The following is a 57,671-nucleotide window of genomic DNA, read 5'->3' on the forward strand; positions in this document are numbered from 1 at the left end:
GTTGTGAGTAACAACGACCCGGTTGAAGCTGTTGAATTCATGCAAGGAGATTTTAAGGATTTTTCCACTGACGGCATTAAAGCGAAAGCAAATGTAGCAGGTGAAGAAAAAGAAGCGACTCCTGAAAACAAAGCTGAACTAGCTTCAGACGATGGCAAATACTTTACGACTGCCTCTGATCAGGGGGATTCTTTCCAGACTTTCGAAGTTGATGCCGGAAAACTTGAAAAAGGCGGATCGGCTGAAATCAATTGGCAAGGAAAAACATTGCCTGATTCAACGCTTTCCATTTCAGTTTGGGACCATTCCAAAACTGAATGGGTTAAAGTGACTGAAAAAAAATCCGATAGCAAAGGTAGCGAAATCGATTTCTCTATTAATGTTTCGGATACAAAATTCATGGACGCCGGAAAAATCCTGGTAAAAGTTCAAAATGAACTGAAGAATACTGCTCCTTCTAAAGAAGAATTCTCATTACTATGGTTTACAGATACCCAGTTCTACGCAAGGCTCTTCCCGGAAAATTGGGACAAAGTCACAGATTTCATCATTGATCAATACAACAAAGACCGCTTCGAATATGTGATCAATACAGGAGACTTGGTGGATACCCCGGATAGCGAAGAAGAATGGGCTGTCGCCAAGAAAAACCTGGACCGAATGGATGCAGCCAAAATTCCATACGGCGTATTAGCTGGAAACCATGATGTTCAGCATAAGTCCGATATGCGCATAGACTACACCTATTTCCATAAATATGCCGGTGCTGATCGCTTCGAAGGAAAGTACTGGTACGGCGAGAACATGAATAATAATCAAAATCATTATGATTTGATGACCTTGAATGGCCATGAATTCGTCTTCCTGTATCTTGGATTTGGATTAGAGGATAAACCGGAAACCATCGAATGGGCAAACCGTGTGTTGGCAGAGCATGCGGAGAAAAATGCTGTACTGAATATGCATCAATACCTGGCGCACAACGGCAGCCTTGATCCTGGGATTCCTACAGTCGTCTATAACAAAGTAGTCGTTCCAAATGAAAACGTGAAACTTGTTCTTTCTGGCCATTTTAATGGAGCTAAAAAGAAAATCTCTAAATTGCAGAACGAAGATGGTTCAGAGCGTGAAGTATTGCAAGTAATGGGGAATTATCAAGGCGTAGGTGAAGGCGGCGATGGCTATCTTCGATTCGTTGATTTCAAACCTGAAACAGAGGAAATTGAATTCACGGCGATTTCCGCTATCACTGGAGACATTGACCACTATGAACCTGAAGATTCCTTCACTGGCAAATACGACTTAGTCGATTGGGAACCGAATCAAGAAGCGATCGCTAAAAACAAAAAAGAAGTCTCAACCGATTATGTCTCCGCTGAAATCTATAAAGAAAAAGAGATTGGTGTAGATGAAGAGCTGGAAAAAGGCAAAGCTTCAGCAGAATGGAAAAACCTTGAACCAAAAACAAAATATTTCTGGTACATGAATGCTTATACGGAAAACAGTGAATTCAAATCAGATATTTATGAATTCACAACAGGCACTGAAGCTGGACCTGTAAAACCGACTCCTGAGCCAGACCCTGAGCCTGAAACACCAACGAACCCAGGAACTCCGACAAATCCGGGCAACCCTGGTGGCGGTGGTGGTGGTACAACACCTGACCCTGGTAATCCCGGCGGTGGCGGTTCGACTCCTGTCCCGACACCGACACCAGATCCAACACCTGTTCCAACGCCAACGCCTGACCCTGGCCCTGCTCCAGATCCTGGCCCAGTTCCGGCACCCGTTGCCTTTACTGATGTCGCTAAGAAATACATGCCTTCTGTAATGTACTTAATCCAAGAGGATATTACAAAAGGATACTCCAACAGCAAATTCGGTACGGGTGATCCAATCAAACGTGTAGATGCTGCCATCATGTTAGCCAAAGCACTTAAACTGAATCTAGATGATGAGCCATCCGGATTTAAAGATGTGCCGAAGCGCGGCATCGAATATGTAAATGCTTTGAAAGCTGAAGGCATCATCAACGGGAAATCAGCTGTGGAATTCGGTTCGAACGATTTGATTACACGCGGCGAAATGGCGATTATGTTGACAAGAGCGTACCGCATGAATGCCGTTACTAAAGATACCGCATTTACAGATGTGGGTGGACGTTACCGCGACGCAGTTGCTGCATTAGTTGAGTATCAGATTACTAATGGGAAAACGGCAACTACCTTTGGAACCGTTGACCCCATTACACGCGGCGATTACGCGATCTTCCTTTACAAATTGAATGATATGAATTAACTGCTTTAAAATGCAAAACACGCAGCGCTTTTTAAAGGGCTGCGTGTTTTGCATTTACAGCGAATTAGTTGTTTGCATCCGAAAATTCGGGAATATAGTTTTTAAACGGCCAGTTAACTCAATAATCACTAAATTGGAGGGACGGCGAATGGCTGAAGCAGGCAGAACTTTTCCAGCAACTTACTCTATGGCGCCCATCATTTACCACGGACCTAAGAAAAAAAGACTCTCAACTGGAAAAATTATTCTCGGCAGTGTTGCGGTATTTACAGTGCTCGGAGGCTTTATAGCGGATATGAACAAAACACATATGAAAAACCCCGATTGGCCGCCTCATGCGAAATTCCATGATGCTATGTCAATTACCCTTGGCGCGTTTCTCGGTACGGCCAGTTTATACTTTCTTAGCCGTAAAACATTCGATTCACACCAAGATATTCAGCTTTCCGCACTGCTGCCTTCAATGTATTGGGCAGCTCAAGGCGTCAGCTTTTTTTACCGCAAACATCCGGGATGGAAGCTGAATTTCCTCAATACGTCCCGAAAGTTCAAGGACTCTTGGTCAATGAGAAATTTGCATCCATTGCGATGCTTGCTTTAACTGGCATAGGCTATACGATGGAAAACCTGCCATCGGGCCAGTCCCTGTCAAATCGTTAAAGCAAAAGCAAGGCCACCCTATTTCGGATGGCCTTGCTTTTTCACGTAATCAAATCAGCTGTTACATCATCAATCACCAATACATTTAAGTAATTGCCATTTAGCGCAGCTCGTATGCTTTCCACTTTATGGGAACCTTCTACAATGCCAATTACTTCCGGAATTTTTTTATATTCATTAATATCGAGGCCGATGACCAATTCGTTTAACGGGTGTTTGATTTCATTGCCAGACTGGTCATAGAAACGTGAACCGATATCCCCTATCGCCCCCGCTTCCTTCAATGATTCTAAATCCTCTCCCGTCAAATACTGCATCGTAGCCATTGTCGAACCTTCATAGGGGTTGCCGATTCCCACTACTGCCATATCAACATTTCGCCCTTCTTCCAGAACCATCGCAATATCCTCCGATTCGATTAAGCGGCGTTTCAATTCAGCTGTCTCGACCATTGCCGGAGCATAGAGATAGGAGCAACCTGTATTCATTTTTTGAGAAAGCTGATAAGCTAGCAAATTCGAATGAATTTCCACCAGGCTTCTTCCCATCCCTCCAACTAGCGGAATGATTTTCAGCTGTTGATGCTGCTCATATGGATATTCCTGAACAAACTTAGCCAATGTGCTCCCCAGGAAATGCCCAGCGACTTTTTTCCGTTAATATTTTTGGATATGTAAAAAGACGCCGCTTTTCCTAAAGAATGCTTAATCATTTCAGGATCTCGTCCTGCAGCTGGAACCACAATCGCTTCTTTCAATTGGTATTTCTTTTCAAGGCGATGTTCTAATTCGACTGTATGTGCATTTTCGTCTTTGATATAAATTTCAACTATGCCATTTTCACGCGCTTTGTTCAGCAATTTGGAGATCACCGGGTGGAAACCCCCATTTTTTTTGCGATTTCTGCCTGTGTCAGCCCGTCAAAATAATAGAGCCTTGATACTTTTACAATTTGCCTGCGTTCGTCCCAATTCATCATCAATGCACCTTCTCATTTTAATAAAACTTAAAAAGCGAATGGATTAACATGTGGACCGCTTTCATTTTCAAAAGCAATTCTGCTAACTCCTCTCAAGGCAAGGGATTTACTCGTTGCCTCATCTTGCTCTATTATAGGACGCAATGGCCACTTCTGGCAATTAATGGTGAACGCCTTTTTCAAGCCATGAAGCTGCCGCTTCATATACACTTTCAGATACAGTGGGGTGGGCATGAATCATAGAAGCCAGTTCTTCGACAGTCCCTTCTAAGCGCATAAAAGCAGAAGCTTCTGCTATCATTTCCGTTACGTGGGGACCAACCATCAAAACACCCAAAATTTCCCCGTACCGTCTGCTAGCAATAAGCTTTGTAAAGCCTTCTTTTTCATCTTGCGCCAACGCTTTCCCGTTGCTCGAATGATCGATTTTGATTATTTTATAGTCAATACCTTGCTGATTTGCTTCGCGTTCTGTCATGCCCACACTGGCAATTTCCGGACTCGTATACACACATCTCGGCACGATTGAATAATTCATGTATTCTGTTTCTCCTGCAGCATTCGCAGCAGCTACTAATCCTTCCGCACTTGCTACATGGGCAAGCTGCCACCCTCCAATAATGTCTCCAATAGCGTAAATTCCAGGTTCGCTTGTGGCCATCCGATTGTCCACTTTTACAAATGGCCCATTTATCTCCAAATTCAACTCAGAAAATGAAGAGGTGTTTGCGGTTCTTCCGACTGCCATCAAAATCGTCTCTGTCTCTACTATTTCTTTATCGCTATTTTCTTTTTCTATTTCCACAAACTTATTGGATCCGCGCTGTTCAATCTGTACTACTTTTGTATTCGCCAGAACTGTAATCCCTTTCTTTTCCAAAGACTTCATGAGCAATTCAGAAGCTTCCGGTTCCTCACTCGGCACAACCCTTTCGCCCATCTCGATAAGATGGACCCGAACCTGCAGACTGGCAAAAATACTGGCCAATTCGACTCCGATGATGCCGCCTCCTACAATAACCATGGATGCTGGTATTTTCTCAATATCAAAAATGGTGTCGCTCGTAAAATAGGCTGCACTTTCTATGCCCGGAATCGGCGGAACAAGCGGTTTTGATCCGGTAGCGAGAATAATGTTGTCGCCACTGATAAGCACTTCCTTCTCCTGCTTCCGGATAGCGATTGTCCGGTCCTTCCTCACTTCTCCGAAACCATTGTAAACTTTGATTTCACCTTTTTTTAATAAATAGGCGATGCCGCTTCTTAACTGTTTAATAACAGCATCTTTGCGAGCAAGCATTTTAGTGAGTGAAAAAGTTACAGGTCCTGTTTCAATTCCCCACTCTTTCGCTTTTCCGATGGTTTCAATCACTTCTGCGTGCCGAAGCAAGGTTTTTGATGGAATGCATCCGCGGTTTAAACAAGTACCTCCAAGATCACGCGCTTCGATAAGCGCCACCTTTTTTCCAAGTTTAGCTGCCCGTAAAGCTGCTACGTACCCTCCAGGACCACCACCGAGCACTACGACTTCATAATTTTCCAATGGAATCTACTCCTTAAACCAATAATTTAAAGGGTTGTTCGAGCACTTCTTTCAAGTTCGTTAAAAAGGCGGCAGCTGGAGCACCATCAATGACGCGATGATCAAACGATAGGCTAAGTACCATCATTGGCCGGAGTTCGATGGCTCCGTTTCGTCCGACTGGCTTTTCATTGATTCGCCCTACCCCTAAAATAGCGGATTCTGGCTGGTTGATGACCGGGGTAAAAGCATCAATGGCATACATGCCCAGATTGCTGATAGTGAATGTGCCTCCCGACATTTCCTGGGGCTTTAAGTTGCTGTTTCGAGCCGCCGTTCCTAAGCGTTTGCATTCTGCAGTCAAATCCGAAAGGCCCTTTTGATCGGCTTCCTTGACTACCGGTACAAGCAAGCCGTTTTCCACAGCTACAGCTATTCCTAGATTGATTTCTTCATGGAAGATGATTTCATTGCCTTCTAATGAAACATTTAAATTTCTATGGCGCTTTAAACAGGCGGCGACCGCTTTTAAAACAATTTCGGTGTAGGAAAGCCGGAAGCCCGTCTGCTTTTCGATAGTTCCCAGCAATTGCTTTCGCAAATGGATCGCTTCCGACATATCCACTTCTGTCGTCAATGTGACATGCGGTGCTGTCGTTTTACTCTGCAGCATGCGCTCTGCGACAACTTTTCGGATCCCTTCCATTTTCATCCGTCTGCCGCCGGTTTCAGAAGCGGTTGATGGCTGCCTCATTTTTTCAACATCTGCCCGGTATATTTTTCCTTGAGGACCCGAACCATTTATCGTGTGCAAATCGATTCTTTCCGCTCCTGCCACTTTTTTAGCAAGCGGAGTTGCTTTTGGTGCAGATTGCAAAAAGTCTCCAACATCCTTTTGGTGGATCCTCCCCTTAGGCCCGGTTCCAGGAACTTCGGAAAGTACGATATTATGTTCTTTAGCTACTCTGCGTGCTGCCGGTGTGGCCCGGATTTTTTCTGACTGTGAATTTTCATTGCCGGTATCGCCGGTTTCATTTATCGTAGTTGTTTCACTGATCTCTATTTCTTCCAAGTCGTGCATTGCCGGCTGCCGCGAGTCACTCAGAATGTCCTGCACTGCAGCAACCGATTCTCCGGGAGGAGCCTCCGGAATATGTTCACCCGCCTCTCCGATATACCCGATTACATGATTTATCGGAATTTCATCCTCTTCGGCAAAATACTTTTTTAAAAGGATGCCTTCCTCGTAAGATTCCACTTCGATATTGATTTTGTCGGTCATGATTTCAAACAACGGATCTCCCACTTCAACGGAATCCCCTTCGTTTTTAAACCATTGCAGCAACGTTCCCACTTCCATGGTGCTGCTTAGTTTCGGCATGAAGATTTCTTTCGCCATCGGGCTGATCCTCCTCCCTTACGATCGATTCAATACTTCTTTTACTGCTAAGACGATATCGTCCACTCCAGGGACTGCAGCTTTTTCAAGATCCGGATTATAGGGAATGGGCACCGCTTTGCCGCCTAAACGTTTAATCGGAGCGTCCAAATAGTCAAATGCTTCACTTTCTGCGATTATGCTGGCAATTTCCCCACCGAATCCACCCCGTTTTACCGCTTCGTGAACCACGACAAGGCGGCTCGTTTTTTTGACGGACCCAATAATCGTTTCTGTATCAAGTGGCACCAAGGTTCTGGGATCGATTATCTCGACACTGATGCCGGATTTTTCAAGTTCTTCAGCTGCTTCAAGCGCTTTATGGACCATAATGGCAGTAGCGACGATCGTAACATCTCTTCCTTCGCGTTTAATATTCGCTTTGCCTAAAGGGATGGAATACTGCTCTTCCGGAACATCCGACTTCGTTTTATAACAAAGTTTATGTTCATAAAAAATCACGGGATTATCGTCGTCAATTGCCGCTTTCAGCAAACCTTTTGCATCATATGCGGTTGAAGGCTGCACCACTTTCAAACCGGGCACATGCGCCATCCACGCTTCTAAACTTTGAGAATGCTGCGCTGCTGCTCCTGTTCCAGATCCAGCCGGCGTGCGAAGCACCATTGGCACTTTCCCTTTGCCGCCGTACATATAGCGGATTTTTGCCGCTTGATTGACCATATTGTCCATTGCAATCGTAATAAAATCAGAGAATTGAAGTTCAAGAATCGGCCGCATACCGGTCAAGGCAGCTCCAACTGCCGTACCCGAAATTGCCGCTTCTGAAATGGGCGTATTGCGAATCCGTTCGGGCCCAAATTCTTCAATCATTCCGCGTGTAACGCCAAAAGCCCCGCCGTATACGCCAATGTCTTCGCCTAAAATGAAGACATCTTCATTTTCCCGCATCTCTTGGCTCATCGCTTCTCTCACTGCCTCTAAATACGTTAGCTCTCTCAACCCGTCCACTCCCCTTTGCTCCGTCTTATGCGTAAATGTCTTCCATCAAATCATCGCGTGTCGGCATTGGGCTATTTTTGGCAAATTCCACCGAATCCTCTATTTCCTTTTTCGCTTCATTTTTCATTTGATCTGCGCTCTCTTCGGTTAGCAATCCTTCTTCGATCAATATACTGCGGAGCCTCGCAATTGGATCTTTTGCCCGCCATTCCTGTTCTTCTTCCCGAGTACGATACTTTTTCGCATCACTCTTAGAATGGCCTTTCCAGCGGTAGGTTTTGGCTTCCACTATGGACGGTCCTTCTCCGTTCCGTGCCCGTTCCACAGCCTCGCCCACACCGTTCATAACATCCAATACATCATTGCCGTCAACAATTTTCCCCGGAATCCCGTAAGCTTCAGCTCGCTTTGCCACGTCTTCGACATTCATCATTTCTTTTGCAGGACCTGACATGCCATATTGATTGTTTTCGCAAATGAACACTACCGGCAACTTCCAAATCGATGCCAAATTGACCGCCTCATGAAAACTTCCCTCATTCGAAGCTCCATCTCCAAAAAAGCAAAGCACAACATAGCCTTCTTTTTTCAGCTGCGAAGTCAATGCAGCACCGGCAGCAATCGAAAATCCACCTCCAACAATTCCATTTGCCCCTAAATTGCCCCTTTCAACATCCGCAATATGCATCGAGCCGCCTTTCCCTTTGCAATATCCCGTGGTGCGTCCGAACAATTCAGCCATCATCCGGTTGACTTCAGCCCCTTTGGCAATGCAGTGGCCATGGCCTCTGTGCGTACTGGTAATCTTATCCCGATCTTCTAATACAGCAATTGCTCCAACGGCTGAGGCTTCCTGCCCTACTGCTAAATGGGTCGTTCCGTGAATCATCCCTTTCGCAAAAAACTCATCCACTTTTTCTTCAAAGTACCGAATGAGCCACATCTGCTTAAGTAAAGCCGGTAAATCTTTTCCTTCCACGCCTGATGGTAAATTCAATAGCTGATTCATTTTCATTCCCCCTATTTACATATGTTCACTATAGTTACATATGTAATATATTAAGACTTTTCAGTTAATTAGTCAAGCAGTAAAAAGGCTGAACCACTCTCATTAGGAGCAGTCCAGCATTTTATAGGAGCACATTATTTTTTGGTCTTTTTCATTTTATAAGTCTGCATCACTTTTCTCGAAGAATTAACGTCTTTTAATATCCGGTATGGTTTTTTTATGGTCCGGACCGGAAGAGAAAATAAAAGGTGGCCAATTCCCTCTTTTGACTCTTTCGTCACCCGTTTCGGTTTAGTTGCAATGCGCTCATATATTTCCCGGTAAAACTCTTTTTTAAATCCACTTTCAATTCCTTCGTCCGGCCGCATTGCAAACACTTTATGGTTTTCATATCGCTATTGATGTAAGTGATCTCATGATCGACTTCTTCTTTGCAATTTGTACAGTATAAACCAGCTTCCATCTTTTTCACTTTCATATTTGAACACCTTCTCGCTCCGTTGTTTGCCTTCTCTACAAGCCGAATAGGATCAATTTTACAAATCGATCTCTTCATCTGTTTCAGACATTGATCGGGTGTACCTTTTGCTCTTTTCCCGCTAACATATCATCTTGCATCCGGCGCAGCCGCCAAATCGTTGATTCTTTTGTCTGAACGACATCCTCATACGCAATAATTTCACCTTTTTTAATAGAGCGCTTCAATTGGACATTCCGGTCCACTAGTCCCATCGGCAAGGCATCTTTGCTTTTTGCTTCTTGTGCCGATAGAATACTGCCGTAAACCGTAAACCCGCCAATGCTGTCTAAAAATTGGCCTTCTTCCAAGTCTGTTTTGGCTACCGCCACAGTCTCCGCCTGCAGCCCTTTCCAAGGCGCGATGGTCGCTTCATTGTAAAGGAACGCTCTCGCAATGGAGATCGGCGTTTCCAAGCTGGTAAGGTGGTAAGGGCGATAAAGCACGTAATTCGGGCCTTCACCCATGCTCAAATAATGCATTTCGTGATTTACTTCTTCTTTTTCTGATGCAATGATCGCAAAGACGCCAGGCGCAATCCCATTGATATACTCGACAACTTTTTTATGGCCCACTTTTCCGCCTTGCTCTTTCAATTTGAAAAGTTCCGGAAGGCCTTTTACGTCACTGACAAAGCCATGCATTCCTGGTACATCCGGAAGAAAACCTGTGGCGTTTGCGACAGCCGTCATTTCTACCATAGTTTTTGTACCATCTTGGAAAGAGGCAAGCATTTTGGGACTCGCGCCTTTTCTCGCAGCTTCTTCAGCAGCCGTATCTGGATTTGCTGCTAGATTAAGCGGATTGTTTTTTCCTTTTCCAAGTGCCACTACCTCGAAGCCGAGCGCATCTGCAAAATCATAGAGCTCCATAATGGCACCCGGTTCGTCTCCAGCTGTTCCGGTGTAGACAACGCCGCTCGCATCAGCCATCTTCTTAAGCAATGGTCCGATGGTAACATCTGCCTCCACATTCAACATGACGATGTGTTTTTTATTCAGAATGGCGTCCCATGCAATTTTAGCTCCGATGTCCGGAACACCCGTGGCGTCAACGATAACATCCACTTCAGGGAGCTCAGTGACGAGCCGCGCATCTGTCGTCGCTACCACTTTACCGGCTTTTACAGCTTCTGAAGCTTCTGCTGTCTGATCTGTTTTGATAATATCAGAAACGGCAACACCTGATTTTGCATAAGCACTTGTCACATTTTCCAGTTGAATGTCGGCTGTAATGACGACACGCATACCTGCCATGCTCTCTATTTGCGAAACCATACCTCTTCCCATTTGCCCTGCACCTACGAGGCCGACTTTTATGATGGTTCCTTTCTGCTCCAACTCTTGAAGTTTCCTGTTTATCCCAAGCATTTTTCAGTCTCCTCTTTGTCAGGCTTTATAAATCTGAATTAGTGCTCCCACTGCCATTTTAGGCATGGCTTTTTTCTCCACACACATCGTCCCCGGTAAATCAGCCGACGTTTCTCCATTGAACGAAATCGTGCAATGGCCGATTTCTTTTAACGTATCGTTCACTTTGCTTCCTACAAATAAAATATCGTATGGTTCACCTGCAATTTCAAGGACGTCTCCGCTTTCAATCTCCTCTAGAAGACGAACCTTTTCATGAATGACCCCAAATGACCTTAATTCGATCGGCACGGTATCATTAAAAATGACCATCATATTTTCTTCTGAGAAAATCTCCACTTCTTCCCCGATTTCGATAATTTTAGCTTCGTATTTTTTTATCATGACATTCTCCACCTAGTTGCCCCCTTTAAATTAACTGTACAATCCAAAGCTGAATAGATAAGCGATGACTACCGCAAGCGGCCCAGTGATCATCCGAGAAATCAACACTGCCGGAACCCCGACTTCAATCGTTTCCGGCTCAGCTTCCCCAAGTGTCAAACCAACCGGTACAAAATCAGCCCCAACTTGCGGGTTGATCGCAAATAAGGCCGGAAGCGCCAAAGCTGGCGGTATATTTCCGCGGCCGATTTCAACACCGACCAACACCCCTACTACTTGGGCAATGACGGCCCCTGGACCCAGCAGCGGGGAAAGAATCGGCAAGGCACAAATCACGGAAAGAATAAGTAAACCGAAAATATTGCCTGCAAGCGGCGAGACAAAGTTTGCAATGAGATCTCCTATACCGGTAAATGTGATGATCCCGATCAGCATACTGACAAAAGCCATGAATGGCAGGATATTTTTTAGTACTTGATCCACGGTTTCACGTCCAGCTTGGTAAAGTACCCCTACTACTTTTCCGGCGCCGCGCCCCACTTTTTCAATAATATTCATTTTCTTAGGCTGCTTGTAATTTTCTGCAGCTTTTCGTTTTGCTTCTTCTTTGATTTCCTGCGGCGTTTTTTGAACAGCTGGCGCTTCGACTTCATCGACCGCCTTTTTCAGTTGATCTGGATCTTCATAAGGGGCTGCTGAGGCACTAATATCAGACACTGTCACACCCGAAACGAAGTTTTCTTCATTAATGAATTTCATCAGCGGCCCTGAAGGCGAAGTTGGATTGACATTGATCGTCAATATGCCCATTTTCGGATACACTCCGCAACGAGCTGTACCGCCGCAGTCAATAATGACGCAAGCCATCGTTTCTTTTGCATAAGATGCTTTAAAACCGTCGACGGCTTCCGCTCCAGTTAAACGCGCAATTTCTTCAGCCACTGGATGTATTCCACCTCCAGTGACTGAAACGATATAACGCTGCTCTTCGTTTGGCCGAATGGTCAGCGGTCCACCCCAGCCGCCTCTGCCTTTCGTGACGGAAATCGCTTTGAAATTTAATGGTGCATGCGTATTTGTCATGTTACTAGCCCCCTTTTCAATTGAGCACTGCCATAGCCTTTATACTTCCATGCCTTTCGCTTTCATCATGCGAACTGTAATAATTTCTGTTACGATTCCACGGATCAAAATAACAATGATCCCAACTAAGAAAAAGCGGATCGCCAACGGTCCAAGCGATAACCCTAATGTAGTGATTCCTGCGGATATGCCCAGATACACGAACAATTCAGCTGGGTTTGCGTGTGGGAATAAGCCTGTAATCGGATGGACAAATGATACAGCTGAGTCGTAAAAAGCCGGTTTTTGTTTTTCCGGAAGAAACTTCCCAAATGTATAAGCCATCGGATTTGTCAAAAAGAAAACTGCCAAAACCGGGAAAAGGGTGTAGCGCAGAATGATATTTTTCGTGCTTCGGCGTGCTAGCCGATTGATCCGTTCTTCACCAATCATCCGGATCAGCGCGTTGATGGCCGTAATCAATACAATCAGCAAAGGGATGATTCCTGTAACTAAGCCCGTAAATGTATCAGCCCCTGCTTGGAACATGCCGATAAAGCCTTCAGCAAGTTTAACTAAAAAGTTCATGATTGAATCTAAAAAGTCCATTTTCCTTCCTCCTTAGACAGCCATAATAGTTTTCTTTTCCATTTGGCTTTCAATTTTTTCAAATGCCATTTTAAATGCTTGGGCGACTGATTCGTCTTTCGCTTTGTTTTTAATCTCTTCCATATGAAGACCGTTGTAATCTGTATAAGGTTCAAATCGGCTAAAGACCGTAACGCCTTTCATTAATTGGCTTTCAAGAATAACTCCATTGTCGTCTACAACTACTACAGCAATTACGCCTATCCCTAATTTTTGCTTTTGGATTCCTACCCCCAGATAGCCTGATGGCCGTTTACTCATCTTTTTAATGGTCAGCTGATAGTTTTTCATTTGAATTTTCGTCATCATGATTTGAAGCAGCCATACTCCCGCAAATACAGCTATAAACCATCCCCACAAAAGAACCCCTCCATTCTTTTACATATGTTCTCACATGTAACATATGTTAATACATTCATTATAAAAGCGCTTTCATTAGAAATCAATACTTATTGAAAGAATATTTAAACTATTCTAACTTCCCTTCTATTTTAACTTTATTTAAGCATTTATTAAATATAACGAATAAAAAAAGACAGCCCTCTAAGGCTGTCTTTTCTTGAAGAAACTATTTAGTTGCCCCTGCTCATGCTTATCTACCGGAGCCTATTTACATTACGATAAGGCGATTAATATACTTTATCTCCATTGAAAATGGAATTTTTTACAATGACATAATCTACCGTGCGGATGGCGCTCAATTTATCTCCTCCGGCGTAAGAAATAGCTGATTGCAGATCTTGCTCCATTTCGACTAAAGTATCCTGTAAAGATCCTCTATACTCTACGAACATTTTCTTGCCTTCAACGTTTTTCTTCTCGCCTTTTTGAAATTCTGAAGCTGATCCAAAATACTCTTTGTAGAGTTTGCCGTCGGTCTCAACTGTTTGTCCAGGTGATTCTTCATGGCCAGCAAACAACGAACCGATCATCACCATTGAGGCGCCAAAACGCACTGATTTCGCAATATCTCCGTGCGTGCGGATACCCCCGTCGGCAATAATCGGTTTTGTTGCAGCTTTCGCACACCAGCGAAGTGCCGCCAATTGCCAACCGCCTGTTCCAAAGCCCGTTTTGATCTTCGTAATACAAACTTTCCCAGGACCAATTCCAACTTTTGTAGCATCAGCTCCTGCATGTTCGAGCTCACGCACTGCTTCAGGCGTCCCAACATTCCCAGCGATGACAAAACTCGCAGGCAATCGTTTTTTTATGTATTGAATCATTTCAATCACTGAGTTTGCATGCCCGTGGGCAACATCAATCGTGATATATTCCGGAACAAGCTGTTGAGCTGCCAACTGCTCCACAAATTCATATTCTTCCGGCTTAACGCCAACGCTAATCGATGCATATAAACCGCGTGCTTGCATATCTTTCACAAAACCTAGTCTTGTTTCAGGCTGGAAACGGTGCATAATATAAAAATAATTATTTTCTGCAAGGTTGATGGCAATCTTTTCGTCAATGATCGTCTGCATATTTGCAGGTACGACCGGCAATTTAAAAGTACGTCCTCCGAATTCAACAGATGTGTCGCATTGTGAACGGCTATTCACCACCGCTTTTGCAGGAATTAATTGAATATCTTCGTAATCAAATACATTTTCCATGTTATACACTCCTAAATACGAATAATAAATATAATTATTTCGTTATTGTTCGTCCATAAGACAATGTACAATAATTAAAAATTTTTGTCAAAGGCTTTTCCAATTAACATGCAGCCTGTGTAATTCACAGGCTGCATAATTTATCCTTCAAATGGGCCTTCAACCACAATCTTGCCAATTGTCCGGTTTGTTAATAATTGTTCATAAGCCTCTTTTAACGTATTGGCATTGAGCGGCTTCAACTGATTGGCCATTGTCGAAACGATTGAGCCTTCATCTGCCCATTCACTAATACGATTCAAGGCTTTATGCTGGTCTGCCATATCTGCCGTTTGGTAAACAGAGCGTGTATACATCAACTCATAGGCAAAAGTGGCGCTTTTTGCAAAAAGCTGCATGTCGAGCGGTTTTTGCAGCGGCAAAATGGAACAAATTTTCCCTTGAGGAGCTATCACTTCTGCCATATTCGCCATATGCCCATCTGGATCGGAAAGGCAAAAGATGTAGTCCACCGCTTTTAACCCTTGCTCTTTGAGTTGAGGCATCAATTCCTCGTGGTGATTGATGACCATATCTGCGCCATGCTCTTTTGCCCAATCCGTTGTCTCTTGCCGTGAAGCAGTGCCGATCACTTTCAGCCCAGCCAACTTCGCCATTTGAACAGCAATTGACCCTACTCCACCTGCTGCACCAATAATTAAAATGGTTTTACCCTTATTTTCATTCGCCTCGTGTGAGACCCCTAGTCGGTCAAATAAGGCTTCCCATGCCGTCAAACTCGTTAATGGCAGAGCGGCCGCATGAGCAAAATCCAATCGTTCCGGTTTTTTGCCGACAATCCTCTCATCCACTACATGCAGTTCACTATGGCCACCCGGTCGATTATTGGTTCCAGCGTAAAATACTTCATCGCCGACTCCAAACAATTCACAGTCTTCTCCAGTTTCCACCACGATGCCCGCTACATCCCTCCCTACAATCGTAAACGAATCATCATCGTCCTTTTTTGCATCTCGAGTCCGCAAATCTGTCGGATTGACAGAAATCGCTTTTACTTCCACTAATAAATCTTTTCCAGTGACCGAAGGTTTTGGCATGTTTTCGGAAACGAATTCCGGCGGTTTTGTCCGATCTCCCGGTTGGTAGAATCCGAATGCTTTGATCTTTTGTTCCATGGATTTCTTCCTCTCTTCATGCATTTTGGCTAGTTATTTTGTTTCCGGTGATACATCTTCCACAAAAACATCAATGACTACAGGTTTAGATGAGCCTTTCGCTTTCGCTAATGCCTCTTTCAGTTCCGCTTTTGTTTTTGCAGTAAAGCCTACTCCTCCGCAGGCAGTGGCAAAAGCGGCAAAATCGATATTGCCGAGTTCTACATTGGTTGGCTCATTGCCAATTTCCTGTTGTTCATGTTCAATCAATTGGATTTTTTGATTATTAAATACAACAAGCGTCATCGGCAGACGATATTTCACTGCCGTCACGAAATCTTGCATACCCATTGAGAATCCACCATCTCCGACAATACCCCTCACTTGTTTATCAGGATAGGCAATTTTTGCAGCAATTGCCCCTGGCAGTGCACAGCCCATCGTTGCTAACCAGGCGGAAGTGATCAGTGCTTGGCCATCCAGTTTTAAATAGCGCGCAGCCCATATGGTCACACTCCCCACATCTAAAGAAATTATGGCATCTTTCTCCAAGACATGTTGGATTTCTGCGAGTACCTGTGGAGGCTGCAATGTTTCCGTTTGCTGACGCATATCTTCTTGCAGCTTTTCATTCCATTTTCGTTGTTTTTCTTGGAACTCCTCCAAATAATGCCCTTCTTTTTCACTGCTATGCTCTGCTAGCCAAGCAAGTGCAAACTTCGCGTCTGATACGATTCCAACGGTCGAAGGATAGTATTTGCCTAAGACACGCGGTTCGATATCAATTTGAATCGCAGGGGCATTGTCTGGCAAATAATCACGGTAAGGATACGAGGTGCCCGCTAAAATCAACAAATCCGCTCCTTTCATTGCTTCTTTTGCGGGTTCTGTTCCGAGCTGGCCCAATTGGCCAAGATAATGAGGATGGTTTTCCGGGATCATCCCTTTTGACGGCAGCGAAGCAATGAGCGGGGCTTTAATTTTTTCTGCTAATGCCAACAGTTCAGGCACTGCTTGTTTTGCCCCTTTTCCAGCCAAAATAATCGGCTTATTTGAAGCCGCGACTAAGTCTAAAGCTTTCTGCAAATCTTCTTCAGAGCCTCTTATTTTCGGCGACGAGTAGACTGCCGAACTGAGTTCTTTCTCCCGCTTAATTTTTGTGCTGAACAAATCGTCTGAAACAATCAACACAGCTGGCCCTTTTTCAGCGTAAGCCGTTCGGATCGCTTGGTTCAGCATATCCGGCAATTGTTCAGCCCGGTGGACACGGCGGTTGTATACAGCTGCGTCTTCAAACATGGATTCAAGTTGGAGTTCTTGGAAGTTGTCCGTGCCCACTTTTCCGCTTTCTACTTGTCCCACAATCGCAAGAACTGGTGTTTTATCTTTTTTGGCATCGTACAGGCCGTTTTGAAGATGAACTGCACCAGGACCGGCAATCGACATGCAGACACCGATTTTGCCAGTGAGTTTCGAATAAGCGGCAGCTGCGAGCGCACCGGTTTCTTCATGTCGAATTTGGATGAAGCGAATAGACTCTTCTTTCCTTAACTCTTCCATAAACTCATTGATGGAATCTCCAGGCATTCCGTATAGATGATCGACTCCCCACTCTTTCAACAATTCGACAACATAGGTTCCAGCTTTATGTTCAAACATACCGTCCCTCCTCAGTTTGGTCTTTACCTCTTTCATTTTCCTTCTCTCGAACGGCCATAAACAATTTCAGCCAATAAAAAAACACGCAAGCCAAACTTTTACGAGTTCAGCCTGCGTGCGATTAAATTAATAAATTGAATAGCAAGGGATCGTGGTTGATTTCAACAAAAGGAAAGCCTTGTTCAGCCATCCGCTGGACGAGCGGGAAATAATCTTCTTTTGACTGCAATTCAATGCCCACTACTACCGGACCCGCTTCACGATTCGTGCGTTTCGTGTATTCAAAATGGGTGATATCGTCATTTTCACCGAGTACTTGCTCCATAAACTTCCGGAGCGCTCCGGCCCGCTGTGGGAAGGTGACAATGAAATTATGCTTTAAGCCTTCATGGATCAGCGAACGTTCTTTGATTTCCTGCATACGCTCGATATCGTTATTGCCGCCGCTGATTACACAAACAACGTTCTTCCCTTTGATCTCTTCTTGGTGCTGTTCAAGTGCCGCAATTGCAAGGGCTCCGGCCGGCTCAACAACAATGGCATTTTCATTGTAAAGCTGTAAAATCGTCGTGCACACGCGCCCTTCCGGAATGATTGAAACCTGGTCCACCACGTTTTGGCAGATCTGCAAAGTCAGATCGCCGACTTGTTTGACGGCCGCTCCGTCTACAAATGTGTCAATGGATTCTAGCCGAGTCACTTGGCCGCGGTCCATTGATGTCCGCATTCCTTGTGCTCCTTCAGGCTCTACTCCGACAAGTTTCGTCGATGGGCTGACCCCTTTTAAATACGAGCCCATCCCGGAAGCTAAGCCGCCTCCGCCGATGGCACAAAATAAATAATCCACCGGTGCTTGCATATCATTCAAGATTTCCATCGCCACTGTCCCTTGCCCCGCAATGATTTTTTCATTATCGAAAGGATGGACGAATACTTTGTTTTCAGAAGTGCAATAGCTAATCGCAGAAGTATAGGAATCATCGAAAGTATCGCCAATCAATACAACTGAAACTTTATCTCCGCCGAACCGCTCCACCTGGGAAACTTTTTGGCGCGGAGTAGTCAAAGGCATGAAAATCTTTCCTTCAATGCCCAGTTTGAAGCATGAATAAGCTACTCCCTGCGCATGGTTCCCCGCACTGGCACAGACAACACCAAGACGCCGCTCTTCTTCGTTGAGGCTGCAGATGAAATTGTAAGCGCCGCGCAGTTTAAACGAACGGACCACTTGCAGGTCTTCACGTTTCAAAAAAACGTTGCAGCCGTATCTGGCCGAAAGAATTTCGTTTTTTTGCAGCGGCGTTTTAAGGACAACGTCTTTTAATGCCTGATTGGCGATGACGATGTCTTCAACCGTTACTTTAGGGACTTTTATTTCGCGCTCTTTTTCTGCAGTCATTCTTTTTGTCATATGCAACACCATCTCCACTAAAATTATTTCTCCCCATCGTAACATATTTCTTCAAATTCTCAGTCTTTTCTGTGAACTTTTTCTGACTTTTTTCACTGTAAGCGCTTCAATTGCGGTTTCTAGTTGTTTTCTCCAAATTGCACCTTTTCTTTTGACTGGATTTTCTGCTTGCTGCTTTAATTTATCCTTCTTCAATACAAGAAAAAAGGAACTTTCCGCCCCCAACGGGGAATAGAAAGTTCCTTAAACAATTTAAAATTTATTTCCTTTGTCCCCGTGCCGTTCAAGAAGTTCAGCGAATGACAAATTCTTTTCGCGTTCTTTCCGCTCAAACAGCTCCTGTGCATGTTTTTCTTCTGCACGTTTTTGTTCTTCTTTCACCAGTTCTTTTTTGGTTTCTTTTAGTTTCGCCAAAATATCTTCCGGTAAATTGCTCGATGTCTCTTCTCTTTTCTTCGCCATGCTGTTCTCTCCTTAAGGACGTTTTACGATGGTTGCAACGCCTTGGCCGCCGCCGATGCATAAAGTGGCAAGACCGGTTTTCGCATCGCGCTTCTTCATTTCATGAAGCAAGGAAACGAAGACACGTGCGCCACTGGCACCAATCGGATGGCCAAGTGCAATCGCACCGCCATTCACATTTAATATATCGTGGTTGAAGGCGAGTTCACGATCCACTGCAATCGACTGGGCAGCAAATGCTTCATTCGCTTCAATCAATTCGATGTCCGCTAACTCCATATCCGCTTTTTTCAATGCATTTTTAACTGCTTGCACAGGGCCGATGCCCATGACTGCAGGATCTACTCCTGCATTTCCATTTGCCGCAATGACCGCAAGCGGCGTTAAGCCCAATTCTTCCGCTTTTGCTCTAGACATTACGACCACAGCTGCTGCTCCGTCGTTGATGCCTGATGCATTTCCAGCAGTCACACTGCCGTCTTTTTTGAAGGCTGGACGCAATTTCCCTAATTTTTCAGCAGTGGAATCACGTTTCACGTATTCATCGGTCTTGAAAATGACAGGCTCCCCTTTGCGCTGTGGAATTTCCACAGGTACAATTTCATCATCAAAGCGGCCAGCATCGATGGCGGCCGCCGCACGTGCCTGAGAACGGGCTGAGAATTCATCTTGCTCTTCGCGCATAATGCCATAGCGATCGCAAAGGTTTTCAGCCGTAATGCCCATGTGGTAATCGTTAAACGCACAAGTCAGTCCATCAACAATCATGCTGTCAATGACTTTCTGATCGCCCATCCGGAACCCGCTCCGGGCATTTTGCAATAAATAAGGAGCTTGGCTCATATTTTCCATTCCGCCGGCCACTACAATTTCTGCATCCCCCGCATAAATTGCCTGGTAAGCTAAATGCACCGCTTTCAAACCAGATCCGCAGACCTTATTGATCGTCATCGCTGGCACGGTTTCAGGCAAGCCCGCTTTGATCGAAGCTTGTCTGGCTGGATTTTGCCCAAGTCCCGCCTGCAGTACATTGCCCATGATGACTTCGGAAATTTGATCTGCAGAGATTCCCGCTTTATCCACAGCCTCTTTAATGACGATAGCCCCTAATTCTGTTGCAGGCACGTCTTTCAAGGCCCCTTGGAACGACCCGATTGCCGTACGAACGGCGCTGACAATTACGATTTCTTGTGACACATGATTTCCCCCTTGTTGGCGTTTACTGGTTGCTCTTTTATCCCCATTCTCTATACAATGATAGGTAGGGGGGATACTATGTTCAGTTTACCAAAAAATGCAACAATTATCGAGGTTGGTCCGCGCGATGGACTTCAAAACGAAGGGCGCATCGTGGCAACGGACTTTAAACTGCAATTTATCGAAGGGCTTCAAAATTCCGGCATTCAAGAAATGGAACTCACTTCTTTCGTATCGCCGAAATGGGTTCCGCAGATGGCAGATGCAAAAGACATTATGGCAAACACCCAAAAACAAGGCCGTCAATTTGTGTTAGCGCCAAACGAAAAAGGAATTCAAGCAGCTTTGGATTCCGGAGCTAAAGCCATTGCCGTATTTGTCGGCGTTTCCAATTCGTTCAATAAAAAGAATATCAATAAGACCACTTCAGAAAGCATGGATGCATTAAAGCCGCTTGTCGCGATGCTAAAAGAGCAAGCCATTTTCGTCAGAGCCTGCATTTCTACAGCTTTCTATTGCCCTTTTGAAGGGGCGATTGATCCAGAAGCAACGCTTGCCCTCTGCCAGCAATTTGTCGATTGGGGAGTTGATGAGTTGAGTGTTGCCGATACGATCGGTATGGCAGCACCTAATGAAAGTTATGCATTGTTCAAGAAAATCATGGAAGCATTCCCGGATACGCTCATCGCTGCCCATTTCCACGACACGCGGAAAATGGCATTAGCGAACATTTATGCTGCTCTGCATGCCGGCGTTACGCGGTTTGACAGTTCGGCTGGCGGCATAGGCGGATGTCCATTTGCTCCAGGCGCTACAGGCAACGTCGCGACTGAGGACGTCGTCAATATGTTGCATCGCATGGGCGTCGACACGGGCATCGATCTTGACCAATTATGCGATGCCGTCCAAAAAATCGAGCATCATATATCCAATCCGGTCCAAACTGGGATGTATAGCCTCTATAAGAACCAAGTGTGAGGAGCCGATTTACTTGAAGAAAAAATTATTGTGGGCAACCGGGGCTGCTTCTAGTATTTTAGCAGCCACAATGACGGTATTTGGCATCGCCTTATCAAACCGCATTATGTATATGCAGATAAAAGATGACCAATTGATCTTAGAACGTGAAACCACGGCAAAACGAATTGACGAACATTGGTACGCAACTGCCAATAAAACCGAGAAATGGATCGATTCCGAAAACGGCTACCCCATCAAAGCGATTTTTTTGGAGCCGCATCAAACAAATCGCTATGTCATCATTTGCCATGGCGTAACAGAATCAAAAGTGAATTCCTTTAAATATGCCCGGATGTTTGAGCGACTTGGATACAATTCGGTCGTCTATGACCATCGCCGCCACGGCGATTCTGGCGGGAAAACCACCAGTTTCGGCCATTATGAAAAAACCGATCTGAAAGCGGTTGTCGCTGCTTTGAAACTGCATGCGGGGGCTGACGTCGTTTTTGGCATCCACGGAGAATCAATGGGCGCCGCTACAACGCTCCTCTATGCCGGCATGGAAGACTCGGCTAATTTCTATATATCCGACTGCGGCTATTCAGATATCTCGGAACAGTTACTTCACGTCATGAGAACGACGACGCCTTTTAGAACAACGATTGCTTTGCGAGTGGCCAGCGTTTTCCTAAAACTGCGAGATGGCTATTCCATCAGCACCGTATCGCCGCGAGAAGCGGTTAGACAGATTAATAAACCGGTTCTATTCATTCATAGCCTGCAAGACGATTTTATCTTGCCGGCCATGACACAGGAAATGTATGATTTAAAACCCGGTGATAAAAAACTGAAATTCTTCGAAGAAGGCGGGCATGCCCAATCTTTCAATAAAAACCCAGAAGCTTATGAACAAACGGTAGCCGAATTTTTAACGGAATATGGTTTTGCTGCTTCTGAAACAGAAAAAACCACTTTATAAAGAAATTTCTCTCTTTTTGTTTTTAAAACTGGTTCCAGAAGTACTTTTATCCAAACAAAAAAGCGCTCAATGTGAGCGCTTTTTATTTTTTAGCTGGTTTTCCAGGTTTAGTTGACGCTTTATTCATTTGAGCCATCATTTGATTGATTTTTTTCTGTGATGGTTTTTGCCCCATCTGCATCATCATGATTCGCAGCATTTCTTCGTTAATCGGCGGGTTGTCCTGCAAATACTTCATCATGTATTGACGAGCGATGAAAAAGCCAAGCGCAACACCGGCGAGCAAAGCCACGATAACGATTACGATCCAAATCCATGTAGACATTCAAGTTACCTCCTTCGTGTTGCATAAATAAGTAGTGCACCACAATGGATTATACTATAAATCCGGAGTGGTGACTATACACAGAAATAGATAAAAAAGAGAAGGGATGCAACTCCCTCCTCTTTGGCACTTATTCTTCGATCAATTGTTTAACGCGGCCGCAACATTTTCAGGAGTAAAGCCGAATTCCTTCATGATGCGTTCTCCTGGAGCACTTGCACCAAAATGGTCGATTGCTAAGATATCGCCTTCATCGCCTGTGTATCTTTCCCAGCCGAATGAAGTTCCCATTTCGATCGCCAAACGTTTCTTAACCGTTTTCGGAATAACGGATTGCTTGTATTCTTTATCCTGTTTTTCGAAACGGTCCCAAGACGGCATGGAAACAACAGAAACTGAAATGCCTTCTTCCGCTAATTGCTTCTGTGCGTCTACAGCTAAGCTGACTTCAGAACCGGTCGCCAATAATAAAGCTTGCGGGTTTTCTGCTGGTGAAACGACATAAGCCCCTTTTTCAACTCCGGATTCAGCCATTTCGCCGCTCTTCTCAAGTACCGGCAAGTCCTGGCGTGAAAGCACTAATAGAGTCGGTGCTGTTTTTGCCGTCAACGCTAGACGCCATGCAGCTTTCGTTTCATTTGCATCAGCCGGACGGACAACGCTTAAGTTCGGCATTGCACGCAGAGAAGCTAAATGTTCAACTGGTTCGTGCGTAGGTCCGTCTTCTCCAACAGCTACGCTGTCATGAGTGAAGACGAATGTTACCGGTAGGCCCATCAATGCAGCTAAACGGATTGCCGGGCGAACATAATCGCTGAATACGAAGAACGTACCACCGAACACATGTAAGCCGCCATGAAGCGCCATACCGTTTAACGCTGCGCCCATTGCGAACTCACGAACACCAAACCAAATATTGCGTCCAGCTGGGTTTTCAGCATCGAAATCTCCGCCGCCTTTGATATTCGTTTTGTTGGATCCCGCTAGATCCGCACTTCCTCCGAAGAACGAAGGAACAGCTTTTGCAATGGCATTGACCATATCGCCTGAAGAAGCGCGAGTCGCCTGCTTTTTGCCCACTTCATATGTCGGGAATTCAGCATCAAAGTTTTCTGGAAGTTCACCTGCGATTGCTTTTTGCAATTGCTCTGCAAGTTCCGGATACTGAGATTCGTATGTTGCATATAATTCGTTCCAAGCCTTCTCGGCTTTGCCGCCTAATTCTTCAGTAGCTTGTTTGAACGTTTCGTAAACTTCTTCTGGCACGTGGAAATCTTGGTCGAATGTCCACTTGTAGTATTCTTTCGCCAGTTTCATTTCGTCTTCTCCGAGCGGCGAACCATGCGCATCGGCTTTACCAGATTTATTAGGGGCACCATAGCCAATGACCGTTTTTACTTCAATGATAGTCGGTTTGTCTGACGATTCTTTTGCTTCTGCAATTTTAGCTGATAGGTCATCAAGTTCGTTGCCGTCATCTACGCGCAAATAATTCCAGCCGTATGATTCAAAGCGTTTCTTGATATCCTCAGAGAAACTCATTGCCAAGTCGCCATCAAGTGAAATGTCATTGCTGTCATAAAGAACAACCAATTTGTTCAGTTTCAAGTGGCCAGCAAGTGAAATTGCTTCACCGGCAACTCCTTCCATCAAATCTCCGTCTCCGCAAAGAGCGAATGTGTGATGGTCAACAATGTCCAAGTTTTCTTTGTTGTAAGTAGCAGCTAAGTGGCGCTCAGCCATAGCCATACCGACTGCCATGCCGATGCCTTGTCCAAGCGGGCCAGTTGTCGCTTCTACGCCGACCGTATGGCCGTATTCCGGATGTCCAGGAGTTTTTGAATCCCACTGGCGGAAGTTTTTGATTTCTTCTAATGACAAGCCATATCCGCTTAAGTGAAGCAAGCTATATAGAAGCATAGAACCGTGCCCTGCTGATAAGACGAAGCGGTCACGATTGAACCAAGTCGGGTTTTTAGGATTATGGTTCATATGTTTAGTCCATAATGAGTAAGCCATAGGAGCTGCGCCCATCGGCAATCCTGGATGGCCAGAGTTTGCTTTTTCGATAGCATCAATAGAAAGAGTTCGTATTGTGGTTACTGCAAGTTGATCTGCATGGTTTGACATGAAAACATCCTCTCTTATACAAAAAAATATAGATCCTTTTCTAGTGTAGTCAACAATAGAAAAGAATACAACTAGAAAAGCGCAAGTGCCCGCTTTAGACCCGCCAAGCGCTAGAAGTCTTAACGGAAATAGCACTTTGTGCCAGTGTCGAAAAGACAAATCGCGGCTTGAAGAACTGGGCACTGGTGTCTAGACAATTAAAAAGAGAATAAGTATTAATTCAAATACTTATTCTCTCGAATATTTTTGACCTTTTCGGGTGTTACGTCATTGCCGTTCGGGTCGATGACTTTTACATTTTCAATTGTGCCGCGCATCGTTTTGCGGAATGTCTGTAAATACTCTTGGCGAAGCAGCGATTGTTCTTTTGCTTCTTCGATAGACAATCCAGCTGTCTTCGACTTGCGTGAAAGTTCATTTATGCGATTCAATTTATCCGGTGGTAACATAAAATCCCGCCTTTCTTCTAATATATCGTACAAAAGAAGGGCGGTTTCTGCAATAGATTAGCCTTGTTTCAAGTTTTCAAATTCTTTATAGCGCCGGTGTACGGTCGCTTTGCTTGCTTGATAGCCGAACCCCTGCAATGTCACAGCAATTTCATGGAAAGTTAATCCATTTTCTTTCAAGCTGACAATTTGCTCGATTGGAAGGTCCAATCGTTCGCGTCCTTCCGGATTGCCTTTTCCTTTTAAATTCTTTTCGGGTTTATAGCCGTTTTCAACCGCTCGCTTCATTCCGCGCTTAATCTTGGCATTATGTATTTTCCGCTGGTATTCCTCAACAATAGCCAGAATCTCCAGAACCATATCATCCATGTCATTTAATGCGATTGGCCCTCTGTCAGATAAGGTATAAACTTCGACGCCATATTTTTTCATCACATGCAGCAACGCAATACGAGCATGCCCTCTCCCTAGGCGTGTTTCATCTTGGATAAAAACAGCTTCAAATTTTCCGGTCTTTATGCAATTGAGCATCTCTAATAAGCCTTCGCGGTCCATTTCATAGCCGCTATGCTGATCTGAAAAGATTTCTTCCACAATATAGGATTGCTCAAATGCAAATTTGAGCAATTCCTCTTCTTGCCGTTCAAGCGAAGTTTCTTGAGTGTCTTTCGTGGTGCTGACGCGGCAATAAATCAACGCAGATTTCTTCATTCTGCATCACCCGCCAGTTTAACAGTTTCGTCTGGGGCATATTTAAGTTGATCGCTTGGAATCTTAATCGATTGGCCAACGATAATTTTTGGGGTTTCTAATCCATTTTCCTGCATAATGTCCTCTATCCATTCATGATGTGGAATATCGCCGCTGAAAGATTCAGCCAGCGTCCATAGCGTATCGCCTTCTTGGACTTGCACTTGGCTCGTCGTCGCTTCACTGCTATTGTATGAAAAAATCGTATAAATAGATACTAGCAGAACTAATAGGAAAAATGCTGTAAGATAAGAATTTTTTTGGATGAATGTCATATGAACCGCCTCCTAGGAATGTGTGTTCGGAATGTATGTTCTTATAATAATGCGAACAGGTGTTTTTGTCAACAAATAAATTCGAACCTATGTTTGCATTTCATATCCCAAGTTGGTATACTTATGGTAGAAAACATACTGAACAACTAAAAAGAGGTGAAACTGTTGAAAAAAGTATCAAAACGGCAGGAAGATATTTTGACATTTATAAAAGACGAGGTACGGGCTAAAGGCTATCCGCCTTCCGTTCGGGAAATCGGAGAAGCAGTTGGTTTGGCATCAAGTTCGACTGTACACGGGCACTTAGCTCGCTTGGAAAGCAAAGGCTTGATTCGCCGAGATCCAACAAAACCGAGAGCGATCGAAATTATCAGCACAGAAGAAGCACTGATCGACAAAAGCCCTGTTCTTCATGTCCCGTTAATTGGTAAAGTTACAGCAGGATTGCCGATTACAGCGATAGAGAATGTAGAGGAGTACTTCCCTCTTCCCCAATCCTACGGCACAGAAGATGACCACATTTTCATGCTGGAGATTATGGGTGAAAGTATGATCGAAGCAGGCATCCTTAACGGGGACTATGTGGTCGTTAGACAACAGCAAACCGCTAATAATGGTGACATCGTCGTTGCGATGACTGCCGAAGACGAAGCAACTGTCAAACGTTTTTTCCGAGAAGAAGGCTTTTTCCGCTTACAGCCTGAAAACTCATCGATGGATCCCATTATTGTCGAACAAGTTTCGATCTTAGGAAAAGTGGTCGGCGTATACCGCCAACTTCATTAATAAAAGAGCTGAGAATTTCTCAGCTCTTTTTATTTTTCACCAATTTCACTTTTCACACGAAAAGATCAGCATGATCGGCACGCGAGTCCTTCTGATGTATTCCTCTTCTGTCGCAAAGCGGCTTCGTTTAGGCTTCCCTTCTCTCAATGCTTTTAGCTGAAATCCAGCAGCAAGCAAAGCCGTTATGTAATATTCAGTTGTCCAATGGTATTTTCTCACCGTCTTATCAATCCATGGCTCATTCCGTTCACCTTCAATAAAATAATCATCCACAATCCAGTCTTCTCTTCTGCCGCTTTGTTCTTTGCTTTTAAAAGAGGACGTGGTCAGCGGATGCTGAACACTGAAAATGAAGCGCCCCTTTTCTTTTAATGCTGCGTAGACTTTTGCAAATAACCCTTCAATGTCCTGAAGATAATGGATGACAAAACGGGACGTCACTAAATCATATTTTTCGCTGCCAAATTGATATGCTTCGAGCGATTCGTTGATAATTTGAATGCCTGTACCTGCTGTTGTGCTTTTCGCAAGTTCAGCCATCTGCGCCGCCCCTTCAACTCCTGTATAGCTTTTCGCCCCTATATCAAGCAATTCCAGTCCGTATACTGCATCTCCGCACCCTAAATCTAATACATCCTGCCCGCTCGCTGTTTGGATCAGTTCCATCAGTATCGGTTTTTCAATCGCATTATTCGGGCTTTCCACCCGTTTTCGCCGCCTTAGATAATTGGCTAAAAAATCTTCTTCATTGTACGCACTCGGTCCTTTGTAAATCATTCCATCCGCTCCCTCGAGTAATTTCCGCATAGAAAAGGCACCCTTTATGTAGAGGATGCCTTAACGCTAAATTTCAGTGACGACTATATATTTAACAAGATTAATCGTGATTCGATAAAGTTTGCCGGTTAACTCATCAATCATTTCATAAGTACCGTTAGAGGGGATTTTGTTTAATGCCGCTTCTCGATCGGCGCCTTTTACATTTTGCACAATTGTATTGCCTTGATCAAAGTAAAATTCAATTTGGAATGTTTTCATAAAGGCCTCCTTAACTGTGTTATTTGCACTCTGTTTACAGTTTACCATAGCCTTCTGCTTATTGTTGTTTATACAATTCCTTATATGCGAGAACTTTCAGTGCAAGCATTTCTTCTTCGCTCAATTGGGTTTCCAGCTTTTGGATAGCTTCCTGCTGGGTCATCGTTCCTTTTTGCACTTCCGACTGCATCGTCTTCAATTCATTGATGCCCACTTTTTGAATCAATACACGAGTCGCTTCGCCTTTCGTTTTAATCGGCAAGTTTTTATCTTCAGCTGCTCTCGCTTCTTCAAGGTAGCCGGCTAATTGTGGATCTTTTTCTACATACGACTTGATTTCATCCATTTTCCCGCTGTCTTCGAGTTCCAAAGCTGCTTCTTCTACAATTTTTTCAGAAGCAATATTAGTGCCGATATAATAGACTCCGATTCCGGCAACACCTAGGATGATTACAAAAATAATAAAATACTTTAAAAAGCGCATACGCCATTCCTCCATTAATTCTCTACTGCTTAATAAGACGTACTTCCTTTTAAAAAGTTACTGAAAAACTCAATACCCCACTGCCGGGAACTTAGTAGAAGTCCTGGAAGTGGGGTATTGTAGCCTATTCGTTAACATTGCCGAGTTGTTTCCTCTGTTCAGTTACCCACCAGTCGATATGGCCTTTATCAAAAATCAACATGTCGCCAAAAGGCTGGCTATGCGGTATAGTCCGCTGGGTTATTAAATTTCGGATTTGCTCTTCAGTCATTGGGCATTCCTTTGAATCCAAGTACGTTAAAAGATTTTCGATCCCTTGGATTTTTTTCATTTAATCACCCCCACAAAATCCTCCTTGTACTTTCAAAAAGAAAATTCAGTACGGGTTATTAAATTTGGTAAGCCTATTTTATTTATACCCTGATTCCAAAGTCTTTAATCCTTATCCCCGCTTTTTATCCACCCCTTCGTGAAGTAGTGACGGGTTCAGTATAATTTTTTATTTTTACTAATTTCACATCTTCTTTGTTAAAAAGATTTACTTCCCCAAAATTATCCTCAAAACGGACGATTTTTTCTGAAAGCGCCATGTCAGCTACTTCATCACGGCTAGCAGCTTCCACTGTCCTTTCGACAGCCAGCCCCTTTTCTAAGAAGTATTGAATCACGAATTTCGCCATCGGCTCACCTCCTTCTTGAAGGGGTTCTCTGTTATCTTAATTTATTCCTGCCTATTTGCGAAATTAAAAAAGCTGCAAGAGCGGTTAAGCCCTTGCAGCAGATTCTATTAATACATTTTCAGGTATTGCTCGCGCTCCCATGGATGCACAGCCGTTCTGAACATATCCCATTCAATTTCTTTCGCTTCGACGAAGTTGTTTAAAATATGATCTCCTAACGCTTTTTTCATTACATCATCATTCTGCAGTTCTTGCAACGCTGCATAGAGAGTTGAAGGCAAGTCTTTAATGCCTACAGCTTCACGCTCTTTTTTGTTCATTGCATAAATATTACGGTCTACTGGTTTTGCCGGTTTCAGCTTGCGGCGAATGCCGTCTAACCCAGCTCCAAGCAATACCGCCATTGCTAAATACGGATTAGCGGCAGGATCAACCGAGCGCACTTCAACACGAGTTGACATGCCTCGTGATGCCGGAATCCGGATTAAAGGGCTGCGGTTCTGGCCAGACCAGGCTATGTAGCACGGTGCTTCATATCCAGGAACTAATCGTTTATAAGAATTGACTGTTGGATTTGTGACAGCTGTAAAGCCTTCTGCATGTTCCATAATACCAGCGATAAATTGATAAGCTGTTTCACTTAATTTCAATTCCCCGTCTTCATCCAAGAACATGTTCTTATTGTTATTGAACAACGAGACGTTCATGTGCATTCCAGAACCACTGACCCCGAATAACGGCTTAGGCATGAAAGTAGCATGAAGACCGTGTTTACGGGCAATCGTTTTAACGACTAATTTAAAAGTTTGGATATCGTCGCAGGCTTTAATGGCATCTGCATATTTAAAGTCGATTTCATGTTGGCCTGGCGCCACTTCATGGTGGGAAGCTTCAATTTCAAAGCCCATTTCTTCCAGTTCCAATACGATGTCGCGGCGGCAGTTTTCACCAAGGTCCATCGGTGCTAAGTCAAAATAACCACCGTTATCATTTAACTCCAGTGAAGGCTCACCGCGCTCATCAAGTTTAAACAAGAAGAATTCCGGCTCTGGCCCTAAATTAAAGTGAGTGAAACCGAGTTCTTCCATTTCTTTTAACACACGTTTTAAGTTTGTACGCGGATCGCCCGCAAAAGGCGTCCCATCGGCACTGTAGATGTCACAGATCAAGCGCGCAACTTTTCCTTTGCCTGTAATCCACGGGAATACCACCCATGTATCAAGGTCCGGGAACAAATACATATCCGACTCTTCGATCCGTACGAATCCATCGATAGAAGATCCATCGAACATCATTTTGTTGTCGAGTGCTTTGTCCAGCTGCGATGTAGGGATCTCTACGTTTTTGATAACACCTAGAATATCGGTGAATTGCAAGCGGATAAAATTGACGTCTTCCTCTTTAACTAGTCGTTGAATGTCTTCTTTTGAATATTTACCCATGAATTCTCCACTCTCCTATTAATAGTATGTAAGCCCGTCTCAGTTTGGAAAGAAACGGGATAATTCACCATGCCTAAAACCACTTTGGCTAAGCGGCCTTGCCTGTTGTTGAAGTTCCTCCCGCAAAATCCGTCGAAGTTCCGTATCGGTCAACGTTTTTGGTTCAGCTGTAACATTTACCGGTACGGATTTCATCGCATAGATCTTCTTGATTCCCGCCATGTTCAACCCTTGGTCCAAATAATCCTTGATTTCAAGCAATGTATCGACATCGTTCAATGAGAACATGCGCTTATTGCCTTCCGTGCGGGCAGGGCTGATCAATCCATGCTCTTCGTAATAGCGGATCTGGCGCGCAGTCAATTCTGTCAGCTGCATCACAATGCTGATGGGCAGAAGCGGCATCGTTCGACGAACCCGATTCGTCATTATTTTCACCCTTTTCAGTTTTACTACTCTTTCAGTATAAAACATGTTAGATAAATTGTCAAACTCATGTTATGTTTTCTAACACAAAAATATTCCTGCACTCTTTCAAGTGCAGGAACACTTATAAAAGACCGGATTCTTCTAAAGCTGCGATTGAATTCAATACCGCAATTTTCACATGTTCATAAGTTAATCCGCCTTGCACAAAGGCGGTGTAGGGCGGCCGAATCGGGCCGTCTGCTGTGAGTTCGATGCTGGAGCCTTGGACAAATGTCCCAGCTGCCATGATGACATCATCTTCATATCCCGGCATATAGGCCGGTTCCGGTTTGAACTGTGCATTTACCGGCGAACTGTTTTGGATCGTTTGGCAAAAGGCGATCATCTGCTCTGCCGTTTTAAAAGAAACGGATTGGATAAGGTCAGTCCGCGGCGCAGAATAATGCGGCGTCGTTTCCATCCCTACCGATTCCAAAAGAGCCGACGTGAAGATCGCCCCTTTTAAGGCTTGCGAGACAATGTGCGGAGCCATAAAAAAGCCTTGATACATATCAGGCAACGCGTTCAACGAAGCTCCTGCCTCTCCTCCTATACCCGGAGAAGTCATCCGGTAACCGCATTTTTCGACTAAATCTGCTTTTCCGGCAATATAGCCGCCGATTTTCGCCAAACCGCCTCCCGGATTTTTGATTAAAGAGCCGGCAATCAAATCTGCACCAGCCTCGATCGGTTCCCGCCTCTTCCACAAACTCTCCGTAGCAATTGTCCACAAAAATGATGGCATCTTCCTTTATTACTTTGACACGCCGGACCATCTCTTCAATTTCACCGACGGTAAAAGAGGGCCGTGTATCGTAGCCGCGTGATCGCTGGATTGCAACCACTTTTGTTTTTTCTGAAACAGCGCTTTCAACATTGGCCCAGTCGATCTGATTGCTCCTCGTTAAATCGATATGCTGATAGCCAATGCCAAAATCCTTAAGGGAGCCCGTATCCTTTTCGCCTCCCGAGACGATGGCGTCTAAAGTGTCATAAGGCTTTCCTGTGATGTACATCAATTCATCCCCCGGTCGCAGCACGCCAAAAAGCGCAATGGTAATTGCGTGGGTTCCGGAAATGATTTGTGGGCGGACCAAAGCTGCTTGCGCTTTGAAGACATCCGCATAGACTTTTTCTAAAGTGTCCCGTCCTTCATCATCGTAGCCATACCCTGTAGAAGGGTTGAAATGATGGTCGCTCACTTTTTGACGATGGAAAGCATCCAATACTTTCTTCTGATTCAGGAAGGCGATGTCGTCTGCACGCCGCAATTCTTTTTGGATTGTTTCTTCGATTGTTCTGATTGTTGTCTGCATGTTAATCTCCATTCATTTTTAATGCCATTTCCATTATTGCGCGAAACTTGAAATTGCGTCAAACTCTGATACAATTCATAGAGTTAGTTTTTCAGGGAGGATCAGTGCAATGGCTTGGGAAGTTTTAAGTGCAATCGGGACAATCGCGTTTGCCATTTCCGGCGCAATTATCGCAATGGAAGAAGAATATGATATTTTTGGCGTTTACCTTCTCGGAGTCGTTACCGCTTTCGGCGGCGGAGCTATCCGCAATTTACTGATCGGCGTTCCTGTTTCAGCCTTATGGGAACAGGAAATGATGTTTCAGTTAGCCGCCATTTCCATCACCATCGTTTTTCTTTTCCCGCATAAATTACTCGGGCCATGGAGCCGATGGGGCAATTTCTTCGATGCGATCGGCTTGTCCGCATTTGCTGTACAAGGTGCATTATATGCAGTCGATTTGAATATGCCCATTATCGCTGTCATGGTCGCCGCAATTTTAACGGGTTCCGGCGGCGGAATGATCCGTGATTTACTGGCGGGCCGAAAGCCGCTTGTCTTAAAAGCGGAAATCTATGCTTTATGGGCTGCCATCGCAGGCATCTTGATCAGCATTGATATGATCCGCTCGGACTTCGTCTTATACGGCCTGTTCCTAGTGATCACCGTTTTGCGCATTCTATCTTATACGTACAACTGGCGGCTGCCATCAAGAAAAATCCAGCTGCCTTAAAAAAACAAGCCATGCGGCAAAAAGCTGCATGGCTTGTTTTTTATTAAGCGATGACTTCCCCGTTCCAGTTCATCATGCCGCCTTCGATATTAATTGTTTCAATGCCATTCGACTCCAAAAAGTCGCAAGCCATTGCGCTTCTGCCGCCAGCTTTGCAGATCACATGGACATCTGCACCTGCCCCGATTTCATCTAAACGTTCCGGTAGCTGCCCGAGTGGAATATGCTTTGCTCCAGGGACCATGCCATAAGCTACTTCTTCGTCTTCACGCACATCTATCAGGTAAATTTCTTCCCCTTTTTCGACGAGTTCTTGCAATTCATCTGTTGTAATGGATTTCACGATTTATTTCCTCCTGCCAAATGTTTAAGATTAAGCTACTTAAAAAGGGTATACTCACCTTCTGCTTCTGTCAAATGAAAAAACCAGCTGGGTTGCCCCCGGCTGGTTGATCACTTATTCCTGATGTTCAATGTTCACAGCCTTAGCAGGCGAGAATGTTGAAATCGCATGTTTGTAGATCAATTGCTGTTTGCCATCCGTTTCAACCAGCACCGTAAAATTATCATAGGATTTAATGGTTCCTTTTAACTGGAAGCCATTTAGTAAAAAGACGGTTACAAAAATATTATTTTTACGCAGCTGATTTAAATAGACATCTTGAATATTGACTGGTTTCATGAATATCCCCCTTAGAATAAACCCTACTCTGTGATTTGCCGTGCTATTAGCTCTATTCGACGGTCCCGCTTCTTTTTCCTGCATCATCGTTTCAATTTCTGCCAGTTTTTTTTCATTTTCTTCTAAGGCATCAATCCAAAAGATCGGCAACTTGTTTTTAAAATAAGTAAACTGCCGTTTGGCGTACTTCCGGGAATTTTGCTTGATTTTGCTGATGGCATCATCCAAGGACAATTGGCCGTCAAAATAAGCATAAATTTCTTTGTAGCCAATCGCTTGAACCGATTGGACCCCACGAACCCCCTGGTCATACAAGCCCTTTACTTCTTCTAAGAGCCCTTTTTGGAGCATGGCATCCACCCGCCCATTGATCCGTTCATATAGGATTGGCCGTGGAATATCCAAGCCTACGATCAGTTCGTTGTACATGGGAGACAATGCTTTGGTCCGTTCTTCCTTCGCCTGCCCGCCCATATTGATTTCAATGGCACGCAGCACTCTGCGTGTGTTATTCGGATGGATATCAGCATCCGGGTCAAGTGCAAGCAATTTTTCGTGCATCGCCAGAGGGCCCCGTAGTTTCAGTTCTTCAGCCAGTTTCTCGCGAAGTTCTTCATCCGCTTGCTGATCTGAAAAGCGGTAGTCAAAGAGCACAGCTTGGACATATAGCCCGGAACCGCCGACGATAATGGGGAATTTGCCGCGCAACTTTATTTCCGCAATCTTCCCTCTAACTAGTTGCTGATACTCCGCAACGGAAAAAGGCTCTTTTGGGTCTTTGATATCCAGTAAATGATGGACGACCCCATCCATTTCATGCGCCTCAATTTTAGCGGTGCCAATCGACAACCCCTGGTAAACTTGCATCGAGTCGCCGTTGATGATTTCCCCGTCATACCGTTTTGCCATTTCTAAACTTAATGCCGTTTTGCCGGAAGCAGTCGGTCCGACAATGGCCATTACATCAATCATCTTTTCTCATCCATTCTACTAATGTGCCAAAATGCTGTTGCTTATTGGTTTCATGAAGCAATTCATGCCGGCCGCCTTCTGCCAGATACAATTGGACATTCGTCAGCCCAGCTTCCTGATATTGCTTGGCGGTTGAAAACAGCCCTTTCCCGTTGTCTCCTACAGGATCTTCTGCCCCACTGATCAGGAGCACCGGTAAGTCTTTCCGAATTTTAGCGACTTCCACTTTTTTATGGATTAAGCTCAGCCCGTGGAACAAATCCACATAGAACTGATTGGTCGAGGGCTGTCCGCTCATCGGATCCTTTTCGTATTTTTCGACTGCTTCTTTATCCCGGCTGAGCCAGGCAAATAACGACCCTTCGTCTTTGAACGGCTTGATGAAACTGCCGAAAGTCAATTTGCCGAGCATAGGATTGACGGCTTCTTTGCCGGAAAATCTTGCGGCAGCTAAAGCGAAAGCGAGTCCCGCTTTCCCTGCTATCCCTGGATCTCCCCCGGTTCCGGAAATAATAGCTTTGCTTATTTTATCGCTGTGCAATTGAATATAGCGTCTTGCGACGAAAGAGCCCATGCTATGGCCGAAGAGGATCAATGGCAATTGCCCGATTTGTGATTGTACACCTTTTAATACCTCATCAACATCTTCTACAACGCGGTTAAAGCCATCAAATTCACCAAAAAACCCCTGTGTTCCGTTCCGTTTTGCCGTCCGGCCGTGCCCCCGTTGGTCGTGGCCCGATACAACAAAACCATGCTGCGCCAGAAAACTTGCAAACTCTTCATAGCGACCGACATGTTCCGCCATGCCATGAATGATGTGCACATGGGCAACCGGATTTTCCGGTTCGTAAATTTCGTAGTAAATTTCCACTCGATCACTTGCGCGAATAAAATTCTTCGTGATTTTCAATGCATGATCCCTCCCGAAAACAAGATAGGCAATATTCATTTTCTATAGCCGTTTACATGACGCGCTTAAACATTTTTTCCACATCATAGGTTTTAAAGTGGATAATGACTGGACGGCCATGCGGACAAGTGAATGGTTGTTCTGCATCCTTGAGATCCGCCAACAACCGCTCCATCTCATGCTTTTGAAGATAATGATTCGCCTTGATGGAACGTTTGCAGCTCATCATGATCGCCGCATCTTCCCGCAGTTTTTTTACATCCACTTTTCGTTCATTCAACACTTGTTCGATTAAATCTTCAATCACTTCCTGCTCAAATCCCGAAGGAAACCAAGTCGGATGCTCCCGAACGATAAACGAAGTGTCCCCGAACTCTTCCAAAAAAACGCCGCTTTCAGCCAAGACATGCAAACTGTCTTTCAAGCGCAGCGCCTCGTCCCGGCTATAGTGGAAAGTCAGCGGCAAGAGTAGAGCCTGCCGTTCTCCAGCATCAATATCGCCGACTTTTTCCCGAAAGAACTCATATTTGATCCGTTCCTGTGCCGCGTGCTGGTCGATCAAATAAAAACCATCATCGCTTTGCGCCACAATATACGTGCCATGAATTTGGCCAACGACTTCAAGTTCCGGAAATTGAGGGCTAGTATCTTCTTCAAATTCCGGTTCTACTTGAAGATTTTCAGGCTGTTCATCGTACAGCCTTTCTTCCGGCGTTTCAAAAGGCGTCGTTTCTACCACGTTGCTTTCTTCTGGTGGAAGATGATGCACGGGCTTCAAAACAGGCAGAGTTTCCTCAATATCCGGTTCTTCTTTTCCACGCAGTTCCTGCACCACTTCTTTGACTGTAAACGATGATTTCCAAATATCCAATTGCTTGGAAGGGGTTTGTTTCGGCGCTTTCGGCTTTTCGATGACCGGCGCCCGGACGGCTGAAGAAATGGTCCGCGTATCGTTGTATGGATCAGTTCCATCAATTCTTTTTCTTTGCTGAGCCGGATTTGCTGTTTCGCTGGATGTACGTTGACATCGGTCAAATAAGGGTCGCCTTCAATATTCATAACGACGATGGGCTGCCGCTCCAGCGGCAAAAATGTATGATATGCCTTATGGACGGTGTTCGCAATCGCATAATGTTTTACCCAGCGCCCATTCACGAATAACGAAATGTAGTTTTTATTAGCCCGCGTGATTTCAGGCAGGGATGCGTATCCTGATATTTTGTAGTCATGCGACTCCCCTTCAAAGGGGATCATTTTCTTGGCAATCGAAACTCCATAAATATCCGAGATCACCCGTTTGATGTCACCGCTGCCGGAAGTCTGGAGAATCATCCGTCCATCGTGCGACAATTTAAATGAAATTCCCGGATAGCTCAAAGCGAAACGGTTCATCAGGTCAATTGAATGCCCCAGTTCTGTCTGCAAGGTTTTCATGTATTTCAAACGCGCTGGCGTATTGAAGAACAATTGGTCGATTTGGATATCGGTGCCTTTTCGAAGAGCGCCTGCACGGTGTTCGATCAAACGGCCGCCTTCCATATGCACATACGTGCCGGATTCGCCGTTTGACGTATGCAGCGTCACTTTTGAAACGGAAGCGATACTTGCTAATGCCTCTCCCCGGAAACCGAGCGTTCGAATGCGGAATAAATCATGTTCGTTTGCAATTTTACTGGTAGCATGGCGTGAAAATGACAATAGCGCATCTTCTGAATCCATTCCAGCGCCATTATCGACGATCTGGATAGAAGTCAGCCCCGCTTCGGTTAACAGCACTTCAATAGCGGTACTTCCAGCGTCGATTGCGTTTTCAACCAATTCTTTGACGACGGATGTGGGCCTTTCGACCACTTCACCCGCTGCTATTTTGTTTGATAACGGCTCGTCCATTAATCGAATAATCCCCATATCCTCACCCCTTCTTGCTTAATTTCACCTGCAGGTCATTCAAGAGCTGCAGCGATTGCAATGGCGTCATTGCCGCGATATTGGCATCGGAAATCGCTTGCAGCACTTCTTCGCTTTCGGTGTCACGGTCATCAAAAAACGATAACTGCTCCACTTCGCTGACATGCTTCTTGTTTTCCGATTCAAAGCTGACGAGCAGTTCTCTTGCCCGCGAAAGAATCGGCTGTGGCAATTCAGCGAGTTCTGCCACATGGATGCCGTAGCTTTTATCAGCTGGCCCTTTTTTCACTTTATGCAGGAACACGACTTTGCCGGATTGCTCCATGGCCGCCACGTGCACATTGCTCAATTTATCCAAAGTTTGGTCGAGTGCTGTCAATTCATGATAATGGGTGGAAAACAGTGTATTCGCCCCAATATTCTCATGAATGTATTCGATCATGGATTGTGCAAGCGCCATACCGTCGTACGTGGATGTCCCCCGCCCGATTTCATCGAATAGCAGCAGGCTGCGTTCAGTCGCATGCGTGATCGCATATTGCGATTCAAGCATTTCGACCATGAACGTACTTTGCCCGGAAACTAAGTCATCTGCTGCACCGATGCGTGTGAAGATCTGGTCGACGATCGGTAAATTTGCCGATTCTGCCGGCACATAAGAGCCGATTTGAGCCATGACAATGGTCAACGCCACTTGGCGCATATACGTACTTTTACCGGACATATTCGGCCCTGTAATCAATAGCATATTTTGGTCATTGGTCAAAACACAATCGTTCGGCACATAATGCTGTTTATTGAGCATTTTTTCTACGACCGGATGGCGTCCCTCAATGATGGAAATTTCTCTTGAATTATTGAAGTCCGGCTTCACAAAACGATACTTTTCCGCCACATTCGCGAAGCTCATAAAGACATCAAGGCCGCTTAATGTCGAAGCCAATTCTTGAATACGTGAAATGTATTGCTTGACTTCTTCGCGGATTTTTACAAACAGTTCATATTCCAGCGACAAGCTTTCTTCTTCTGCCGTTAGGATCAAACTTTCTTTTTCTTTTAATTCAGGTGTGATATAGCGTTCTGCATTCGCCAATGTCTGTTTGCGTTCATAGCGTTCCAGATCTGCTAAATGCATATTGGCTTTTGAAATTTCAATGTAGTAGCCGAATATCCGGTTATAGCCGATTTTCAACGACTTAATTCCCGTCCGCTGACGCTCCTGCTGCTCTAATTGGGCAATCCAATCTTTTCCGTTGCGTGAAGCGTAGCGGTATTCATCCAGTTTCTCGTGGTAACCGTCACGGATAACGCCGCCTTCTTTAGATGACAAAGGCGGATTTTCACTGATGGCATCGAGCAATTCACATACTTCTCCGCAGCGATCCAATTTGCGGCTGAAATCCTGCAGCACATCATCCCCGGAGTTTTGGAGTTCGTCAATAATTCCCGGAATTTTCTCCAATGAACTTCGCAATTGCGCTAGATCACTTGCGCTCGCACTGCCAAAAGCGATGCGGCCGCTCAAGCGTTCCAGGTCATACACTTCTTTTAGCAAAGTCTGCAATTCAACTCGCACAAAATAATTCTCAATCAAAGATTCGACCATGAATTGGCGTCTTTCGATTTGCCGCTTATTGGCAAGCGGCTGATGCAGCCATTGCTTTAGCTTCCGGCTGCCCATTGCCGTGACCGTTTCATCCAGCAGCCAAAGCAAGGTCCCTTTCGTGTCGCCTCCGCGAATCGATTGCAGCAATTCCAAGTTCCGCTTTGAGTGGAAATCGATCGATAGGAGCTGGCCGCTTTCATTATAGGAAAAAGCTTGGATATGCTCGAGCGACTGCTTTTGCGTCCGTGCAATATAAGAAAGCAAACGCAAGATGGAAAGCCTCAAGTCTTCAGGGCATGCCGCTAGTAGGCGTTCCTCTGCCTGGTAGACTTCATCCATCGTTTCAATCGATAGCACGAGATCTTGTGCATCTTCATTAAGCAGCAAGAATAATTGGTTGGATACTACCAACTCACGGATTTGCAAAGACTGCAGTTCCTGAAGCAAGGACTTTTCAGTTCCGGTTATGTATGTAGCTCTCGCTTCCCCCGTGCTGATATCCACATAAGACAAGGCAAAGCCATCAGGCAATTGATCGGCTGCCGCCAAAAATAAATTCGATTTGGAATCGATGCTTTTTCCTTCCGTATGCGTCCCTGGCGTAATTAACCGAACCACTTCCCGTTTGACGACGCCTTTCGTTAATTTTGGATCTTCCACTTGTTCACAAATGGCCACTTTATGCCCTTTTTGAATCAATTGGTCGATATAATTCTGGGCTGCATGATGCGGAACACCGCACATCGGAATTCGTTCATCGCCATTTCCGCCTCTGCTCGTCAATGTAATTTCAAGCAATTGTGAGGCTTTTAGCGCATCATCATAAAACATTTCATAAAAATCCCCAAGACGGAAAAACAGAAACGCATCCTGGTATTCAGACTTCACTTGCAAATATTGTTGGATCATCGGTGTAGGTGCCATTTTAATACCTCTTTCGCGAACTTTTCGTAGTTTCTCTATTATAACAAAAAGATGAAGGGAAAAGAAAAAACTGAAAGAGCAAGCTCTTTCAGCTTTTGTTTCAAATCGGCCTGCTTTCGCTTACAAAAGCTGAACGGCCGTTTCCGCTTTTCTTTGTCCAGGCTCCAACGGCCAGCTCCTCGGGTCATAAGCCGTTCTTCCTGTGCGGCAAAAAACGCCGCTTCGGAAGCCCGTCTTATGCCTTTCGGAGCTGAACAGGCACCTCCGCTTTTCTAATTAGCAGTTTCCTGGTGTGCTGTTTTTCACTTGGGATCCTGTTTCGCCGCGAAGAAGGTCTCCGCCAGTTGAAACGATGATGTTGTTTGTCACTTGATTGGCAATGGCGGTCGACACCATTTGAAGCAATGCATTGACATCGCTTTGAGACTGTTTGAACTCTTGTACGATTGGCACCGCATCGATTTCTTCTTCGATTTTCTGGATTTTGCTTTCGATCAAATTCAATGCACGTTCTTTGCCGTATGCTTGGAAGTTGACTGCTTGTTTTTGCAAACTCTTCATGCTGGCAATTTTCTCACGTACTTTTTGGTTTTCGTTTATTTGAGCTTCTGCACGTTTGAAGAATTCCACTTCTTCCGTTTCAGCGATCATATCCGCCACTTCACGTGCTTTAGCAATAATCTCTTCTTTTGAATACGCCATTCTCTAGACACCCACTTCTTGGCCGTTCATGGTTTCAACGAGTCCGCCACTCAAAGGCCATATTTTTTATTGTTGGTATTTTTCACTTTCACTAAATCGAAATATAATTTTTCAGTTTGCCCAAGGAGTCCGGGGCTCCGGCAGCCTTAAATGGCCAGCATTCGTGAAAAATCCCTTTCAATCAATACCTTATTATACTGAATAAGCCCATCACTCTACAAGGAAGCCGCACCAATTGTCGGAGAATCGACAAGAAGCATGAAGATTATCCTTTAAAAGGATAGTCTTCGTTGATATACACGCGTTCAAATGAAACTGCTTTTCCTGTAGTGTCGTCAAGCTCTGTAAAGAATCCGCTGACAACTGAACGACCGCGCTTCGGCACTTCAAACCGGGTCGGCATATTCGTTTTAAATCGGTACAAGACCGATTCCTTCGTCATCCCGAGGATTTCATCGTACGGCCCCGTCATGCCGACATCCGAGATATATGCTGTGCCATTCGGCAGGATGCGTGCATCTGCTGTCTGTACATGTGTATGGGTGCCGACTACTACTGAAGCCCGGCCATCTAAATGCCAGCCCATCGCAATTTTCTCACTCGTCGCTTCAGCATGGAAATCGACAAACACTAGGGGAGAAATTGCTTTCGCTTCTGCCAAGAGTTCATCCGCTTTTTGGAATGGATCTTCGTGCGGCGGCAAGAATACACGGCCATGAAGATTGATTACCGAAAGCGTTTTTCCGTTTTTGGTCACCGTAGCCATTCCGCGACCCGGTGCTTCGTCCGAAAAGTTTGCAGGACGGATTAAATAATCCACTTCGTCAATGAAATCAAAAATCTCTTTTTGGTCCCATGTGTGGTTGCCCATCGTGATCATATCGACGCCCATGAATAGCAAGTCTTGATAAATCGCTTTTGTAATTCCGCGTCCCGCTGCTGCATTCTCACCGTTCGCGATGACCACATCCGGGTTGTATTTTCTTTTCAAGCGCGGCAAATAGGACTCCAGTGCTTCTCTGCCGATTGAACCCACAATATCTCCAATAAATAATACTTTCATTCTGTTCACCTTTTTCCATAAGAAAAAGGCTTCTTTGAATAGACATTCATCGAAGCCTTTATCCTATTATTTTGCGTATTCAACTGCTCTCGTTTCTCGAATGACGGTCACTTTGATGTGGCCTGGGTAATCCAGTTCTTCTTCAATCCGTTTACGGATGTCGCGCGCCAGACGATGCGCAGTCATATCATCAATCTGTTCCGGACGAACCATAATGCGGATTTCGCGTCCTGCTTGAATCGCAAATGATTTCTCTACGCCTTCATAAGACTCGGAAATCTCTTCAAGTTTTTCAAGGCGGCGAATATAGTTTTCCAATGTTTCGCTCCGTGCACCTGGACGAGCAGCGGACAAGGCATCAGCTGCGGCTACAATTACCGAAATGATCGATGTCGCTTCTGTATCGCCATGGTGGGAAGCAATACTGTTAATGACCACTGGATGTTCTTTGTATTTCGTTCCTAATTCGACTCCGATTTCCACATGGCTGCCTTCGACTTCATGGTCGATTGCTTTACCGATGTCATGCAATAAACCGGCGCGTCTTGCTAAAGTCACATCTTCACCAAGTTCCGCTGCCATTAATCCGGACAGGAACGCTACTTCTACAGAATGCTTCAAGACATTCTGTCCATAGCTTGTACGGTAACGGAGACGGCCAAGAATCTTGATCAAATCAGGGTGGAGGTTATGGACGCCGACATCAAATGTCGTCTGCTCTCCGATTTCCCGGATTTGCTCATCCACTTCTCTTCTTGATTTTTCGACCATTTCTTCGATGCGCGCTGGATGGATACGGCCATCGGAAACCAATTTTTCAAGCGCCAATCGAGCAGTCTCGCGGCGAATTGGATCAAAGCCGGATAAGATAACCGCTTCCGGCGTATCATCAATGATTAAATCGATGCCTGTCAAAGTTTCGAGTGTTCGGATGTTTCTTCCTTCACGTCCGATGATTCGGCCTTTCATCTCATCATTCGGCAAGTTGACCACTGAAACCGTCGTTTCGGCTACATGATCAGCAGCAAAGCGCTGCATTGCCAACGACAGGATATTCTTAGCTTTTTTGTCCGATTCTTCTTTCGCGCGCGCTTCTGATTCTTTGACCATAACCGCAAGGTCCGTTGAAAGTTCATTTTCAACTTGCTCGATGATAATGGCTTTCGCTTCTTCGCGGGTTAAAGAAGAAATACGTTCCATTTCGGACTGTTGCTGACGAACTAGTTCTTCAGCTTTGCTTTCCATCTGTCCAATATGCTGTTGTTTTTCTGCAAGCGATTCATCTTTGCGTTCCAGACTCGCTTCTCGTTTGTTCAATGCATCATCCTTGCGATCTAAATTTTCTTCTCTCTGCAACAGCCGACTTTCTTGTCTTTGCAATTCAGATCGGCGTTCCCGAATTTCAGATTCTGTTTCAGTACGCAATTTATGATTTTCGTCTTTCGCTTCCAATAACGCTTCTTTCTTCAACGCTTCAGCTTCTCGTTTTGCATCTTCAACAATTTGCTCCGCAGAATTTTTAGCGCCTGCTATACTGGAATCGTTTGCTTTCTTTAATGCAAAATACCCAACAACTACACCGACGATGATACCAAGCAAAGCGAAGATGATCTCGGTAAACCCCATTCGGACACCTCCTCTTGCTATTCTTTTACTTTTTCAAAAGATCAATTAATATTGCGGGTCACACTTTTCAATCGTTGAAAAATTAGTAAATTATACAATTTTAATTGTATAGATGGAGTTATAAAGTGTCAACCCATTGAGAATAAGGATTCAGCACACCTAGAAGCCGAGCCGGCAATCTGCATGCATAGAGAAAAGCCGCAAAGCATATTGCTTCGCGGCTTCGGATCCTCTTTTTTATTCCTCTTCGTCAATCAGAAGATTAAACTCTTCCGGCTCTTCGTCTTTATTGGCGGCAATCGTATAAGTTGCTGCTGCCATGCCATAAGATTCGCGGATTTTGTTTGAAATTTCGTTGCGGATTTCCGGATTTGCAAGCAAGAACTGCTTCACATTTTCACGGCCTTGTCCAATGCGCTCGTCATTATAAGAATACCAAGATCCACTCTTCTGGATGATTTCAAGATCTGATCCGATATCCACGATTTCACCTTCGCGGAAATCCCTTTACCGTACATGATATCGAGTTCAGCTGTACGGAACGGCGGAGCTACCTTGTTTTTCACAATCTTAATTTTCGTTCTGTTACCGATAATTTCAGCACCTGATTTCAATGCCTCAGCACGGCGCACCTCTAAACGGACAGATGAATAGAATTTCAAAGCACGTCCGCCTGGTGTTGTTTCCGGGTTACCGAACATAACGCCGATCTTTTCACGAATCTGGTTAATGAAAATAACGATCGTGTTTGACTTGTTGATAACGCCTGACAATTTACGAAGGGCTTGGGACATCAAACGTGCCTGCAACCCCATATGGGAGTCGCCCATTTCGCCTTCGATTTCCGCTTTTGGCACCAATGCCGCAACAGAATCGACGACTACGATATCAACAGCGCCGCTTCGTACAAGCGCTTCAGCGATTTCCAATGCTTGCTCCCCTGTGTCCGGCTGAGACAAGAGCAGCTCATCAATATTAACGCCAAGATTTTTTGCATAAACTGGATCTAATGCATGCTCAGCATCGATAAATGCAGCTGTTCCGCCTGTCGCTTGAACTTCTGCGATAGCATGAAGGGAAACTGTCGTTTTACCTGAACTTTCAGGTCCATATATTTCAATAACACGCCGCGCGGATATCCGCCTATTCCTAACGCCGTATCAAGTGCCAATGAACCACTCGAAACCGATGATACATTACGGTCGCTTTTCTCGCCTAATTTCATTACAGATCCTTTACCGAACTGCTTTTCTATACTTTTTAACGCCATGTCTAACGCTGCTTTACGATCGCTCAAAAGAAATCCTCCTCTAATTAAAACCAATTTTTCTACCTGTCTCTAGTATACTTGCTCATTGAGAAATACGCAAGGAAAATGCGAACGTTTATTCGTGTTCGCATATTAAAAATGATTTTTGATCGGCTTATACAGCCCATTTTCCCTTTTTGAGCATAAAAAAACACGCAAAATTAAATTTTGCGTGCATTTCCGTCAGTCAGTGTTCGTATTATATACGACAGCGCCAATTTCACTGCTCTGAGACGGTTCGTGTTGCGCATCCCGGACAATTGCAGCCGGTAGGCTCTCGTTTCTTCTTCTGTTGAAATCCCGATCCATACAGTCCCGGCAGGCTGGTCGCCATGAGCGTCTGGACCTGCAGCCCCCGTTAAACTGACACTGATGTCCGTGTTGAATTTCATGCGGACCGCTTCAGCCATCGCAATAGCGGTTTCTTCACTGACGACGCCGTACTCGGCAAGCAGTTCACTTGAAATGCCCAATTGGCTGATTTTCATTTCTTCATTATAGGTGATGACGCCGCCAGCAAGCGCTGAACTAGCTCCTGCTACAGCAGCCAATTCAGATTGGAAGAGCCCGGCAGTCAAACTCTCGGCAGCTGAGATTGTCTTCTGCTGTTCGCGAAGCAACTCAATCGCTTTTGAAGCCAGCGAATCGTTGTCATAACCGTACAAATAGTCGCCTGCGCGCTCAAGAAGAGATGCTTTCGCCTCTTCTATCAACTTCCAAGCCTGCTCTTCTGTATTGGTCTTCGCTGTAATACGCAGCGTTACTTCCCCGTCAGAAGCAAGCGGAGCGATAGTCGGATTCGTCTGCTGCTCCAGAATATCTTGGATGCGGTCTTCAAGTTCCGCTTCCCCGATGCCGTAAAAACGCAAAACGTGGGAAACGATGACGTCAGCTTGGTTTAGCATTTTCGCAAGTTTCGGTTTCGCTTCATACTGGAACATCGGCTCCATTTCTTTAGGAGGCCCTGGCAATAGCATATACGTATGCGTTTCGGTTTTGTAAAGCATCCCGGGTGCCATTCCGTGGTTATTGACCAATACGTCGCTGTCTTTTAATACCAATGCCTGCTTTTTATTGTTTTCCGTCATTGCTCTCCCAGCCCGTTCGAAAAAAGCCACAATGGAATCAAGCGCTTCCTGGTCCATGTCTAAAGTTGTCCCTAAATGGCGTGCAATCGTTTCCTTCGTCAAATCATCTTTCGTCGGTCCTAAGCCGCCAGTGAAAATAATCAAATCTGCACGGCTTTCTGCAATTTTGATTGTTTCTTTCAAACGCTCTGAATTGTCCCCGACTACCGTATGGTAATATACATTAATTCCAAGCTCTGCTAAATGGTTCGATAAAAAGCGGGCATTTGAATTTGTAATCTGCCCGAGCAGCAGTTCAGATCCTACAGCAATAATTTCAGCATTCATCCATCTTCACCCCTTGAATGTTTTTTGGAAATCCTTACTTAGATGCCATCAAGCCTTTGCGGTTGGCGTAGAAATAATCCCAACCTGACCAAACAGTGAAAATCAATGCGATGTAGAGCATGATTTCGCCAAATGGCACGCCCATTAAAACAAAGATGGTATCGTGGAGCAATAATGCCGAAATGGCTAAAATTTGAGCAGTGGTTTTAATTTTACCTAAACTTCCGGCAGCGACCACTTCGCCTTCACCTGCAAGCACTAAGCGCAATCCCGTAACAGCAAACTCACGGCTGATGATGATGATAACAATCCATGATGCAGCGAAGCCAAGCTCCACTAAAATGATCAAAGCTGCCGACACCAGCAATTTATCGGCAAGCGGATCCAAAAATTTGCCGAAGGTCGTGACAAGATTGTATTTTCTCGCATAATATCCGTCAATCCAGTCGGTCAATGATGCAATGATGAAAATCAGCCCTCCGATAAAATGAGAAACCGGCATTTCTGCACCGAATAACGTCATCGTACCCCAATTAAAATCGACTAGCATGATCAACATGAATACCGGAATCAATAATATCCTCGATATCGTAATGCGGTTTGGAATATTCATTTGTTTGCCCCTTTCCTTTCTCAAGAAAAATAGCCATCAAAAGATGGCTATTCTGCGTCCGTAAATTGAATAACAATATTTTGTGTGATCAAGTCTTGCGTATATTCAATCGGTTCGCCATTTACAGTAAGTTTTACATTTGAGCTCGCTCCCAGTCTGACACGCACTTGCGCAACACCTGAAACGTCTATTGCTTCACTGTCGCTCGCCTGCATTGTGCGTGCCGGCTGCATCAACTCCTGCTGATCTGGGCCAGTAGCCGATACCCAAGATGGGCCGCTCGCTTCAATTTTCAATTCCGCGTCGCAGGACCTTGCCAAGCAAACGTAGTCGTTTCCCCTTCGGTCCCTACTACAGAAATGCTGGTTTCCGGTTTAGCAGGTTCCTCTGGCTCTTCAGCCGGAGCTTCTTCTGGTTCTTCCTCAACTGGCGCCGCTTCTTCATCTTCACCGTTTGGTTCTTCGTACGGAACGCCTTCTTCATCTGTCGCATCTTCCAATGGATCATTGGTCGCCAAATTATTATAAAAGAAAATAACAACTGCTAATATGACGACAATAAATAAAGCGACAATCACTTTTGGCATAATTTCACCAAGGCCATTAGAAGAACTTTTTGCTAAAGTTTGGCGCCGGGAAGGAGTTGGCGGCGTAAGCGTCGGCCGAACTTCCTCTTTCACTGAAACCGGAACCTCGGATTTATGCTGTTCGAGCAGTTCATCCGAATTCAAGCCTACCGCTTCCGCGTATTGTTTAATGAACGCACGAACATAAAATGGTCCGGGCATCATGCTATGATTGCCTTCTTCAATCCCTGCCAAATAGCGTTTTTGTATCTTTGTCACATCCTGTAAATCCTCTAAACTGTACCCTTTGGCGATTCTCGCCTCTTTCAAACGAGTACCTAATTCACTCAATACGATCACCTGCCCACTTAAAAGTTAAATCCGCCGAACATATCCGCTTGATTTTGGTCGCCCATGAAGTGGTTTTTCTCCAACACTTCATATGTAATCTTTTCTTCTGGATGATGGCGCAATTCGATAATATAATCGAAATCTTCGATGCTGTACTCAGATTGCTGGACAAACATATCCGGATGTTCCACAACTTTAATCGTTGGCATGCGCATCATTTCTCGAACCAGCTGCATATGGCGTTCATCTCCGGAACGGCGTGTGACGATGCCGTCCAGTATGAAGATATTATTCGCGTTATGCTCATCTCCCATCAACTGATTCCGCACCGTCTGCTTGATCATCGTTGAAGATAGGAAAATCCATTTCTTATTGGCACTCACACTCGCTGCGACGATCGATTCTGTTTTTCCGACCCTCGGCATCCGCGCAAACCGACTAATTTATGGCCTTCCTGCTTGAAAATCTCAGCCATGAAATCTACTAATAATCCGAGCTCATCACGGACAAAACGAAACGTCTTGCGATCGTCCGCATCTCTTTGTATATAACGGCCATGGCGAACTGCTAAAATATCGCGGAGTTTCGGTTCACGGAATTTCTTCACTGCGATTGTCTCGATAGTAGAAACAATTTGTTCGAAGCGCTCCAATTGAACATCATGCTCTGCGCGTAAAAGCATTCCTCGCCTGCCTTGGTCTACGCCATTGATAGTGACGATATTTACTCGGAGCATACCAAGAAGAGAAGCTATATCTCCTAATAAACCCGGACGATTCACTTGAATTTCGTATTCAAAATACCATTCTCTCATTCATCATCCGACCTTCCATTGCCAATATTTGACCAAAAAGTTCCTAACTCTTATGATAGCTGATTTATTGCACTAAGAAAAGGGGCAATAAGAAAGGAGTTGGCCCAAAACCAATGGGAACAACTCCTCTGTAATGAAGCTAACGGAGCAACTAGATGGATAATTAAGTAAAATTCCAAAGGGCTTCACTTACATATGCCATCCGCCATTGATCCGGAGAACTTGTCCTGTCATATAATCCGCTTTGCCGTTCACTAGAAAATCGACCGCATCAGCTACATGGTGAGGCAACCCTAACCCAAGCGGAATTTCGTCCTGGATCATAGCGAGTTCTTCTTCTGTCAAGTTCCCATTCATTTTTGTTTGAATGAAACCAGGAGAAATCGCATTTACCCGTGTACCGGAAGCGGCCATTTCTTTGGCATAGGCTTTGACAAATGCCAATTGTGCCCCTTTTACAGAAGAATAGACGGTTTCAAGAGCAGCCCCTATTTCTCCCCATATAGACGAGATAAATACGACATAAGTTGCCGGATAGCGATGAAAATAAGGTGAAATTCTGCGAATTGCCGAAATCGGATTTTTGACATGGACATTCCACAAGGCTTCCATTTCTGCATCTTCCGTATCAATCAACATTTTCTGCAAAGCATGGCCGCTCGCTACAACGATGCAAGCGGCATCATAAACTTGAGTTGCCAGCCGCTCCGCCCCGTCTGTACGGGTGAAATCGGCTTGCACAGCAATAAACTCCTGCTTTGTAAAGTTTCTGCTCAGTTCTTCTGCAAGCCCGTTTACGGGAGTGGAGTTCCAGTGGAGATAAAGTGACCAGCCATCGCTCGCCAGTTGGTTGGCAATCGCTTCGCCAATTGCTCCGGAAGCTCCCATTATGACGGCAAATCGTTTCACTTGCCATCCTTCTTCGGCGGCATAATGGTAAAGGTCGAACGCTGGCTGTCTAAGCTCACTGTTGCAAAAGCGGCTTGCAGATCCGGCACTTCTATTTCTTCGAGCATTGGCACCACGTCGAATAAGTTCATGTCGTTGAAGGCATACCGTGTGAATTGGTTAGCGATAAATTCAGGCGAATTTAATGCTCTCAGGAAAAAGCCAATTTTCTTGCGGCGGATCCGGTCAAGATCTGCTTGTCCGAATGGCCATTTTTCCATTGCTTGATCGAGTGTATGGTTGATTTCTTTTATTAGTTTCTCGGGTTCGTTTGTATCGGAACCGATCAACGCATAGCCAAAGCCGTTTTCTAGTGAGTAATCAAATGAATAGGACTCATCGATTAAATTGCTTTCGTATGCATGATGGTAGAAATCTGAAGTCCGTCCAAATAGCAATTCGAAAGCCAGTTCAGCCGCCAACTCGTGCTTCAGCATCGCTTTTCCGGAGTAATCGAGCACTTCCGGCTTAATGCCGACAAAGATTTTCGGTTTTTGCACGCTCATTTCAAGCGTCCGTTCTTTGATCGCCGCTTCAATCGGCTCTTCCGGATAAATCCGTTTGATTTCTTTCGGCTCTTCAAACGTCTTTTGGTCCTGATTTGCTTTGATGAATTCCATCATTTGCTCCGGATTCACTGCACCGACAACGAACAGCACCATATTGGATGGATGATAGAACGTGTTATAGCAGGTGTATAAATGTTCCGCTGTAATATCTTGGATGGAATCGACGGTTCCGGCGATATCAATTTTCACCGGGTGGTTCTTATACAGGTTTTCAATCATGCCGAAATACAAACGCCAGTCCGCCTGATCGTCGTACATCGTGATTTCCTGTGCGATAATGCCTTTTTCCTTTTCCACCGTTTTCTCAGTGAAATATGGGCTTTGGACAAAATCCAGCAGCGTTTCCACATTTTCATTGATTTGCCCGGTCGCTGAAAACAGATAAGCGGTACGGGTAAAGGAAGTGAACGCATTAGCAGAAGCGCCTTGTTTACTGAATTGCTGAAAGATATCGCCGTCTTCTTTTTCAAACATTTTATGCTCTAAGAAATGGGCAATGCCGTCCGGCACTTTAATCGGCTCTTCTTCACCATAAGGCACAAAATGATTGTCGATTGAACCATATTTGGTCGTGAACGTAGCAAAAGTCTTTGAAAACCCTTTTTTCGGCAAAATATAAACTTCAAGCCCGTTGGCCAGTTTTTCATGGTACAGCGTTTCATCTAATTGTTCGAATTGAACTTTATTCAACTGAATCGTCCTCCTTGCCAGCTAGGAAATACGTCATTTCCAATGATAATGATTGAGCCGCATCGGCAATATCTTCTTTTGTCACAGCATTCCATCTGCTGATCAAATAATCGGGTTCAAATGCTTTATCGAGTTCCATGTATTGATCGTAAATGTCAATTTGGCCTCTCGCCGAATCCAAAGCTTCTTTTAATTGATTGATCAAAAGCGCTTTTGTCTGATCCAGTTCTACGTCCGAAATATTGGCTCGTTTCACTTCTTCCAATTGTTCAAGTATGAGCTTCACAGCTTTGCCTTCCAGTTTCGAATCAATGCCGGCAAGCACAAACATCAAACCGAACTGAGAAGCGTACGAACTTGAAACGTAGTAAGCCATGCTTTCTTTCTCTCGGATATTGACGAATAATTTCGAATGGGCATAACCGCCAAGAACTCCGTTCATCAATTGCATAACCGGGAACTTTTCGTCGCGGAAAGTGATCGGCGTGAAGAAGGCCATGTGCAATTTCCCTTGTTTCATGTCTTCGTATTCGATAACCCGTGAAGTTTCAGGAGAGGTCAATTGCGTTGACGGCCCTTCCACTGCCTGTTCGCGGTCTTCGAAATGGAAGTATTGTTTAATATAGGAAGCAATTATTTCCGGCTTGATGTCGCCGACCACATAAATTTCAATTTCATTATTGTTCAATAATGTTTGGTATTCTTTCAGCAGCTGGTCGTTCGTCACTTTTTCCAATTCTTCAAGCGATCCATTCGCTTGGATGGAAGCAGGGTGCCCTGGCAATGCGAGTTCCATCATGCGCTGCTGCGCGTAGCGGTTTTTTCATCAAAGATTGACTCAATCCGTTCTTTAATCGTCTGCTTTTCACGCAGGAAAATGGATTCTTTGAAAAGCCCGTTTTCCATATTCGGCTTGAATAGGACAACATACATCAAGTTCAGGACTTTTTCCAACACCCCTTCTTCGGATAAATACTGGTCATTCACCGTTTCTACATTCAAAGTCACGATGTGTTCATTGCCCCGTTTAGAAGAATCTATGTAGAGGGATGTGCCGTACAGACCGTCCAGCACCATGCGCAGCGCCGTATGAGATGGATACACCTCATTGCTATGCTGAAGCACATTTGCCAAAATAGAACGGGCAGATGCCTTTTCAGGTGTTAAGCGATCCTTGAATTTAAAAGAAAAATTTATCGTCTTAAATTGAGTTGTTTCATTTACATGGACATTAACGCCTTTTGCAATATTAATAGATTGAAACATCAGTAAATCCCCTCTCAGCTTTCTTATTCTAACTATACCGAACCCCTGGAACTAAATGCAAATAATGAAGAATGCCCTTATGTCCAAAAGAAAAAGAACCGCCGCTTGGGCGATTCTTTTTTTAAAATTAGCGCTGCCCTTTGATATAAGGGATTCCGTTCGCTTTTGGCGCATTTGCACGGCCGATGAAACCAGCTAGAGCAAAAATAGTCAAAACGTATGGAAGAATCAGCAAGAAGACATTCGGGATGTCTTGGATAATAGGGATGGATGAACTGGCGATACTTAATGCCTGGGCTAAACCGAAGAATAAAGCGGCTCCCATTGCACCAAGTGGATGCCATTTACCGAAAATCATCGCAGCGAGCGCCATGAACCCTTGTCCATTGATGGTCGCGTGCCCGAAATCTCCGGAAATTGTCTGCGCATAGATTGCACCGCCGATTCCAGCTAATGCACCGGAAATCATAACAGCGATATAACGCATTCTGTTTACATTGATCCCCATCGTATCTGCAGCCATTGGATGTTCCCCGACCGAACGGAGACGCAAGCCAAACGGCGTTTTATAGATGACAAACCAGGCAATGATGGCAATGATGATTGCCAAGAAAGAAGTATTGTAAATTTTTGTAAAGAACATCGGCCCGATAAAAGGGATGTCCGATAACACCGGAAAATCATAGCGCGTAAAACGCTCTGTGATGAAATCTGTCTGCCCTTTTCCGAAGATTTTCTTAACCAGGTAAAGAGACAAAGCGATTGCCAGCAAGTTGATGGCAACGCCAGAAACCGTTTGGTCTGCACGGAAGGAAATAGAAGCGACCGCGTGAACCAATGAAAGCAAGAGCGCTGCAACCATGGCAGCGATTAACGAAAGCCAAGGAGTCGCATTGCCAAAAGTATCGGCAAATAACAAGTTGAACAAAATGCCTACGAATGCGCCAATGACCATCAAACCTTCGAGGCCGATATTAATAACGCCCGATCGCTCGGAGAACACACCGCCGATTGCAACTAAAATAAGCGGAGCTGCATAAAATATCGCTGAAGGAACGATGAAATACAAAACTTCTAAGAAACTCATATTACTTCGCCTCCTTCTTCTTAGCCGCGCGCAGCAGGAATAGACGGATGATGTATCCTGATGCTACAAAGAAAATAATAACGGCAATAACAATTTCTACAATTTCAAGCGGAATGCCCGCAGCATTCGGCATATTAAGTGCCCCGTATTTCAAAGAGCCAAATAGTGTTGCACCAAAAATAACGCCGAGTGGAGTATTCATTCCAAGCAAGGCTACAGCGATACCATCAAATCCGATACCCGTAAATCCAGCTTTAGAAGATACATATTCGAATGTTCCAAGAGCTTCCATTGCACCGCCAAGGCCGGCAAATGCCCCTGAAATGACCATTGCCAAAATGATGTTTTTGTTTACATTCATCCCAGCGTATTGAGAAGCGTTGTGGTTGAACCCAACCGCTTTCAATTCAAAACCAAGCGTCGTTTTTTCCAGAATGAACCACATAACCCCAACCATCACTAGGGCAATGACGATGCCGAAATGCAGGCAGGAGAATTCAGTCAAATTCTCAAGGAACTCTGAACGTAATGAAGCACTGGCGAAAATGGATTCTGTTCGGTCTCCGCCGCCAGATACTGTTTTAATCAACGCATTGGTTGTATGAAGTGCAATATAGTTCATCATAATTGTGACGATAACTTCATGCACATGGAATTTCGCTTTTAAGAGACCAGGAATGAATCCCCAAATTGCCCCTGCTGCTGCCGCTGCTAAAATCGCTAGCGGCAAGTGGATAATCATTGGCAGTTCAACAGCTACCCCGACGTACGCGGCAGCGAACCATCCAACGATCAATTGCCCTTCAACACCGATATTGAACAAGCCCGAACGGAAAGCAAATGCTACCGCAAGCCCTGCAAGTAAATACGGCGTAATTTGGCGGATTGTTTCTCCGATTGTGTATAGGTCACCGAAAATCCCGTTCCATAAAGCGGCATAGCCATCGATTGGATTATAGCCACTGACCAACATGATTATTGCTCCGACTATTAAACCAAGAATTACGGAAATGACGGGGACCAGTATATTTGTTGCTTTAGTCGACATGCTGATCCTCCTTATGATTAGAACCTCGAACGGCATGCCCTGCCATCAGCAAGCCCAGTTCCTGTTCTGTCGTTTCTTCTGGAAGCACCGTATCTACAATTTCACCGTCATGGATAACGGCGATGCGGTCGGATACGTTCATGACTTCATCCAATTCGAACGAGATCAATAGAACCGCTTTTCCGTTATCCCGCTGTTCAATCAAACGGCTATGGATAAATTCAATCGCCCCTACGTCTAACCCCCGTGTTGGCAAGGCCGCTATCAGCAGTTCAGGATTCCGGTCAACTTCACGGCCGATAATCGCTTTTTGCTGGTTACCGCCTGATAATGCTCGGGCAGGTTCGTGCGGTCCTTGAGTCCGGACATCGTACGCTTCAATGATTGCTTTCGCTTTTTCATCAATCTTGTTGTAATCGATAATGCCATTTTTTGAAATCGGCTGTTGATAATAAGTCTGCAATGAAATATTATGGCCGATTGGGAAATCTAACACCAAACCGTGTTTATGCCGATCCTGAGGAATATGGCCAATACCAGCTTCAGTTACTTTACGCGGTTTTAATCCGGTAATGTTCTTGCCATGAAGCGAAATTGTTCCGCTCTTCACTTTGCGCAGTCCGGTAATCGCTTCAATCAATTCTGACTGACCATTTCCGTCTATACCGGCAATTCCGACAATTTCACCTGCACGGACATCCAAGTTCAGCTTTTTGACTTTCGCTACCCGCGGTAATCGTCAACTACTAAATCTTTGACGCTTAAAATATTCTCTTTAGGAGAAGCGGGACTTTTCACTGTCTTGAATTCAACTTGGCGGCCGACCATCAAAGAAGCCAGTTCTTGCGGATTGGTCTCAGATGTAATGACTGTCCCAATGCCTTGCCCTTTTCTGATAACGGTTACGCGATCGGAAACATCCATAATCTCTTTTAGTTTATGCGTAATCAAGATGATGGATTTACCTTCTGCGATCAATCGTTTCATAATTTGGATCAATTCTGTAATTTCCTGAGGCGTCAAGGAAGCAGTCGGCTCATCGAAAATCAGGATTTCTGCACCGCGGTACAAAGTTTTTAAAATTTCGACGCGCTGCTGCATACCTACTGAAATGTCTTCGATGATTGCATATGGATCGACATTCAAACCGTACTGCTCAGATAGTGCTTGAACTTTCTTGGCAGCGTCTTTTTTGTTGGTCACCCCGTATTTAGTAGGCTCACTGCCCAGGATGATGTTTTCTGTTACCGAGAAATTCTCGACTAGCATAAAGTGCTGGTGCACCATGCCGATCCCTAAATCATTTGCTACGTTCGGGTCTGTAATGTCCACTTTTTCTCCGCGGACCCGGATTTCTCCGCCTTCAGGCTGGTAAAGCCCAAACAGCACGTTCATTAAAGTTGATTTTCCTGCCCCATTCTCTCCCAATAACGCATGAATTTCGCCTTTTTTGAGTTGAAGCGTTATATTGTCATTGGCAACGAATGTCCCAAACTCTTTACGAATATTGAGCATTTCGATTACATATTCCATTGTTTTCACTCCTTCGAAAACTGGTAACTTAAAATTTTTAAAAATTAATACATGAAAGGCTTTTACTTAGAAAAGCCTTTCATCTAATAATTCATTAAAAATAGGCGAAAAAAAATCATAAAGGCCGGCAAGACCGGCCTTTATGATGACCGTATTGAGTAATGCTTAGTTTTCTAGAGTTTCAGGAACGACGATTTCGCCGCTAGCGATTTTCTCTTTGTACTCATCAATTTTAGCCATAACGTCTTCAGTGATTGCTCCGCGTGAATCCGCAAGGCCAACCCCGTCTTCAGCCAAACCGTAAGTCAATGTTTCGCCGCCAGGGAAGTTTCCTTCCATTGCTTGAGTTGAGATATCGATTACCGCTTGATCTACACCTTTAAGAACTGAAGTAAGTGTTACGTTTGCATCGCCGACTTGACCTTCGTCGTATTGGTCAGCATCTACACCGATAACCCAGATGTTCGTGTCTGGATCAGCTTCTTTGCGTTCTTTTGCTTCCGTGAATACACCGTTTCCTGTTCCGCCAGCTGCGTGGAATACGATATCCGCTCCAGCAGAGTACATGCGGTTAGCAGTTGTTTTACCTAATTCCGCTTTATCAAAAGCACCTGTATATTGTACATCGACTTCAACTGCAGGATCTGCAGCTTCAACACCCGCTTAGGAATCCAGCTTCAAAACGCTCGATTACCGGAATTTCCATTCCGCCAACGAAACCGATCTTGCCAGTTTCTGTCATAAGAGCTGCAGCTACACCCGCAAGGAATGCACCTTCTTGCTCTTTGAACAATACGCTAGCTACGTTTGGAGCATCAACGACAGCATCGATAATTGCGATTTGAGCGTCCGGCTGCTGTTCAGCAATTTCTTTTACAGCGCCTTCCATCAAGAACCCAATTCCATAAACGACGTCGAAGTCACGACGGATCAAGTTGTTTAAGTTCGTATTATAGTCTGCATCAGAAGCCGACTGAAGATAGTCAAATCCGCCGTCTCCTTTTTCAAGGCCGTTTTCTTCACCAAATTCTTGGATACCTTCCCAAGCTGATTGGTTGAATGATTTATCATCCACACCGCCGACATCTGTAACCATAGCTACTGAGAAGTCGCTTGTTTCTTCTGAACTTCCGCCGTCGCCAGATCCAGCGTCACCGTTTGAAGTATCTTCGTCGCTGCCACACGCGGCAAGCATCGTTCCCGCTGCAAGCATTAAAGATAGACCTAGACCAAATTTACGTTTCGTCAATGTAATAACCCCCTGAGGTATGTTTGATATTAGCAGGAATTTGCCGTTTTACACACGTTTTCGAACTACATGAAAACTAAACTTATCAGCTCTGAAGTAATTCTTTGAGTAAAGCACCACACGATCGTCCTCATCGTAATGGAGCTGTTTTAACACCAATAATGCTGTTTCCGGATCGCATTCAAGAATCGGGGATGCATCTTCATGATACCCGATTGGATCGATGAATGTGACCGCATAGGCAATGCGGTTTCTCCGGACTCTTCTATCGCTGAGAAGATCGAGCTTTCTTTGCGCCCGAGAAAATCAGCCGGCAGGTAAGCCGCTGGCACTTTGTCGATGCAATAGACGACAGGTTCACCATTTGCTGTTCGGACGCGTTCAATAGTTATTATGGATTCATCGGCATCGCAATGAAAGCGTTTTATATCCTCTTCGGACGAAAGGCTTTTCCCAGTGCTTAAATAGATAACGCCGGGTTCCATGCCCGCTTGGCGAATCATGTCGGAGACGCTTGTCAATTGTTCGATGCCTGTGGAAAATACAGGTTTTGGATTGACAAAAGTCCCGACGCCATGCCGCCTTACGATAATATTATCTTCTTCCAATAAACGCAGTGCTTCTCTTAAAGTCGCACGGCTGACGCCAAGTGATTTTGCAAGTTCGAATTCGGATG

Annotated in this window: 50 protein-coding genes and 10 pseudogenes (2 of these 60 only partly in view); 6 read left to right on the forward strand and 54 right to left on the reverse strand. The window is 44.8% G+C overall.

Features of this window, described 5'->3' with window-relative positions; genetic code table 11:
• Together L0M13_RS10695 and L0M13_RS10700 are read left to right on the forward strand one after the other, a co-directional pair.
• A protein-coding gene (locus L0M13_RS10695; protein ID WP_235196503.1) for an S-layer homology domain-containing protein crosses the window boundary here: on the forward strand, positions 1 to 2,298 show its 3' portion. The gene continues 153 nt to the left of window position 1, outside the view; the window shows 2,298 of its 2,451 coding nt (coding positions 154–2,451); its start codon lies beyond the left edge, outside the window; it ends in the stop codon at positions 2,296 to 2,298.
• Between the two features lie 148 nt (positions 2,299 to 2,446).
• Positions 2,447 to 2,899 carry a DUF6640 family protein gene (locus L0M13_RS10700; protein WP_235196505.1) on the forward strand — a complete coding sequence of 151 codons (453 nt, stop codon included), beginning with the start codon at positions 2,447 to 2,449 and terminating at the stop codon, positions 2,897 to 2,899.
• A gap of 100 nt (positions 2,900 to 2,999) precedes the next feature.
• Here the strand turns inward: L0M13_RS10700 and L0M13_RS10705 are convergent.
• The 18 genes and pseudogenes from L0M13_RS10705 to L0M13_RS10785 form a co-directional block, all read right to left on the reverse strand.
• Positions 3,000 to 3,829, reverse strand: a pseudogene (locus tag L0M13_RS10705) (sugar-binding transcriptional regulator).
• Positions 3,826 to 3,936 carry a sigma factor-like helix-turn-helix DNA-binding protein gene (locus L0M13_RS18735; protein ID WP_397443480.1) on the reverse strand — a complete coding sequence of 37 codons (111 nt, stop codon included), beginning with the start codon at positions 3,934 to 3,936 and terminating at the stop codon, positions 3,826 to 3,828. The pseudogene L0M13_RS10705 and the gene L0M13_RS18735 overlap by 4 nt, the downstream one beginning before the upstream one ends.
• Before the next feature lie 160 nt (positions 3,937 to 4,096).
• Positions 4,097 to 5,479, reverse strand: a complete 1,383-nt coding sequence (gene lpdA, locus L0M13_RS10710) for a dihydrolipoyl dehydrogenase (RefSeq protein WP_235196506.1) — start codon at positions 5,477 to 5,479, stop codon at positions 4,097 to 4,099.
• A gap of 13 nt (positions 5,480 to 5,492) precedes the next feature.
• Entirely contained in the window at positions 5,493 to 6,857 is a 1,365-nt protein-coding gene (locus L0M13_RS10715; protein WP_235196507.1) for a dihydrolipoamide acetyltransferase family protein, read from the reverse strand.
• Positions 6,858 to 6,875: 18 nt separating this feature from the next.
• Positions 6,876 to 7,859 (reverse strand): alpha-ketoacid dehydrogenase subunit beta, encoded by a 984-nt coding sequence (locus L0M13_RS10720; protein WP_260107337.1) that lies wholly within the window; start codon positions 7,857 to 7,859, stop codon positions 6,876 to 6,878.
• A 25-nt stretch (positions 7,860 to 7,884) separates the two neighbouring features.
• Positions 7,885 to 8,868, reverse strand: coding sequence for a thiamine pyrophosphate-dependent dehydrogenase E1 component subunit alpha (locus L0M13_RS10725; RefSeq protein ID WP_311195556.1), 984 nt, complete (start codon positions 8,866 to 8,868; stop codon positions 7,885 to 7,887).
• A gap of 134 nt (positions 8,869 to 9,002) precedes the next feature.
• Complete coding sequence (locus L0M13_RS10730; protein WP_235196510.1) at positions 9,003 to 9,245, reverse strand: hypothetical protein; 243 nt, start codon at positions 9,243 to 9,245, stop codon at positions 9,003 to 9,005.
• A 184-nt stretch (positions 9,246 to 9,429) separates the two neighbouring features.
• On the reverse strand, positions 9,430 to 10,755 hold the full coding sequence (locus tag L0M13_RS10735) for an NAD(P)H-dependent oxidoreductase (RefSeq protein WP_235196513.1): 1,326 nt from the start codon (positions 10,753 to 10,755) through the stop codon (positions 9,430 to 9,432).
• 18 nt (positions 10,756 to 10,773) lie between these two features.
• Complete coding sequence (locus L0M13_RS10740; protein WP_235196514.1) at positions 10,774 to 11,151, reverse strand: PTS glucitol/sorbitol transporter subunit IIA; 378 nt, start codon at positions 11,149 to 11,151, stop codon at positions 10,774 to 10,776.
• Positions 11,152 to 11,169: 18 nt separating this feature from the next.
• The gene (locus tag L0M13_RS10745) at positions 11,170 to 12,222 is read right to left on the reverse strand and encodes a PTS glucitol/sorbitol transporter subunit IIB (RefSeq protein WP_235196516.1); all 1,053 of its coding nucleotides are present in this window, start codon (positions 12,220 to 12,222) and stop codon (positions 11,170 to 11,172) included.
• Positions 12,223 to 12,261: 39 nt separating this feature from the next.
• Positions 12,262 to 12,789: a PTS glucitol/sorbitol transporter subunit IIC gene (locus L0M13_RS10750; RefSeq protein ID WP_235199311.1), complete on the reverse strand. Its 528-nt coding sequence runs from the start codon at positions 12,787 to 12,789 to the stop codon at positions 12,262 to 12,264.
• Between the two features lie 33 nt (positions 12,790 to 12,822).
• Positions 12,823 to 13,209 carry a transcriptional regulator GutM gene (locus L0M13_RS10755; protein WP_235196518.1) on the reverse strand — a complete coding sequence of 129 codons (387 nt, stop codon included), beginning with the start codon at positions 13,207 to 13,209 and terminating at the stop codon, positions 12,823 to 12,825.
• Between the two features lie 269 nt (positions 13,210 to 13,478).
• On the reverse strand, positions 13,479 to 14,462 hold the full coding sequence (gene guaC / locus L0M13_RS10760; protein ID WP_235196519.1) for a GMP reductase: 984 nt from the start codon (positions 14,460 to 14,462) through the stop codon (positions 13,479 to 13,481).
• A gap of 140 nt (positions 14,463 to 14,602) precedes the next feature.
• Positions 14,603 to 15,637, reverse strand: a complete 1,035-nt coding sequence (locus L0M13_RS10765; RefSeq protein WP_235196520.1) for a zinc-binding alcohol dehydrogenase family protein — start codon at positions 15,635 to 15,637, stop codon at positions 14,603 to 14,605.
• Positions 15,638 to 15,670: 33 nt separating this feature from the next.
• Entirely contained in the window at positions 15,671 to 17,275 is a 1,605-nt protein-coding gene (locus tag L0M13_RS10770) for a pyruvate oxidase (RefSeq protein ID WP_235196521.1), read from the reverse strand.
• Positions 17,276 to 17,396: 121 nt separating this feature from the next.
• Positions 17,397 to 18,686: a threonine ammonia-lyase IlvA gene (gene ilvA, locus L0M13_RS10775; protein ID WP_235196522.1), complete on the reverse strand. Its 1,290-nt coding sequence runs from the start codon at positions 18,684 to 18,686 to the stop codon at positions 17,397 to 17,399.
• A gap of 252 nt (positions 18,687 to 18,938) precedes the next feature.
• A complete protein-coding gene (locus tag L0M13_RS10780; RefSeq protein ID WP_235196523.1) occupies positions 18,939 to 19,148 on the reverse strand; it encodes a YqkE family protein in 210 nt (69 codons plus the stop codon).
• Between the two features lie 12 nt (positions 19,149 to 19,160).
• The gene (locus tag L0M13_RS10785) at positions 19,161 to 20,345 is read right to left on the reverse strand and encodes an acetyl-CoA C-acetyltransferase (protein WP_235196524.1); all 1,185 of its coding nucleotides are present in this window, start codon (positions 20,343 to 20,345) and stop codon (positions 19,161 to 19,163) included.
• Positions 20,346 to 20,423: 78 nt separating this feature from the next.
• Between L0M13_RS10785 and L0M13_RS10790 the strand changes: the two genes are divergently transcribed.
• Positions 20,424 to 21,323: a hydroxymethylglutaryl-CoA lyase gene (locus tag L0M13_RS10790; RefSeq protein WP_235196525.1), complete on the forward strand. Its 900-nt coding sequence runs from the start codon at positions 20,424 to 20,426 to the stop codon at positions 21,321 to 21,323.
• Between the two features lie 13 nt (positions 21,324 to 21,336).
• Positions 21,337 to 22,284 carry an alpha/beta hydrolase gene (locus L0M13_RS10795; RefSeq protein WP_235196526.1) on the forward strand — a complete coding sequence of 316 codons (948 nt, stop codon included), beginning with the start codon at positions 21,337 to 21,339 and terminating at the stop codon, positions 22,282 to 22,284.
• An 82-nt stretch (positions 22,285 to 22,366) separates the two neighbouring features.
• On the opposite strand, the gene L0M13_RS10800 is transcribed toward L0M13_RS10795, so the two are convergent.
• From L0M13_RS10800 to L0M13_RS10820, 5 genes are all read right to left on the reverse strand, one after another.
• Positions 22,367 to 22,609, reverse strand: coding sequence for a YneF family protein (locus tag L0M13_RS10800; protein WP_052651337.1), 243 nt, complete (start codon positions 22,607 to 22,609; stop codon positions 22,367 to 22,369).
• Between the two features lie 141 nt (positions 22,610 to 22,750).
• Positions 22,751 to 24,739 (reverse strand): transketolase, encoded by a 1,989-nt coding sequence (tkt, locus tag L0M13_RS10805; RefSeq protein WP_235196528.1) that lies wholly within the window; start codon positions 24,737 to 24,739, stop codon positions 22,751 to 22,753.
• 215 nt (positions 24,740 to 24,954) lie between these two features.
• Entirely contained in the window at positions 24,955 to 25,188 is a 234-nt protein-coding gene (locus L0M13_RS10810) for a DUF896 domain-containing protein (RefSeq protein ID WP_235196529.1), read from the reverse strand.
• 57 nt (positions 25,189 to 25,245) lie between these two features.
• Positions 25,246 to 25,899, reverse strand: coding sequence for a YneB family resolvase-like protein (locus L0M13_RS10815; protein WP_235196530.1), 654 nt, complete (start codon positions 25,897 to 25,899; stop codon positions 25,246 to 25,248).
• On the reverse strand, positions 25,896 to 26,213 hold the full coding sequence (locus tag L0M13_RS10820) for a cell division suppressor protein YneA (RefSeq protein WP_235196531.1): 318 nt from the start codon (positions 26,211 to 26,213) through the stop codon (positions 25,896 to 25,898). Before L0M13_RS10820 ends, L0M13_RS10815 begins: the two co-directional genes overlap by 4 nt.
• Positions 26,214 to 26,378: 165 nt before the next feature.
• On the opposite strand from L0M13_RS10820, the gene lexA reads away from it, so the two are divergent.
• Positions 26,379 to 26,999 carry a transcriptional repressor LexA gene (gene lexA, locus L0M13_RS10825; RefSeq protein WP_235196532.1) on the forward strand — a complete coding sequence of 207 codons (621 nt, stop codon included), beginning with the start codon at positions 26,379 to 26,381 and terminating at the stop codon, positions 26,997 to 26,999.
• A 45-nt stretch (positions 27,000 to 27,044) separates the two neighbouring features.
• Here lexA and L0M13_RS10830 read toward each other — a convergent pair whose 3' ends face one another.
• The 8 genes and pseudogenes from L0M13_RS10830 to L0M13_RS10865 form a co-directional block, all read right to left on the reverse strand.
• Positions 27,045 to 27,776: a class I SAM-dependent methyltransferase gene (locus L0M13_RS10830; RefSeq protein WP_235196533.1), complete on the reverse strand. Its 732-nt coding sequence runs from the start codon at positions 27,774 to 27,776 to the stop codon at positions 27,045 to 27,047.
• Positions 27,777 to 27,842: 66 nt separating this feature from the next.
• The gene (locus L0M13_RS10835) at positions 27,843 to 28,037 is read right to left on the reverse strand and encodes a hypothetical protein (protein ID WP_235196535.1); all 195 of its coding nucleotides are present in this window, start codon (positions 28,035 to 28,037) and stop codon (positions 27,843 to 27,845) included.
• A 58-nt stretch (positions 28,038 to 28,095) separates the two neighbouring features.
• The gene (locus tag L0M13_RS10840) at positions 28,096 to 28,521 is read right to left on the reverse strand and encodes a hypothetical protein (RefSeq protein ID WP_235196536.1); all 426 of its coding nucleotides are present in this window, start codon (positions 28,519 to 28,521) and stop codon (positions 28,096 to 28,098) included.
• A 124-nt stretch (positions 28,522 to 28,645) separates the two neighbouring features.
• Positions 28,646 to 28,852 carry a hypothetical protein gene (locus L0M13_RS10845; RefSeq protein ID WP_235196537.1) on the reverse strand — a complete coding sequence of 69 codons (207 nt, stop codon included), beginning with the start codon at positions 28,850 to 28,852 and terminating at the stop codon, positions 28,646 to 28,648.
• A gap of 124 nt (positions 28,853 to 28,976) precedes the next feature.
• Positions 28,977 to 29,201: a hypothetical protein gene (locus tag L0M13_RS10850; protein ID WP_235196538.1), complete on the reverse strand. Its 225-nt coding sequence runs from the start codon at positions 29,199 to 29,201 to the stop codon at positions 28,977 to 28,979.
• 107 nt (positions 29,202 to 29,308) lie between these two features.
• On the reverse strand, positions 29,309 to 30,643 hold the full coding sequence (gene glnA, locus L0M13_RS10855) for a type I glutamate--ammonia ligase (RefSeq protein WP_235196539.1): 1,335 nt from the start codon (positions 30,641 to 30,643) through the stop codon (positions 29,309 to 29,311).
• Between the two features lie 39 nt (positions 30,644 to 30,682).
• The gene (locus tag L0M13_RS10860) at positions 30,683 to 31,072 is read right to left on the reverse strand and encodes a MerR family transcriptional regulator (protein ID WP_235196540.1); all 390 of its coding nucleotides are present in this window, start codon (positions 31,070 to 31,072) and stop codon (positions 30,683 to 30,685) included.
• Positions 31,073 to 31,193: 121 nt separating this feature from the next.
• A pseudogene (locus L0M13_RS10865) lies at positions 31,194 to 32,427 on the reverse strand (aminotransferase class I/II-fold pyridoxal phosphate-dependent enzyme).
• A 109-nt stretch (positions 32,428 to 32,536) separates the two neighbouring features.
• On the opposite strand from L0M13_RS10865, the gene L0M13_RS10870 reads away from it, so the two are divergent.
• Positions 32,537 to 33,142: a trimeric intracellular cation channel family protein gene (locus tag L0M13_RS10870; protein WP_235196541.1), complete on the forward strand. Its 606-nt coding sequence runs from the start codon at positions 32,537 to 32,539 to the stop codon at positions 33,140 to 33,142.
• A gap of 43 nt (positions 33,143 to 33,185) precedes the next feature.
• Here the strand turns inward: L0M13_RS10870 and L0M13_RS10875 are convergent, their stop codons facing one another.
• The 23 genes and pseudogenes from L0M13_RS10875 to L0M13_RS10985 form a co-directional block, all read right to left on the reverse strand.
• Complete coding sequence (locus L0M13_RS10875; RefSeq protein WP_235196542.1) at positions 33,186 to 33,485, reverse strand: rhodanese-like domain-containing protein; 300 nt, start codon at positions 33,483 to 33,485, stop codon at positions 33,186 to 33,188.
• Between the two features lie 114 nt (positions 33,486 to 33,599).
• Entirely contained in the window at positions 33,600 to 33,911 is a 312-nt protein-coding gene (hfq, locus tag L0M13_RS10880) for an RNA chaperone Hfq (protein ID WP_311195667.1), read from the reverse strand.
• Positions 33,903 to 34,796 (reverse strand): annotated as a pseudogene (miaA, locus tag L0M13_RS10885) (tRNA (adenosine(37)-N6)-dimethylallyltransferase MiaA); the annotation flags it as partial. The pseudogene miaA and the gene hfq, both read right to left, overlap by 9 nt.
• Positions 34,789 to 35,709, reverse strand: coding sequence for an alpha/beta hydrolase (locus tag L0M13_RS10890; RefSeq protein ID WP_235196543.1), 921 nt, complete (start codon positions 35,707 to 35,709; stop codon positions 34,789 to 34,791). The gene L0M13_RS10890 and the pseudogene miaA, both read right to left, overlap by 8 nt.
• A 52-nt stretch (positions 35,710 to 35,761) precedes the next feature.
• Positions 35,762 to 37,617, reverse strand: a pseudogene (gene mutL, locus L0M13_RS10895) (DNA mismatch repair endonuclease MutL).
• 4 nt (positions 37,618 to 37,621) lie between these two features.
• Complete coding sequence (gene mutS / locus L0M13_RS10900; RefSeq protein ID WP_235196544.1) at positions 37,622 to 40,147, reverse strand: DNA mismatch repair protein MutS; 2,526 nt, start codon at positions 40,145 to 40,147, stop codon at positions 37,622 to 37,624.
• Positions 40,148 to 40,423: 276 nt separating this feature from the next.
• The gene (locus tag L0M13_RS10905) at positions 40,424 to 40,849 is read right to left on the reverse strand and encodes a YlbF/YmcA family competence regulator (protein ID WP_052651316.1); all 426 of its coding nucleotides are present in this window, start codon (positions 40,847 to 40,849) and stop codon (positions 40,424 to 40,426) included.
• A 265-nt stretch (positions 40,850 to 41,114) separates the two neighbouring features.
• Positions 41,115 to 41,912, reverse strand: a complete 798-nt coding sequence (locus tag L0M13_RS10910) for a TIGR00282 family metallophosphoesterase (protein WP_235196545.1) — start codon at positions 41,910 to 41,912, stop codon at positions 41,115 to 41,117.
• A gap of 66 nt (positions 41,913 to 41,978) precedes the next feature.
• Positions 41,979 to 43,538, reverse strand: a complete 1,560-nt coding sequence (gene rny, locus L0M13_RS10915; RefSeq protein WP_235196546.1) for a ribonuclease Y — start codon at positions 43,536 to 43,538, stop codon at positions 41,979 to 41,981.
• 237 nt (positions 43,539 to 43,775) lie between these two features.
• Positions 43,776 to 44,835, reverse strand: a pseudogene (gene recA, locus L0M13_RS10920) (recombinase RecA).
• Positions 44,836 to 45,008: 173 nt separating this feature from the next.
• Positions 45,009 to 46,262 (reverse strand): competence/damage-inducible protein A, encoded by a 1,254-nt coding sequence (locus L0M13_RS10925; RefSeq protein ID WP_235196547.1) that lies wholly within the window; start codon positions 46,260 to 46,262, stop codon positions 45,009 to 45,011.
• Between the two features lie 34 nt (positions 46,263 to 46,296).
• Positions 46,297 to 46,875, reverse strand: a complete 579-nt coding sequence (pgsA, locus tag L0M13_RS10930; protein WP_235196548.1) for a CDP-diacylglycerol--glycerol-3-phosphate 3-phosphatidyltransferase — start codon at positions 46,873 to 46,875, stop codon at positions 46,297 to 46,299.
• Positions 46,876 to 46,922: 47 nt separating this feature from the next.
• Entirely contained in the window at positions 46,923 to 47,171 is a 249-nt protein-coding gene (locus tag L0M13_RS10935) for a DUF4115 domain-containing protein (RefSeq protein WP_235196549.1), read from the reverse strand.
• On the reverse strand, positions 47,168 to 47,791 hold the full coding sequence (locus L0M13_RS10940) for a helix-turn-helix domain-containing protein (RefSeq protein ID WP_235196550.1): 624 nt from the start codon (positions 47,789 to 47,791) through the stop codon (positions 47,168 to 47,170). Before L0M13_RS10940 ends, L0M13_RS10935 begins: the two co-directional genes overlap by 4 nt.
• A 17-nt stretch (positions 47,792 to 47,808) precedes the next feature.
• Positions 47,809 to 48,605, reverse strand: a pseudogene (locus tag L0M13_RS10945) (YmfK family protein).
• Between the two features lie 189 nt (positions 48,606 to 48,794).
• Positions 48,795 to 49,514 (reverse strand): elongation factor P 5-aminopentanone reductase, encoded by a 720-nt coding sequence (gene ymfI / locus L0M13_RS10950; RefSeq protein ID WP_235196551.1) that lies wholly within the window; start codon positions 49,512 to 49,514, stop codon positions 48,795 to 48,797.
• Positions 49,511 to 50,812, reverse strand: coding sequence for an EF-P 5-aminopentanol modification-associated protein YfmH (gene yfmH / locus L0M13_RS10955; RefSeq protein ID WP_235196552.1), 1,302 nt, complete (start codon positions 50,810 to 50,812; stop codon positions 49,511 to 49,513). Before yfmH ends, ymfI begins: the two co-directional genes overlap by 4 nt.
• Positions 50,805 to 52,078 (reverse strand): annotated as a pseudogene (gene yfmF, locus L0M13_RS10960) (EF-P 5-aminopentanol modification-associated protein YfmF). Before yfmF ends, yfmH begins: the two are co-directional and overlap by 8 nt.
• 127 nt (positions 52,079 to 52,205) lie before the next feature.
• The gene (locus L0M13_RS10965; protein ID WP_235196553.1) at positions 52,206 to 53,165 is read right to left on the reverse strand and encodes an ABC transporter permease; all 960 of its coding nucleotides are present in this window, start codon (positions 53,163 to 53,165) and stop codon (positions 52,206 to 52,208) included.
• 1 nt (position 53,166) lies between these two features.
• On the reverse strand, positions 53,167 to 54,213 hold the full coding sequence (locus L0M13_RS10970; RefSeq protein WP_235196555.1) for an ABC transporter permease: 1,047 nt from the start codon (positions 54,211 to 54,213) through the stop codon (positions 53,167 to 53,169).
• Positions 54,203 to 55,746: pseudogene (locus L0M13_RS10975) on the reverse strand (ABC transporter ATP-binding protein). The gene L0M13_RS10970 and the pseudogene L0M13_RS10975 overlap by 11 nt, the downstream one beginning before the upstream one ends.
• A 165-nt stretch (positions 55,747 to 55,911) precedes the next feature.
• A pseudogene (locus L0M13_RS10980) lies at positions 55,912 to 56,995 on the reverse strand (BMP family protein).
• A 48-nt stretch (positions 56,996 to 57,043) separates the two neighbouring features.
• Positions 57,044 to 57,671: pseudogene (locus L0M13_RS10985) on the reverse strand (GntR family transcriptional regulator); it runs 100 nt beyond the window's last position.

It is taken from the genome of Planococcus sp. 107-1, from assembly GCF_021513255.1.
Classification (GTDB): domain Bacteria; phylum Bacillota; class Bacilli; order Bacillales_A; family Planococcaceae; genus Planococcus.

Bases quoted from the DNA above. Each gene is read 5' to 3' on its own strand.
- L0M13_RS10840 (WP_235196536.1), bottom strand. From the start codon at position 28,521: ATGCGCTTTTTAAAGTATTTTATTATTTTTGTAATCATCCTAGGTGTT.
- L0M13_RS10700 (WP_235196505.1), top strand. From the start codon at position 2,447: ATGGCTGAAGCAGGCAGAACTTTTCCAGCAACTTACTCTATGGCGCCC.
- L0M13_RS10780 (WP_235196523.1), bottom strand. From the start codon at position 19,148: ATGGCGAAGAAAAGAGAAGAGACATCGAGCAATTTACCGGAAGATATT.
- guaC (WP_235196519.1), bottom strand. From the start codon at position 14,462: ATGGAAAATGTATTTGATTACGAAGATATTCAATTAATTCCTGCAAAA.
- L0M13_RS10870 (WP_235196541.1), top strand. From the start codon at position 32,537: ATGGCTTGGGAAGTTTTAAGTGCAATCGGGACAATCGCGTTTGCCATT.
- L0M13_RS10765 (WP_235196520.1), bottom strand. From the start codon at position 15,637: ATGGAACAAAAGATCAAAGCATTCGGATTCTACCAACCGGGAGATCGG.
- L0M13_RS10830 (WP_235196533.1), bottom strand. From the start codon at position 27,776: ATGATTTACAAAGGACCGAGTGCGTACAATGAAGAAGATTTTTTAGCC.
- L0M13_RS10750 (WP_235199311.1), bottom strand. From the start codon at position 12,789: ATGAACTTTTTAGTTAAACTTGCTGAAGGCTTTATCGGCATGTTCCAA.
- pgsA (WP_235196548.1), bottom strand. From the start codon at position 46,875: ATGAATATTCCAAACCGCATTACGATATCGAGGATATTATTGATTCCG.
- rny (WP_235196546.1), bottom strand. From the start codon at position 43,538: ATGGGGTTTACCGAGATCATCTTCGCTTTGCTTGGTATCATCGTCGGT.
- L0M13_RS10965 (WP_235196553.1), bottom strand. From the start codon at position 53,165: ATGAGTTTCTTAGAAGTTTTGTATTTCATCGTTCCTTCAGCGATATTT.
- L0M13_RS10860 (WP_235196540.1), bottom strand. From the start codon at position 31,072: ATGACGAATCGGGTTCGTCGAACGATGCCGCTTCTGCCCATCAGCATT.
- L0M13_RS10725 (WP_311195556.1), bottom strand. From the start codon at position 8,868: ATGAATCAGCTATTGAATTTACCATCAGGCGTGGAAGGAAAAGATTTA.
- glnA (WP_235196539.1), bottom strand. From the start codon at position 30,643: ATGGGTAAATATTCAAAAGAAGACATTCAACGACTAGTTAAAGAGGAA.
- L0M13_RS10925 (WP_235196547.1), bottom strand. From the start codon at position 46,262: ATGAATGCTGAAATTATTGCTGTAGGATCTGAACTGCTGCTCGGGCAG.
- L0M13_RS10810 (WP_235196529.1), bottom strand. From the start codon at position 25,188: ATGTTACCACCGGATAAATTGAATCGCATAAATGAACTTTCACGCAAG.
- L0M13_RS10905 (WP_052651316.1), bottom strand. From the start codon at position 40,849: ATGGCGTATTCAAAAGAAGAGATTATTGCTAAAGCACGTGAAGTGGCG.
- L0M13_RS10715 (WP_235196507.1), bottom strand. From the start codon at position 6,857: ATGGCGAAAGAAATCTTCATGCCGAAACTAAGCAGCACCATGGAAGTG.
- L0M13_RS10835 (WP_235196535.1), bottom strand. From the start codon at position 28,037: ATGAAAACATTCCAAATTGAATTTTACTTTGATCAAGGCAATACAATT.
- hfq (WP_311195667.1), bottom strand. From the start codon at position 33,911: ATGATGCAGGAAAAAGAAGCGGGACCGTCGAATAGAGCTAATAGCACG.
- L0M13_RS18735 (WP_397443480.1), bottom strand. From the start codon at position 3,936: ATGATGAATTGGGACGAACGCAGGCAAATTGTAAAAGTATCAAGGCTC.
- L0M13_RS10800 (WP_052651337.1), bottom strand. From the start codon at position 22,609: ATGTCTACATGGATTTGGATCGTAATCGTTATCGTGGCTTTGCTCGCC.
- L0M13_RS10910 (WP_235196545.1), bottom strand. From the start codon at position 41,912: ATGAAAGTATTATTTATTGGAGATATTGTGGGTTCAATCGGCAGAGAA.
- L0M13_RS10790 (WP_235196525.1), top strand. From the start codon at position 20,424: ATGTTCAGTTTACCAAAAAATGCAACAATTATCGAGGTTGGTCCGCGC.
- L0M13_RS10815 (WP_235196530.1), bottom strand. From the start codon at position 25,899: ATGAAGAAATCTGCGTTGATTTATTGCCGCGTCAGCACCACGAAAGAC.
- L0M13_RS10845 (WP_235196537.1), bottom strand. From the start codon at position 28,852: ATGAAAAAAATCCAAGGGATCGAAAATCTTTTAACGTACTTGGATTCA.
- ilvA (WP_235196522.1), bottom strand. From the start codon at position 18,686: ATGACAAAAAGAATGACTGCAGAAAAAGAGCGCGAAATAAAAGTCCCT.
- L0M13_RS10735 (WP_235196513.1), bottom strand. From the start codon at position 10,755: ATGCTTGGGATAAACAGGAAACTTCAAGAGTTGGAGCAGAAAGGAACC.
- L0M13_RS10850 (WP_235196538.1), bottom strand. From the start codon at position 29,201: ATGGCGAAATTCGTGATTCAATACTTCTTAGAAAAGGGGCTGGCTGTC.
- L0M13_RS10770 (WP_235196521.1), bottom strand. From the start codon at position 17,275: ATGTTTGAACATAAAGCTGGAACCTATGTTGTCGAATTGTTGAAAGAG.
- L0M13_RS10745 (WP_235196516.1), bottom strand. From the start codon at position 12,222: ATGACAAATACGCATGCACCATTAAATTTCAAAGCGATTTCCGTCACG.
- tkt (WP_235196528.1), bottom strand. From the start codon at position 24,739: ATGTCAAACCATGCAGATCAACTTGCAGTAACCACAATACGAACTCTT.
- L0M13_RS10970 (WP_235196555.1), bottom strand. From the start codon at position 54,213: ATGTCGACTAAAGCAACAAATATACTGGTCCCCGTCATTTCCGTAATT.
- mutS (WP_235196544.1), bottom strand. From the start codon at position 40,147: ATGGCACCTACACCGATGATCCAACAATATTTGCAAGTGAAGTCTGAA.
- L0M13_RS10820 (WP_235196531.1), bottom strand. From the start codon at position 26,213: ATGACATTCATCCAAAAAAATTCTTATCTTACAGCATTTTTCCTATTA.